This is a genomic window from Methylobacterium sp. J-088 (genome assembly GCF_022829295.1).
In the GTDB taxonomy this organism is placed as follows: Bacteria; Pseudomonadota; Alphaproteobacteria; order Rhizobiales; family Beijerinckiaceae; genus Methylobacterium.
The window spans coordinates 1-57547 of record NZ_JAKSYH010000279.1 but is presented as its reverse complement, the minus strand read 5'-3'; the positions used below and the strand labels follow the sequence as shown (position 1 = coordinate 57547).

The following is a 57547-nucleotide window of genomic DNA, read 5'->3' as shown; positions in this document are numbered from 1 at the left end:
CAGCCGGCGCAGGGTAGGCGCGAGCGCCTCCAGCACGCGACGGGTGCGCTCGTAGGGATCGACGGCGCCCTCGCGGAACATGGAGCGGCCGTCCTGGTCCACCAGGGACACGTCCACGCCGTCCTTGGTCGGCTCGATCACGATGTTCTTCGACAGCTCGGCGATGTCGGGCATTTCCTGGAGGGCCTGCCGGAGGCTGGCGATGGCGCTGTAATTGGCCTGCGCGTCGGCGGCCGCGCGGCTGGCCTCGCGATCGCTGGCGCGGCCCGGACTGTTCGGGCGTGCCTTGTCCTCCTGCTCGGCGGAACCCCGCTCCGCGTCGCGGGGCGTGGACGGCTTGTTGCCGGACGTGTCCAGGGCTCTGCCATACATGATTCCGCCAGCGCCGCTGGTGGCTGGGCTCAAAGCCGCCGGCGCGAAGTATTCCGCCAGACCGACCTTCTGCTCCTGCGTCGTCATGCTGATCAGCCACATCAGCAGAAAGAACGCCATCATGGCGGTCACGAAGTCCGCATAGGCGATCTTCCAGGCCCCGCCGTGGTGGGCATGGGCGGCCTTCTTGACCTTCTTGATGATGATGATCGGCGGGGTGGGCGTGGCCATCAAGTCCCTGCTGGAGACGGGGTCAGGTCTAGGCGGGCAGAGCGGCGGTGGCCGCTTCCACTTCGTTGAAGGTCGGGCGGACGTCGCTCATCAGCGACTTGCGGGCGAATTCGACCGCCATCACCGGCGGCTGGCCGCCGATATGGGCGAGAAGGCCCGCCTTGAGTGAAATGTAGTATTTGGATTCGGCCTCGAAGAGGCCCTTGAGCGACTGCGCCATGGGCCCGAAGAAGCCATAAGCGACGAAGACGCCGAAGAAGGTGCCGACCAGCGCGCCGCCGATCAGATGCCCCAGCACCTCCGGCGGTTCCTTGATCGCCCCCATCGTCTTGATCACGCCGAGCACGGCGGCCACGATGCCAAGCGCCGGCGTTCCGTCGGCGAGCGCCTGCATGGCCGAAACGACACGCTCCTGCTCCTGATGGTGGGTCTCCAGTTCCTCATCCATGAGGGCGTCGATCTCGTGGACGTTGTTGGCGCCCAGCGTCACCATGCGCATGTAGTCGCAGACGAACTCGACCGCGTGATGGTTCGCCGCGAAGGTCGGGAAGGCGTTGAACAGCGTCGACTCGCCCGGATCCTCGATGTGCGGCTCGAGCGCCATCGCACCCTTCGACTTCGCCAGCTTGAACAACGAGTACTGCATTCCCAGCAGTTCGACATAGGATTGCTGCGTGTATTTGGGGCCCTTGACCAATGTGCCCAGCATGGCGGGCACAGCCTTGAGCACCGGCCCGGTATTGCCGATGATGAAGGCACCGATCGCTGCACCGAGGATGATGACGAACTCGAACGGCTGCCACAGGACGGCCAGGTGGCCGCCCATCGCCGCGTAGCTGCCGAAGACGCAGGCGAAGACGATCAATGTGCCGACGATCAGCCGCATCACGTGCCATCCTTGCGCGGCGGCCGTTATAGCCGGCGCGAAGTTACCAAGATCTGGCAAATCACCGATTTTGGTTAACGGCGCGTTTAGGGCCTGTTCGGCCCGGGTTTCCAAAGGGCCTCGCCCTTTGGCGGGTGCTCAGGGCGGAGCCCTGAGAGCTTGACCTTGAGACGTCGACCAGGGCCCTGCCCTGGACCCGCGAAAGGTCTCGACCTTTCGAAACCAGAACTGGAGCGCGGCGGCCCGGACACCGAAACCGGGACGCGGCTCAGTGCAGCTCGACCTCGAGCAGCCGGTTCGTGTCGGTGAGCTTGCCGGCCAGTTCGAGGATCAGGAAGCGCTGGACGCGCAGCGCGAGGTCGGGGCGCTCCCGCTCCATGCGGGCGAGGCCGTCCCGGTCGATGCCGACGACCCGGCAGGGGGTTTCGGCCACCGCCGTGGCGGTCCGCTGGCCGCCCTGCACCAGCGCGACCTCGCCGATCACCGTGCCGGCCGCCGTGGTGCGCAGGCGCATATGCGGGCGCCCCGGCACCGCGATCTCGATCGAGACGAGGCCCTGTTCGAGGAAGTACAGGGCGTCGGCCGCCTCGCCCTGGCGCATCAGCGTCGCGCCGGTCTCGAGATCGCGGACGGTCAGGTAGGGTGCCAGCTCGCCGGGCTCGATCGTGCAGCCCAGCTGATCCGACAGGTGCCGGGCAAAAGGCGCGGTCGTGCCGGCCTCGGGGATCGCCGCCTCCGCCAGCAGCGTCGCCTCCGCGTCCCGCAGGGCCTCGTCGAGGGTCGGCAGGGTGCGGATCCGCGGCCCGGCCGTGAGGCCGTTGCGCGCGAACTGCCGGAGCATCGTCGGCCCGAGATGGGCCAGGAGCACGTCGAAGCCGCGCGCCTCGGCGCGCTGCCCGATCTTGCGGAACGCCACGAGGGCCGAGCTGTCCAGCCCGACGCAGTCCCGGAAGTCCAGGATCAGCACCCGCAGGGCCGGGGCCTCCGCGGCGACCCGCCGGTGGATCGCCTGGCCGTTGAGGAAGAACAGGAAGCCCTGCAGCGTGTAGATCCGTGTGCGGGTTCCGGCCTCGCGCAGCCGGGCGGCGGTCTCCGGCGCGCGGATGATGCTGCTGCGCCGCTCCGCCCCGGAGATCGCCCGGCGGATGGTCGGGATCTGGGCGTACTGGACCGCGAAGATCAGCATCGCCATCAGGATGCCGGTCAGGAAGCCCATTGTGGCCCCGAACAGGGCGGTCGCCGCGCACACGCAGGCCGCCACCGCGACCTCCCAGGGCAGCAGGGTCCTGTGGGCGCGGGAGAGGTTGAACAGGTGCCCCAGCGCGATCGCGATCAGGGCACCGCCGGCCAGCGGGCGCGGCAGCAGGCCCAGGGCGCTCGCGCCGAACAGCAGCAGGGCTGCCGTGACGGCGAGCGTCAGCCACCGGCCGAGCCACTGCCCGCCGCCGATATTGTGCAGGTACAGCGTCGAGGTCCGGTCGAAACCCATCACCGGGCTGCCGAACAAGCTGCCGAGGACGTTCGTGAAGCCCGAGGCGACGAAGAGCCGGTCGATGCCGAATTCGCGCCGCAGATCCAGCTCGACGCTGACGACGTAGAGGATCTGGATGATGACCGCGACCAGGATCTCGGTGGCGATCTTCGGCAGGACCGGCAGGAGCAGGGCGGGGTCGAAGCCCGAGAGGCTGGCGATCGCCGGCGCGCGCAGCAGCGGGCCCGGCGGCAGCGGGTCGATCAGCCAGCCGGCCGCCTGCGCGGCGGCGGTGTCGAGGCCCTGCATCGACACGCCGAGATGCACCAGCGCGAAGCTGGCGATGACGATGGCGGGGAAGGTGCTCCAGTGCGGGACGCGCCGGGGGAGATAGAAGGCGCAGACACCGATGCCGAGCGTCAGGGCGATGCGCCCGAGCGTGCCGGGATCGTGCAGGCTGGGCGTTGCCGGATCGAACAGGCCCAGCACGGACGCGACCGCGTCGTCGATATGGGCGCCGATCTGCACGCCGCTGCGCAGGAGCAGCAGGCCGACGCCGGCGAGGAAGCCGGTCAGGATCGGGTAGGGCAGCAGCTGCATCACCAGCGAGGCCCGCAGGGTGCCGAGCGCCACGAAGACGAGGCCCGTCAGCAGGGTCGCCGCGCCGCAGGCGAGCAGGACGATCTGGCCGACCGCATCCGGATCGGTCACGCCCGCCGCGTGCAGCTGCTCCGCGACCCTGGCGGCGATCGCCGCCTGCACGATCGCGGCCGCTCCGAAGAACGACAGGGAAACCACCACGTCCCGCTTGAGCACCGCGAAGACGAGGCCGCCCAGGACGTAGGCCGAGAGCATCGCCGCCACTCCGGCGGTGCGGCTCTCGGCGAGCGGGCCGGAGAAGATGAGCTGCGAGTACACGATGAGATCGAGCACGATCATCATGGTGGCGACGCACCCACCCAGGATCGTCCGCGACACGCGCGCCGACGCCGCGCGCATCGCGCGTCCGGCGGGGATCCTGTCGGGTGTGGTCATCGGCGCGGAATCCGGATCTCAGAAACTCGGACGGGGCCGGGACACAGGCGCCGCCGCGCGATCCACGTGGGACCGTTGGAATCAGGCTAGCCTGAAGTAGCGCCTCGTCATCGCGGCCGCACGCTTAAAATTTCGTGTTGATCGCGGGAGAGGTCCAGACATTCCGGCCGCGCCATCTGGACGACATCTGGCTGTGCGGCGGCGTAGCCTGACCCGGGCTCCGGACGGCGCATCACGGCGGCCGCCAACACTTCGCGATGACCTGCCGGCGGATGGCGGGGGCGTGCGGTCTTCAGGGCGCGCGCTCGCCATGCGCCTTCGGCCGTTCCGGCGACGCCGGGTCGAGGTCCCGGCGGGCTGGCCCGTCAGCGCAGGCGCGCGGGTCCCCGGGCTTGGCAGACGTCCGTTCGAGGACGCGGGCGCGCGGCCCCCGTCCCTCCGCGAGGGCAGAGGGAGAGACGGGGCCGCACGCCTGTTGTCCGACGGGGATCTAGTGCATCGATCCAGACGGTGGCGTCAGCCGAGTCTGGAAAAATTGATGCAAAACCAAAGAACTCGTGCTCACTCGCATGAACGAAGTGAATGCGTCAGAGCACTAGGGGATCCGAGGGCCCGCCCCTCAGCGCGCCTCGCTGACCCGCTTGGTCGTCCGCTGCTCCTTCTTGTAGGCGGTGATCGCCGCCGAGCAGCCGGGGGAGAGGTTCTTGAGGTTGGTCTTGAAGCAGGCCTCGACCTCCGGGCCACCCGGCGCGTAGGCGCTGCAGTAATCCATGTAATCGCCGGTGCAGTGCTGCTTGAGCGCGTCCCGGGCGGGGGAAGACTCGGCGAAGGCCGCGGCGGAGCCGAAGCACAGGGCGATGGCCAACAGGGCCGTCTTGGTCGAAGTCATGGACATCCTTCACGCGTCCAGACGCGCGAACGCGTCGCGCGACGATGGACGAGGCGGATGGACGCCAAGGATGGCGTCACCGTGACGTTCGGGTGACGCGAATGCAGATCAGCCATGCCCGATACTGAAGGGCATGGCTGATCTCCCGGGTCAATGCGCCCCGGCGCGCCGGGCCGGCACGAGGTCGTTGGCGATGATCTCGCCGAACGGGCCGTCGTTGCGTGCGTTGGTGGAAGGGCGGCCGGTGGTGGCGCGCAAGGGCAGCTTCGGGAAGACCAGCTCGGCGAAGCGGTAGGCCTCCTCCAGATGCGGGTAGCCCGAGAGGATGAAGCGGTCGATCCCGAGATCGATATACGCCTTCATCCGGTCGGCGACCTGATCGGCCGAGCCGACGAGGGCCGTCCCGGCGCCGCCGCGCACGAGGCCGACACCGGCCCAGAGGTTCGGCGAGACCACGAGCTTGTCGCGGCTGCCGCCGTGGAGCGCCATCATCCGGCTCTGTCCGACGGAATCCTGCCGCTTCAGGGTTTCCTGCGCCTTGGCGATGGTGGCGTCGTCGAGCTTCGAGATCAGCCGCTCGGCCGCCTCCCAGGCTTGCGCCTCCGTCTCCCGGGCGATCACGTGCAGGCGGATGCCGTACGAGAAAGTCTTGCCCTTCGCCTCGGCGGCCTGACGCGCCAAAGCAATCTTCTCCGCGACCTGGGCCGGGGGCTCACCCCAGGTGAGGTAGACGTCGCAATGGTCGGCCGCCACCGCGATGCCGGCCGGCGAGGAGCCGCCGAAATAGAGCGGCGGATAGGGCTTCTGCACCGGCGGGTAGATCAGCCGGCCGTTCTCGGCGCGCAGGTGCTCGCCCTGGAAGGTCACGGTCTCGCCCGCCAGCAGGCCGCGCCAGATCGTCAGGAACTCGTCGGTGACCGCGTAGCGTTCGTCGTGGGACAGGAACACGCCGTCGCCGGCCAGCTCCACCGGGTCGCCGCCGGTGACGACGTTGATCAGCAGGCGCCCATCCGAGATCCGGTCGAGCGTCGAGGTCATGCGGGCCGCAGCAGACGGCTCCATCAGGCCCGGCCGGACGGCCACGAGGAAGCGCAGGTTCTTCGTCAGCGGCGCCAGCGCCGAGGCGACGATCCAGGAATCCTCGCAGGAGCGCCCGGTGGGCAGCAGCACGCCGTAATAGCCGAGGTCGTCCGCGCCCTGCGCGATCTGCCGGAGATAGTTGAGCGAGACCTCCCGGGCCCCTTCCTGAGCGCCGAGATAGCGGCCGTCGCCGTGGGTCGGCAGAAACCAGAGGACGTCGGCGCGCCCGTCAGTCGGTGCGGTCATTGGGTTTGTCCTTGCTGATCGAAAGTCAGAGGTTTCAAAAGGTCGAGACCTTTTGCGGGTGCAGGGCAGCGCCCTGCAGTCGGGCTTTGCCCGATATCGGGGCTCCGCCCCGACACCCCGCCAAAGGGCTCGCCCTTTGGGAACCCAGTCACACGGGCGTCTCGGACCCACCCAGCAGATGATCGAGAATACGGCCTTCGAGGCGTGCGAGATCCGGGTCCCCGCGCCGGCGCGGGCGCGGCACCTCGACCCGCAGGTCGAGGGCGATGCGGCCCGCCTCGACCACGAGGATCCGGTCGGCCAAAGCCACCGCCTCGGCGACGTCGTGGGTGACGAGGAGCGCGGTAAACCCTTGCGCCTGCCAGATCCGCTCGATCAGATCCTGCATGTCGATGCGGGTCAGGGCGTCCAGCGCCCCGAGCGGCTCGTCGAGGGCGAGCAGGCCCGGCCGGCTCACCAGCGCCCGGGCGAGCGCCACGCGCTGCCGCTGGCCGCCCGACAGGGTCGCGGGCCATTGCCCCGCCTTCTCGGCGAGGCCGACCTCGCCGAGCGCGGCCCGCGCCCGCTCCCGGCGCTCGGCCCGGGTGCCGTGGCCGGAGAGACCGACCGCGACGTTGTCGACGACCCGCGCCCAGGGCAGGAGCCGCGGCTCCTGGAACATGATCCGCTTCGGCGGCTCGGACCGGCGCGGGCTGCCGGCCGTCCCGTCCAGGTCGATCCGGCCGCCGGTCGGCGTCTCCAGCCCGAGGATCAGGCGCAGCAGGGTGCTCTTGCCGCAACCGGACCGGCCGACCACCGCGGTGAATCCGCCGGCCGGCAGGAACAGGTTCAGGCCTTCGATGACCGTATGGCCGTCGAAGCTCTTGTGCAGGTCGCGGACGGTGACGGCGATCCCGCGGCCGGCGCGCTCCGCCGGGGGTGGGCTGCCCGCCGGCCGGGCATCGGCGCGGGGGACCGCGTCGTCGGGGAGCGCCTCGCGGCGGACGGCGTCGAGCAGCATCAGGCGCTCCTGTAGGCGGGGTTCCAGGCGAGGCAGGTGCGCTCGAACTGGCGGGTCAGGGCGTCGGCGAGCTTGCCCAGGGCGGCGTAGATCAGGATTGCCAGTACGACGACGTTGACCAGCATGAACTCGCGGGCCTGCATGGCCATGTAGCCGAGCCCCGAGGAGGCCGAGATCGTCTCGGCGACGATCAGGGTCAGCCACATGATGCCGAGCGCGTAGCGCAGGCCCACGAAGATCGACGGCAGCGCGCCGGGCAGCACCACCCGGGTGAACAGCTCTGTCCGCGACATGCCGTAGACCCGGCCCATCTCGACGAGGCCCGGATCCACCGAGCGGATCCCGTGCAGGGTGTTGGCGTAGATCGGGAAGAACACGCCGAGCGCCACGAGGAACAGCTTGGCCTCCTCGCCGATGCCGAACCACAGGATCACCAGCGGGATCAGCGACAGGTGGGGCACGTTGCGCACCATCTGCACCGAGGTGTCGGTCAGCCGCTCCGACAGGCGCGACAGGCCGTTGGCGAGGCCGAGCGCGAAGCCGATCCCGCCACCGACCACGAAGCCCGCCAGCGCCCGCAGGGTGCTGACCCCGAGATTGGTCCAGAGCTCCCCGGTCCGACCGGCCTCCCAGCCGGCCCGGGCCACGTCGAGGGGCGCCGGCATGAACCGGTTGGAGACGAGCCCGACCGAGACCGCGGCCTGCCAGCCGAGGAGGATCACGGTCGGCAGCAGCCAGGGGATCGCGGCATCGCGCAGGCGTTCGTGCTTGGATGCGGGCATCAGCGGGCCTCCGCTTGGGTTCCGGCCTTGCCCCCGGGCGGCGTCCAGACCGCGTCGGCGACCCGGATCGGCTTCGGCAGGAGGCCGAGGTCGTGGAATGCGTCCGTGACCTTCTGCTGGTCGGCGATCGTCGCCGCGTCGAGGGGCGCGACGCCGTAGGACAGGCGGCCGAGCGCGACGCTCAGGACCGGGGCGGGGATGCCCACCGAGGGGGCGAGTTCCGCCGCCACGGACTCGGCATGGCCCTCGGCCCAGGCCTCGATCTCGCCGAGCGCCTTGAGCACGGCCGACACGATCTCGGCATTCGGATCCATGAATCCGCGTCGGGACAGGTAGAACTGCCGGTTGGGGGCGATTCCTGTCCCGTCGGGCCCCTTGCCGTCTGCCCCTCTGCCGTCGACCAGGACCCGGGCGCCGGTGGCGCGCTCGGCGGCGGCCTGGAACGGGTCCCAGATCACCCAGGCATCGACCGAGCCGCGCACGAAGGCGGCGTTGGCGTCGGCCGGGGCCAGGAAGGCGAGCTTCACCGCATCGTAGGGCATGCCCGCCTGCTCCAGGGCGCGCACCAGCAGGAAGTGGACGTTCGAGCCCTTGTTGAGCGCGATGGTCTTGCCGCGCAGGTCGGCGACGCGCGTCACCGGGCTGTCCTTCGGCACGAGGATCGCCTCGCCCCGGGGGGCCGGCGGCTCGGCGGCGACGTAGCGCAGCTCCGGGCTCGCGGCCTGCGCGAAGATCGGCGGGGCCTCCCCGGCCGAGCCGAAATCGATCGCCCCGGCATTCAGCGCCTCCAAGAGCGGCGGCCCGGACGGGAATTCCGACCACGACACCGTGGTGCCCAGGGGCTGGAGCGCTTTCTCCAGGGTGCCGCGGCCCTTCAGCAGCACGAGGGAGCCGTATTTCTGATAGCCGATCCGGATGCTGCCGGCGGCGCGCGCGGGGCGCAGCACCGCGGCCGCCGCGAGGCCGAGCCCGGCCGAGAGGAGCAGGCGGCGGTTCGGGGCGAGGCCGGCGGGGTGCGGCAGAGGCAGGGTACGGGGCAGGCGGTCGGTCATGGGTCTCAGCCGTTGCGGGCGGGGGCGGCCCAGACCGCGTCGGCGATCCGGATCGGTTTCGGGATCAGCTTCAGGGCGTGGAAGCGGTCGGCGACCCGCTGCTGCGCGGCGATCACGCGCTCGGTCATCGGCCCGATCACGTAGTCGGTCCGGTCCACCGCCCGGCGTGTCGCGGCGAGGGGGACGCCGGTGCCCTGCGACAGGAGCTCGGCGACCGCGCCGCGATTCTGCGTGCACCACGTCGCCACCTCGCCGAGGGCGTCGATGGCGGCGGCGAGCACGGGAGCCCGGCCCTCCGCGAAGGGGCGGCTTGCCAGGAAGAAGTTGGTCTGCGGGGCGATCTCGGTGGCGGAGGCGAGGATGCGCACCCCCTCCCCGGCCTCGGCGATGGCGAAGTACGGGTCCCAGATCGTCCAGGCGTCGATGCTGCCCCGGGCGAAGGCCGCCGCCGCGTCCGCGGGCGCCAGGGTCACGGGCTCGATATCGGCATAGGTCAGCCCGGCCTTCTCCAGAGCCGCGATGGTCAGGTTGTGGGCGCTCGACGCCTTGGCGAAGGCGACGCGCTTGCCCTTGAGGTCGGCGAGGCTGCGGATGCCCGAGCCCTTCGGCAGCAGGATCCCAGCGCCGGAGCCGCCGGCCTCCTGGGCGGCCGCGTAGACGAGGTTGGACCGCGCGGCCTGCGCGAAGATCGGCGGCGCGTCGCCGGTCTGCCCGAAATCGATCCCATCCAGCGCCAGAGCCTCGAGCAGCGGCGGACCGAACGAGAACTCGACCCAGCGCACCGTGTGGCCAAGGGGCGCCAAACGGCGCTCGATGATCCCCTGCTGCCTGGCGACCACCAGGATGCCGTTCTTCTGGTAGCCGATCCGGAGCACGCCCGGCTCGGCCGCGCGGGCGCCCCGGGCTGCGAAGCCCGCCGGAAGGGCCGCCGGAAGGGCGGCGAAGGCGGCGAGGAGGGCGCGGCGGTCGAGCATCGTGGGGCTCACTCGGCGGCCGCGAGGGCGAGCGGGGCCGTCGCGGTGCGGTGGACGAGGAGCGCGGCGAGCTGGGCGCCGGCTTCCGCGGCCCGGGCCTGCACGCCGGCCTCGGTCAGCACGCCCGCGTGGAAATCCGTGTCCGAGGCGTAGACCGCGGTGGGGATCTGGAGCGCGCCGAAGAAGCCGAACAGCGGCCGGAAGGCGTGCTCGACCACGAGGGCGTGGCGCGCGCCGCCGCCCGTCGCCACGATGGCCACCGGCTTGCCGGCCAGCGCCGCCGGATCGACGAGGTCGAACAGGTGCTTGAACAGGCCGGTATAGGCGCCCTTGTAGACCGGCGAGCCGACCACCAGCCCGTCCGCCGCCTCGATCGCATCGAGCACCGACCGGGCGGCGGGCGGGAGCTGATCGCGGGTCCAGGCGGCACCGAGGCCGGGGCCGGCATCGACGAAGTCCAGGATGCGGACGTCGAGGGCGGCCTGTGCGCTGGCTTCGCCCAGCACCGCATCGACCAGCGCGCGGGTCTTGGACGGCCGCTGCACGTTCGCGCTCAGCCCGACGAGTCTCGGTCGTGTCATGCTCTGGTGCCTTGCTCAGGTGCCTTGCCGTGGCGGGCCGGTGCGACGGTCCGGTCGGGACGCGACGGCGCCGCCGCCGGGCATCCGGACGGAGCGCTAGAATTGATGGCCTGCCTGTCGCAGGTCAATGAAACGCTTTTCCCTATTCATTGGGTAGAGAAAAACATTCTCCCCGTAATCTGCGCGCGATGGTGAAGTTCTATCTCGCGATCGACTGGAGTTTTTCGCGGTGGATCGGGCGATGACGCCCGGTCAAGACCCTGGGCGCCGGTCAGATCTACCGATCGCCAGGAGAGGAGTTCGATTTTATCGTCCGAGGCGGCCTACGGAGAAGGTTCTCGTTTGGATGCGCGCGGTCCGCGGCGGGCGCCCGGCCGCGCCCTCCGGGGCGGAATCGGGCTGGCCCCACCGCCGGATCGGCCGGCCCGTCGAGCCCCAGACCTGTCGCTTCAGGCTCCTCGCGCCAGACCATTCCGCCCGACGGCCAGGGGCCCGGATCTGGTCTTCACCCTTGACTTCCAGATTGTAGTTGTTCTAATTCGCAACAGAGCGGCGCGGAGCCGATCCTCATCGGGAGATACGGAACATGGCCAACGCCCATTGCGAGAGCTGCAAGTTCTTCGACGAGCACACCGGCAATGGCCCGGCGCCCCAGGCCGATGCCGGCCTGTGCCGGTTCAATCCGCCGGTCAGCCAGCCGGAGCCGGAGTCCAAGGGCCTGTGGCCGGTGGTGTCCACGAACGATTGGTGCGGCCACTTCACCGCCGAGATGACCGCGGCCGAGTGAGGCCTGCGGAACCCTCCGCGTCGCAGCGGAGGCCGGACGATCGGGGTCAGCCATCGCGGCTGGCCCTTTTTCGTGCACGGCTCCCGCCGACTGGAAACGAGAACGGCCGCGCGGAGGACCCGCGCGGCCGTGTCGGTCGGTGATCCGCGGGCCGGCCGGGGCCGGCCCGCGGGGGCGGTGCCTCAGAGGCTGCCGGGGCCCTTGGCAAAGCCCGCCAGGGTGAACAGGTCCACCGAGAGCTTCGCGCCGACCACGAAGGCGTCGGGAACGCGCTTGGGCTGAGCGAAGTAGCGCTCCTGCAATTGCGGGTTGATGACGTATTGCAGGTTCGGCATCAGCCGGATCGCCGGGGTCAGCTGGATGCCGTAGTTCACCTCCAGGATGGTCTGCGACGAGGAGACACCACCGTAGCCCAGGCCGACCTTGGCGCGCGCCGCCCGGAGATTGGCGGTACCCAGCGGCGAGAAGTGCTCCCACGAGAAGCCGAAGCCGATCGTGTCGTAGGGCCGGCCCGCGAAGGTGCCGGTGAGGACGGCGCCGCCGTTCAGGAAGTAATCCTCGAACTGCCGCCCGCCGGTCCCGGCGAGGAAGGCCCCGAACAGGGTCAGGCCCTGGACGCCGGTCGGATCCGGACGCCACACCATCTGGTCGAACCGGGCGTAGATCGCCGACCGGCCGAACCGGGTCAGCGGATCGAGGCCGCTGAGCAGATAGGAGGTCCGGCGGACGTCCTGAACCGGATCCTTGTAGTCCGATTGATCGATGATCGCGCCGAGGCCGTAGTTGCGCGGCAGCGGGTCGTTGCCGAAATTGGTCGAGTAGCCGACCTCCACCGGCACCACGACGCCGGTGGCGCCGCGGGTCGACCAGTCGATCCCGTTCTGGTTGTCCTGCTGATCGCGTGGATTCACCTCGTAGACGCCGGCATGCACGAACACCTTGTCGGTGACCCAGGCCTTGGCGTGAGCACCCCAGGTGGCGATCGGCCACCACGTGATGTTCGTCATCTTGAACGCGCCCTTCGGCGCGCCGCAGATGCCGTTGTTCTGGAAGTTGCAGTAGAACGGCGAGGCCAGGAAGTTCGGGTTGGCCAGGACGCGGCCGAACTCGATATCGAGGCGGTTGTCGAACAGCTTCTGCTCATAGGACAATGCAGTGAGATGCGCGGTCTGGCCACCGCCCTGGATCTCCTGCACGCTGGTGGTGTTGGCGATGAAGTCGTTCGATATGCCGCGCCCGTGGCGCTGGGTCACGATGGCGTGCACCGCGCCGCCCTCGACCCCGGCGAGGCGGCCGAGATCGGCGTCGAGGCCGAAGAACACCTGGCCGGCATAGTCCGAGCCCTGGCGCCGGCCGCCGGACGGATTGGCGGCGAACTCGCCCGTGTAGTTCAGGATCGCGGTCACCCCGTGCCCGAGGTCGACGGTGCCGGGCGGCAGCGACGGCGGGGCCGCGGCGATGCCCTGCGCGATGCCCGAGGCCGCCGCGCTGCTCGCGCCCGCGAAGCTCCGACCCTCACGGATCACCCGCCGCCGGGCGCGGTTCGCCCGGTACTGCGCCTTGCGTGCCGGGCTGGCCTTCGGCCCCGGATTGACCAGAGGCGGCCCCCCGTCCGGCGCCGTAGCCGCGACCTGAGCCTCGGCCGCGCTGACGCCAGCCGTCATCGTTGCGGCGCACAGCGCGAACGCTGCCCACCGTGTCTGCTTCCTTGCCATAATGACTCCCCCTTAACCGCGCGGCCTTCTGGGCTCTGTCGCGTTCGTGTCCCCGCAGGGGCCCTCCCCGGTCAGTCCGTGAAGGCCTCCACGCTGCGGCGCTCGCCGCGCAGAAAAGCGTCGGCGGCGTGGATCAGTGGATTCAGGTCGACGTCGCTGGCGCCGGAGCGGACCAGGGCGGCGAAGCGGTCGTAGAGGCCGCGATACTCGGCCTCGGGTGGCAACGCGTGGTCGCGACCGTCGAGGGTCAGGGCCGCGCCGCCCCGCGACAGGACCAGGGGCCCGTCCTCGGTCTCGACGCGGATGTCCCAGGTCTGCGGACCGGTCTGGCGCCAGTCGAACGTGGCGTGGATCGGGGTGCCGGCGGCGTCGGTGAAGCGCAGGTTGGCGGCGATCGGCGCCTGCCGGTTCTCCGGAACCTCCAGGGTCGCGCCGGTGAGGAAGAACGGCGGCAGGATGTGGGTGGCGATCGACAGGGCGTTGATCCCCGGATCGAACACGCCCATCCCGCCGGCGTCCCAGATCCAGTCCTGGCCCGGATGCCAGTGCCGCACGTCCTCCATCCAGGCGATCGACACCGACCGGATCCGGCGCGTGGACAGCCAGTCGCGCGCGGGCTCGACCCCGGGCGCGAACCGGGAATGCCAGCTCGCGAACAGGCTCACCCCCCGCTTGCGCGCGGCCTCGGCGAGGAGCCCGACCTCGGCCAGGGTCGCCCCCGGCGGCTTCTCCAGGAAGACGTGCAGCCCCGCCTCGATCGCCGCCAGGGCGGCCTCGAACCGCGCCTGCGGCGGCTGGCACAGGGCGACGGCCTGGAGGTCGCCCTGCCCCGCCAGCATCTCGGGTAGCGTCCGGTAATTGGGCACGCCCGCGTATTCGCCATGGCGGCTCGCCACCGCCACAAGTGTGTAGTCCGGCGAGGCGCCGATCACCGGCAGATGCTGGTCCCGGGCGATCTTGCCGACGCCCACCAGCCCGATGCGGATCGGATTCGTCATCTCACAGCACACGCACGGGGATGTCGGCGGCCGGCGCGACCGCCAGAGGATTGCGCAGGGGGAGCGAGAATGGCGCCGCCGCGATCTCGAACACGTCGCCCGGCCGGGCCGCGATCCCGTCGCTGAACGACAGGGTGGCGGTCCCGAAGAAATGCACGTGCACGTCGCCGGGCCGACGGAACAGCGCGTACTTGAAGTGGTGCCGCTCCAGGTTGTCGAGGCTGTGGGACATGTTCGCCTCCCCGGAGAGGAACGGCTTCTCCCAGAGCACGGCGCCGTCGCGCAGGACGCGGCTCGTGCCGCGCACGTCCGGCGGCAGCGCGCCGAGCCAGAGTTCCGGACCGAGCGCCGCCGGGCGGAGCTTCGAATGCGCGAGCCAGAGGTAATTGCCGCGCTCGGTCACATGGTCGGAGAACTCGTTGGCCAGGGCGAAGCCGAGGCGCACCGGGGTCCCGTCGGCGTCGATCAGGTAGATCCCGGCGATCTCCGGCTCCTCGCCGCCGTCGAGCGCGAAGGCGGGGGAGACCAGCGGCTCGCCGGTCCCCACGATGGCGCTGCCATCGCCCTTGTAGAACCATTCGGGCTCGACGCCGGTCTCGCCGGGGGCCGGCTTGCCGCCCTCGACGCCCATCCGGAACATCCGCATCGAGTCGGTCGGCGCCGGATCGGCCGAGGCGGCGGCGCGATGCATCTTGTCGCGGCCCTCGGCCGAGCCGAGATGGGTCAGCCCGGTGCCGCTGAGCAGCAGGTGTGCGGGATCCGCGTGGTCCACCGGTGGCAGCAGGCGAACGGACGCCAGATCAATGACTTCGGACAGCCCGGCCCGCTCCGCCGTGACGGCCAGATCGTCCCCCGCCGCGAGGGCCTTCCGCGCCAGCTCCAACACGGTCCGGACGCCGGGCACCGGCCGCGCCACGCCATTCGCCAGTAGGGCGATGCCGCGCTGCCCGTCCGCGGACTCGAATTGTAGGAGTGATCGTCCCATCGAAAGTCCCCCCCCCGGGGCGTCTCTTCTTCGGCGGCCTCTGCGGGCCGTCCCGATGCGCGGCCGAGGCAGACCGCGCGGCGGCCCGTCAGTGGCCCGATTGCGGTTCGTGGAGGCCGTCGATCCGGCGCGCGAGATGCCAGGGATTGTCCGGGCGCAGGGGCGGCGGCAGCAGCGCCTCGGGCAGGTCCTGATAGCAGACCGGGCGCAGGAACCGCTCGATCGCCAGGGTGCCGACCGAGGTGGTGCGGCAATCCGAGGTCGCCGGGAACGGGCCGCCATGCACCATCGCGTGGCAGACCTCCACGCCGGTCGGCCAGCCATTGGCGAGGACACGCCCGGCCTTGCGCGCCAGCAGCGGCACCAGTTCGGCGGCCAGCGGCTCGTCCGCCGGGTCGAGGTGCAGCGTCGCGGTGAGCTGCCCCCCGAGGGATTCGATCACCCGGGTGATCTCCGCGGCGTCGGCGGCTATCACGAGGATCCCCGCGGGGCCGAACATCTCCTCGGTCAGCGCGGGGTCCGCCAGCAGGTGGCGCGCCTCCGTGCGCAGCAGCGCGGCGGGGGCGCCCCCCGGCCCCGCCTTCTCGCCGCGGGCGGCCACCGTCACCCCCGGGCGTTCGGCCATCGCGGCGACGGCGCCCTCGAACCGGGCGCGGATCTCGGCCGTCAGCATCGTGTGCGGCGCACTCTCGCGGATCGCCGCCCCGGCGGCCTGCGCGAAGGCGTCGAGCTCGGGGCCGGCGATCCCGATCAGCAGGCCCGGATTGGTGCAGAACTGCCCCGCTCCCATCGTGAGCGACTGTACGAAGCCCGTGGCCAGGGCCGCGCCCCGGGCCCGCAGGGCCGCGGGCAGGAGCAGGACGGGATTGACCGCGCTCATCTCGGCATAGACCGGGATCGGCTCGGGCCGGCCGGCCGCCACGCGCATCAGCGCCAGCCCGCCTCCACGTGAGCCGGTGAAGCCCACGGCCTTGATCCGCGGATCCGCCACCAGGGCGGTGCCCAGCGCGTTCGACGGCCCCGGCAGGTAGGAGAACACGCCTGCGTGCAGGCCGCTCGCCGCCACCGCGGCGCGCAGGGCCCGGGCGACCAGCTCCCCGGTCCCCGGATGGGCCGGGTGACCCTTCACCACCACCGGGCAGCCCGCCGCGAGCGCCGAGGCCGTGTCGCCCCCCGCCACCGAGAACGCGAGCGGGAAGTTCGACGCCCCGAACACCGCCACCGGCCCGAGGGCGACGTGACGTCGGCGCAGGTCCGGCCGGGGCAGCGGCTGGCGCTTGTGCTGCGCCGGATCGATCGTCGCCTCCACCCAGTCGCCCGAGCGGACGAGGTTCGCGAACAGGCGCAGCTGCCCGATCGTGCGGCCGCGCTCACCCTCCAGGCGCGCCTGGGGCAGCCCGGTCTCCGCCATCGCACGCTCGATCAGCGCCGGGCCGAGATCGGCGATCGCCGCGGCCGCCGCTTCGAGGAAATCCGCCCGCGTCCCGGGATCGGTCTCCGAGAAGCTCGGGAACGCGGCCTCCGCCAGCGCGCAGGCGGCCGCGACCTCTCCGGCGCCCGCGGATGCGAAGGCCGGATCCAGGGCCGCACCGGTCGCCGCATCGACGGCCCGGAACGTCTCCAGCGTGGTCACGTCCGCTTCGCCGACCAGGGCGGTGCCGCGGATTGCCGCATTGCCTTCAGGTTGTTTACTAATACAAATAGGTTAGATCTTTTCGATCTGAGCCGCAAGCGCCTCATCTATATCGCTTATGGGTGTTGGTGCTTGCGATCCTACAACTTCCGGGTACGATCTTCGGATCCTGGCCCGTCCCGTGGCTCGGACTGGAGGTCGTGGGTGAGACAGCTTCGCGGACACGAGGATATCAGGCTCCCGCTTGCGTCAGGCTCGCGTCGCATCCACGGCTCGGTGGCGCGCGATCTCGGGGTGGCGATCCTGAGTGGGCGTTACGCGCCGGGCGACGTGCTGCCCGGGGAGATCGAATTTTCGGAGCAACTCAAGGTTTCCAGAACCGCCTATCGCGAGGCGATTCGGATCCTGAGCGCCAAGGGGCTGGTGGAGAGCCGCCCGCGCACCGGGACGCGGGTGAGCCAGCGCAGCCGCTGGAACCTGCTCGATCCGGACATCCTGGCCTGGACCTTCGAATCGGAGCCCAGCGAGGCGTTCATCCGCGACCTGTTCGAGCTGCGGATGATCGTGGAGCCGGCCGCGGCGGCGCTGGCGGCCGCGCGGCGCTCGGGTGTCGACCTCGCCCGGATGGGCCATTCCCTGGAGGAGATGGGCCGTCATGGCCTCAGCACGGACGATGGCCGGGCCGCCGACCAGGCCTTCCACACCGCGATCCTGGAGGCGGCCCGCAACGGGCCGCTGATCGCCCTGTCGAGTTCCATCGCGGCGGCCGTCACGTGGACGACGATCTTCAAGCACCGCCGCCAGAGCCTGCCCCGGAACCCGATGCCCGATCACCGCGCCCTCTACGAGGCGATCGTGGCGGGCGATCCGGAGGCCGCCCGCCGGACCATGACCGAGCTGGTCCGCCTCGCCCTCGCCGACACCGAACTGGCGCTGCGGCCGTAAGAATCCGGGTTTCCAAAGGGCGAGCCCTTTGGCGGGGTGTCGGGGCGGAGCCCGACAATCGGGCTTTGCCCGAACCCAGCGGGCTCCGCCCTGCACCCGCGAAAGGTCCCGGACCTTTCGAATCCGGGACCTTGTGCCGGTCAGTGGTTGTCGCGCGGCAGGCCGCTGGTCTGGGCGATGCGCTGGAAGCGCTCGGCGCCCTCCAGGATCGCGCCCGTGTGCATCTGCCCGACGGTGGCGCGCTGCATCGCCTGCCAGGGCGTCTGCGAGGCCGGGTAGGCGTAGCCGCCCGCCGCCTCCAGGGCCTGTCGGCGGCGCTCCAACTCGTCCGCGTCCACCAGCATGTCGGCGGTGCCCCGGCGCAGGTCGACCCGCACCCGGTCGCCGGTGCGCAGCAGCGCGAGGCCGCCGCCGGCCGCCGCCTCCGGCGAGGCGTTGAGGATCGACGCCGACGCCGACGTGCCGGATTGCCGCCCGTCGCCGAGGCACGGCAGCGCGTGCACGCCGGCCCGGATCAGGTCCGCAGGCGGGCGCATGTTCACCACCTCGGCCGCGCCGGGATAGCCCACCGGCCCGGCGCCCCGCATCACCAGCAGGGTCTCCTCGGTGATGCCGAGGCTCGGGTCGTCGATCCGGTGGTGGTAATCCTCCGGCCCGTCGAACACCACGACCGGGCCCTCGAACGCGTCCGGATCCTCGGGGTTCGACAGGTAGCGGTTGCGGAATTCCTCGCCGATCACGCTGGTCTTCATCACCGCGGCCTCGAACAGGTTGCCGCGCAGCACGAGGAAGCCGGCCGCGTCCTTCAGGGGCTTGTCGATCGGCCGGATCACGTCCGCGTCCTCGATCGTCGCGCCCCGGCAATTGTCGCCGATCGTGCGGCCGTTGACCGTCAGGGCGCCCTCGCGGATCAGGCCGCGGCTCATCAGTTGGGCCACCACCGCCGGCAGGCTGCCGGCGCGGTAGTAATCCTCGCCGAGATAGGCGCCGGCCGGCTGCAGGTTGACCAGCAGCGGCACGTCGAGCCCGTAGGTCTGCCAGTCGGCGATGTCGAGTTCGACGCCCATGTGGCGGGCGATCGCCGCGAGGTGGATCGGCGCGTTGGTCGAGCCGCCGATCGCCGAGTTGACCACGATGGCGTTGAGGAAGGCGTCGCGGGTCAGGATCTCGGAGGGCTTCAGGTCCTCCGCCACCATGGCGACGATGCGCTTGCCGGTCAGGTAGGCGACCTCCTGCCGGTCGCGGTAGGGCGCCGGGATCGCCGCCGAGCCCGGCAGCATCATGCCGAGCGCCTCGGCCAGCGTGTTCATCGTGGTCGCCGTGCCCATCGTGTTGCAGAAGCCCGTGGAGGGCGCCGACGAGGTCACGAGCTTGATGAAGCCGTCATGGTCGATCTCGCCCGCCGCCAGCATCTCGCGGGCCTTCCAGACGATGGTGCCCGAGCCCGTGCGCTGGCCCTTGAACCAGCCGTTCAGCATCGGCCCGACCGAGAGCGCGATGGCCGGGATGTTCACGGTGGCGGCTGCCATCAGGCAGGCCGGGGTGGTCTTGTCGCAGCCCGTGGTCAGCACCACGCCGTCGAGCGGGTAGCCGTAGAGCAGTTCCACGAGACCGAGATAGGCGAGGTTCCGGTCCAGCCCCGCGGTCGGCCGCTTGCCGGTCTCCTGGATCGGGTGGACCGGGAATTCGAGCACGATGCCGCCGGCCTCGCGGATGCCCTCGCGGATCCGCTCGGCCAGGACGAGGTGGTGGCGGTTGCACGGCGACAGGTCGGAGCCGGTCTGGGCGATGCCGATGATCGGCTTGCCCGAGCGCAGCTCCTCCAGGCTGAGGCCGAAATTCAGGTAGCGCTCCAGGTAGAGCGCCGTCATGTCGATATTGTCGGGGTTGTCGAACCACGCGCGGGAGCGCAGGAGCCGGGCGGTCTTGGGATCGGTCATTTGTCGGTCCGATGGGCGGGGCTGGTCGAGAAGAAGCGGTAGGTGATCACGTTCCGGTAGGTCTGGCCGGGATCGAGCCGGGCCGAGCCGAAGGCCGGCTGGTTCGGCGTGTCGGGAAAGAGCTCCGGCTCCAGCGCGAAGGCGTCCGACTGCCGGTAGGCGAGGCCGGATTTGCCCACCGCGGTCGCGTCGAGGAAGTTGCCCGCATAGAACTGCACCCCCGGCTGGTTGCTGGCAATCTCCAGTATTCGGCCCGTTTCCGGATCCTCGACCCGCGCCACGGGGTGCGGCTCGGCGGTGGGCGCGTCGGTCACGACCCAGTTGTGGTCGTAGCCCCGCCCGCGCACGATCTGGATGTCCCGTCCGTCGCGGATGCGCGCGCCGATCACCGTGGGTTCGCGGAAGTCGAAGGGCGTACCCGCCACCGGACGATGCTCCCCGGTCGGGATCAGGGTGGCGTCGACCGGCGTGTAGCGCTCGGCCGGGATGGTCAGGATATGATCGAGGACCGAGCGGCCCGAGCCCTCGCCCGCGAGGTTGAAGAAGCTGTGGTTGGTCAGGTTGACGATGGTCGGCCGGTCGGTGGTCGCCTCGTAGGTGACGGTCAGCGTGTCGGTGTCGTCGAGCCGATAGGTGACGGTCGCCGTCAGGGTGCCGGGATAGCCCTCCTCGCCGTCCGGGCTGACGTAGCGCAGGCTCACCGAGGGGGCGGCGCCGCCCGTCACGGCGGTGATGGTCCAGAGCCGCTTGTCGAAGCCGGCCGCGCCGCCGTGCAGGGCGTTCGGGCCGTCATTGGTGGCGAGCCGGTAGGTCCGCCCGTCGAGGGTGAAGCGGCCCGCGCGAATGCGGTTGGCGTAGCGGCCGACGCTCACGCCGAAATAATGGGGCTTGGCGAGGTAGCCCGCGAGGTCGTTGTAGCCGAGCACCACGTCGGCAACCTTGCCTTCGCGGTCCGGCACGTCGAGGGTCCGCAGGAGTGCGCCCCAGGACAGGATCCGCGCCGTGACGCCCCGGCCGTTGGTCAGCGTCACCTCCTCGACCGTGCGGCCATCGGGCAAGGTGACGAACACGGTCCGGACCGGCTCGGCCGCCTGGGCCAGGGCCGGGATCGTCGCGCCGGCGCAGAGTGTTACAGGTCCCACGCCGCGCATCGTTTCCTCCCCGGATGGATCCCCCGCTGCGCCGATCCTACGCTGGCGCGCGCAGGTGGGCGCTGTTGACCTCCGCGAATCCAGTATATACTCAGACAAATGAAACGGGCAACTCGGTGCACCGGTCCGGTGGCCTACAGGGAGAGGAAACGCGCGATGGCAGCACCGATCGCGAGCGTCGGACCGGTGGCGGGCCGGACGGCCGCGGCCGGCGCGCAGGATCAGGGGAGCTATCGCCCGGCCCTGTCGCTGCTGGCCAGCCTGTTCTTCATGTGGGGCTTCATCACGGTGATCAACAACACGCTGCTGCCGCACCTGCGCAGCGTGTTCGACCTCGACTACACCCAGACCACGCTGATCGAGTCGGTCTGGTTCATCGCGTATTTCGTGGCCTCGCTCCCGGCGGCGAAGCTGATCGCGCGGGTCGGCTACCAGCGCGCCCTGGTGATCGGCCTCGGCATCATGGCGGCCGGCACCTTCGGGATGGTGCTGGCCTCCCGTGAGGTCTCCTACGCGATCACGCTGACCGCCCTGTTCGTGATCGCGAGCGGCATCACCCTGCTGCAGGTCGCTGCCAACCCCTACGTGGCGGTGGTCGGCCCGGCCGAGAGCGCCTCGGCGCGGCTCAACCTCGTGCAGGCGTTCAACGCGCTGGGCACCACCCTGGCGCCGCTGTTCGGCGGCTATCTGATCCTCGGCCGCTCCACCTCGGGCAACGCCGCGGCGGGCACCGTCCTGACCCCGGCCGAGCGGCTGGCCGACGCGCAGTCGGTGCAGCTGCCCTACCTGATCGTGGCGGCGGTGCTCATCGTGCTCGCCGTGGTGATCGCCCGGTTCCCGCTGCCGGCCATCGGCGGTGAGGCGCCCGTTAAGGCCGGGCGCGTGAGCGGGTCGCTCTGGCGACACCGCAACCTCGTCTTCGGCGTGCCGGCGATCTTCATCTACCTGATCGCCGAGATCGGGGTGTCGAACCTGTTCATCAGCTTCGTGGCGCAGCCCGAGATCGGCGACCTGACCCACGCCCAGGCCGCGCGCTACCTGTTCCTGCTCTGGGGCGGGATGATGATCGGCCGCTTCGTCGGCAGCTACCTGATGCAGAGCCGGCCGGCCGAGGCGGTGCTCGCCGGGGCGGCGATCGGCGCCTGCGCGGTGATGCTGGTGGCGGCCTGCGCGACGGGCCAGGTGGCGATGTGGGCGCTGATCGCGGTGGGGCTGTTCCACGCGATCATGTTCCCGACGATCTTCACCCTCGGCATCCGCGGTCTCGGGCCGCTCACCGAGAAGGGGGCGGGGCTGCTGATCATGGCGATCGCGGGGGGCTCCCTGGTGGTGGTGCAGGGCTGGGCGGCGGACCGGTTCGGGCTGCAGACCTCCTTCCTGATCACCGCATCCTGTGAACTCTACGTGCTGTTCTACGCCGTCTGGGGCTGCCGGGCCCCGCGCGCGGCCTGACCGAAAGGCGAAGTCATGGAATCAGGGATCCGCATCGTTGCCCGTTCCGGAAGCCAGATCGGGCGCGACCGGCTCGGCGAGGGCCCGATCTGGGTGCCGGAGCGGGGCACGCTGTTCTGGGTCGACATCGAGGCCCCGGCCTTGAACTGGCTCGATCTCGCGCGCGGCGAGACCGGCCGCCGGCCCTTCCCGGAGCCTTTGGGCTGGATCATCCCCCGCGCCGGCCGGCGGGATTTCGTCGTCGGGCTTAAGAGCGGCTTCGCGACCTACGACTTCGAGGCCGACCGCATCGTGCCGGTCGGCGATCCGGAGCCGGACTACCCGGACAACCGGCTGAACGACGCCAAGGTGGATTTCGCCGGCCGGATCTGGGCCGGCAGCATGCACCAGGCCGAGACCGCAATCTCGGGCTCCCTGCACCGGCTCGACCCCGATCTGACCTGGCAGCGGATGGACGGCGAATACGGGGTCGCCAACGGGCCGACCTTCAGCCTCGACGGCCGGATCATCTATCACAGCGACAGCGCCGCCAGGACGGTCTACGCCTTCGACCTCACGGCGGACGGGACGCTCTCGGGCAAGCGGCCGTTCCTGCGTTTCCCTGACGACTGGGGCTGGCCCGACGGGATGACCACGGATGCCGAAGGCTGCCTCTGGATCGCCCATTGGGGCGGTAGCCGGATCAGCCGGGTGGATCCGGACGGACGCCTGATCCGGACGGTCGCGCTGCCCGCCCCCAACATCACGAGCTGCGCCTTCGCGGGCGACGGGCTCGACCGCCTGTTCGTCACCTCGGCGTCGCGGGGGGCGGAGGGCGTGCCGGAGGCCGGGGCGCTGTTCGAGCTCGATGTCGGCGTGGTCGGGCTGCCGCCCCGCGCCTTCGGGGGCTGACGGCGACCGGATCGACGGTCCGGCCGTGTTCCCCCGGATGGGGGGATGCGGCGCCGCCCCGCGAGCCCTAGTGCATCGATCCAGACGGAGGCGTCAGCCGAGTCTGGAAAAATTGATGCAAAACCAAAGAACTCGTGCTCACTCGCATGAACGAAGTGAATGCGTCAGAGCACTTGGGTCCCGCTGACCCCGAGACACGAGACCACCTTCAGCCCGCCCGGCCCCGGCCGCGGCGGGCTTCTTGTCGGAGGGGGCAGGACGATACCTGTTTCCGATCCGGGCGGACTTAAAGGGTTTCCATATTCGATCAATCGCTCGCGTATCCGCGCGTCTTTATCTCCGATCCGGCCGGTCCTAGACTGGATCGGGACGGCCGATTGCGTTCCCTTCGGGAGCGCCGCCCCGGCCGGCCGGAGGTGACGATGGGCCAGACGACGATCAAGGACGTCGCGCGGCGGGCCGGCTTCAGCTTCCAGACGGTGTCGCTGGTCCTGAACCACCCCGAGAAGGTCGCCCGGACCACCCGCGCGACCATCGAGGCGGCCATGCGCGACCTCGACTTCGTGCCGAGCCTCGCGGCGCGCGCGCTGCGCAAGAAGCCGAGCCGCAGTATCGCCTGCGTATCCTGCCTGGGGCCTGAGACCGCCGACGATGGGTCGGACCCGTTGCCGGAGACCGACCCGGGTCTCGTCCTGCAGGCCTTCGCGCAGGTCACCGACCAGCACGGCTACACGCTGATCCACCGGCGCTGCCGCAGCGACGACCCGGGCAGCCCGGCCCGGATCGCGAGCCTCGTGAGCGAGGCCCGGGTCGACGGCCTCGTGGTCTTCGCCGAGCGGCGGGACGATCCGCTGATCGCCCTGCTGCAGGCCAAACGGTTCCCGTTCGTGGTGTTCGGCCTCGACGTGCCGGGCGCGCATTGCGCCGTGCGGGCCGACCGCGACGCGGTTCACGAGGCCGTTGCCTACCTGGCGCGGACCGGCAGCCGCGCGATCGGCTTCCTCAAGGGGGATGGTCGGCGGCTGCACACCGCGAGCGAGCGGTTCCGGGGCTATCGCGACGCCCTGGCGGAGGCGGGCCTGCCCCCGCGCGACGACCTCGTGGTGCCGTGCGACTGGACCTCCGGGGGCGGCTACCGGGCGACGCTCGACCTGCTCGACCGCTCCGCGCGCCCGGACGCGATCGTGGCGGCCGACGACCGGGTGGCGTTCGGGGTTCTGAAGGCGCTGCACGACCGGGTCGTGGCGGTGCCGGGGGCGATCCGCGTCGTCGGCTTCGACAACCTCGCCCAGGGGGCCTACGCGATCCCGAGCCTGACCTCGATCGCGGTGCCGACCCTCGCCATGGTGCGGTTCGCCTTCGCGACGCTGGCGGCGGTGATCGCGGGGACGCGGGCCCCGGACGACCTCGCCCGGGCGCTGTTCCCCACCCGCCTGGTCCTGCGCGAGTCCACGGCAACCCGGACGCCGTAGGGCGGGACGCGCCCTACTCCGCGGCGAGCACAGGATCGGCCCCGAACTGGGCCGCGTGCAGGCGGCCATAGGCGCCGCCCGCTTCCAGCAAAGCCGCGTGGCGGCCCGTCTCGACCACGCCGCCCGCCCCCAGCACCACGATCCGGTCGGCATCGCGGATGGTGGCGAGGCGGTGGGCGATCACCAGGGTCGTGCGCCCGCGGGCGAGGTCGGCGAGCGCCCGCTGGATCTCCCGCTCGGTCTCGGTGTCGAGCGCCGAGGTCGCCTCGTCGAGGATCAGGATCGGCGGGTTCTTCAGAAAAACCCGCGCGATGGCGATGCGCTGCTTCTGCCCGCCCGACAGGCGCACCCCGCGCTCGCCCACCACCGTGGCGAGGCCCTCGGGCAGGCTGTCGATCAGCTCGCCGAGCCGGGCGCGCCGGGCGGCCGCGTCGATCTCGGCCTCGGTGGCGTCGAGGCGGCCATAGGCGATGTTCTCGCGGATCGTCCCGGCGAACAGGAACACGTCCTGCTGCACGATGCCGATCTGGCGCCGCAGGGCGGCCAGCGTGATGGCGCGGATGTCGATCCCGTCGACGGTGATGCGCCCGGCCGCGACCTCGTAGAAGCGCGGCAGCAGGGCGCACAGCGTCGTCTTGCCGACCCCCGAGGGGCCGACGAACGCCACGGTCTCGCCCGCCGCCACCGCGAGGTCGAGGCCGGAAAAGACCGGGCGGCCGGCGCCGTAGCCGAAGCCCACCCCCTCGAAGCGGATGTCGCCGCGCAGGGATTCCACCGCCCGGGCGCCCGGCCGATCGGTGATGTCGGGCTCGGTGGCGAGCAGCTCCTGGTAGCGGCGGAAGCCCGCGACCCCCTTGGGATAGGTCTCCACCACGGCGCCGATCTTTTCCAGCGGCCGGTAGAACACGCCGACCAGCAGCAGGAAGCCCACGAACCCCCCGGGCGTCAGGTCGCCCCGGACCACGTAGGCGGCGCCGCCGAGCAGCACCGCGATCTGGACGAGGCGCAGGCCGAGGTAGTTGATCGACAGCCCCGCCGCCATCAGCCGGTAGGCTTCGAGCTTGGTGTCGCGGTAGCGGGCGTTGTCCAGGGCGAACAGGGCGCGCTCGTGCGGCTCGTTGGCGAAGGCCTGGACGACCCGCATGCCGCCGACATTCTCCTCGATCCGGGCGTTGAAGGCCCCGACCCGGCCGTACTGCGTCTGCCAGTTGCGGGTCATCCGGCCGCCGTAGCGGATCGACACGAAGGCGATCAGCGGCAGGATCGCCCCGGTGATCAGCGCCAGGGGCGCGTGCACCGTGACCATCAGCGCGAAGGCGCCCAGCAGCGTCATGATGGCGATGAACAGGTCCTCGGGCCCGTGATGGGCGACCTCGCCGATCTCCTCCAGGTCCTTGGTCACCCGGGCGACGAGGTGGCCGGTCTTCTGGCCGTCGTAGAAGCGGAAGGAGAGCTTTTGCAGGTGGTCGAAGGCCCGGGCCCGCATCGTGGTCTCGATATTGATGCCGAGCACGTGGCCCCAATAGGTCACCACCACCATCAGTCCGGCATTAGCGACATAGACCAGCGCCAGACCGGCGGCGGCGAGCACGATCAGGCCCCAATCCTGCCGGGGCAGGAGGCTGTCGATGAAGCTCTTCACGGCGATGGGGAAGCCGAGCTCCAACAGGCCCGACAGCACCGCGCAGCCGAAATCAACCAGGAACAGGGTCCGGTACGGCCGGTAATAGGCGAGGAAGGCCTTCAGCATCGCGGCTCGGATCAATTCTGGGCGGCGCACGCGACGGGACAGAGCGCGCCGCAGGACGGCACCCCCGGCAGGCGGTGGCGCAGGCAGCAGACGCGCCGCCGCCGGCAGCCCGACGCCCCCGGGCAGAGCGCCTGCGCCAGCGGGCTCTTAGAACAGGCCGGGCCGGCGCGCCATCCGAGGCAGGCCGCGACGTCGTCACAGGCCGCCTCCGCTCCGTCTGCGAGTTCCCGCGCGACGTAGTCGAGGATCACCGCGGCGTTGCCCCAGAGGATCCGCGGGGCGATCCCGCACCGTTCGTGGCACAGCTCTACGAACGGGCGCAGATGCGCCTCCACCAGCCCGGCCAGGCCGGGGGCCGCGCAGGATCCGCACCCCTCTGCGGGCAGGCGGAAGCGGCAGGGCCGGCCGGCCGCGTCGCGTTCGAGGCTCAGCGCGTCGAAGGCGAGCGGCAGCGGCCGGCCGAGGCGGACCAGGGCGGTCAGCGCGGGTGTGGCGAGGGCCGCGAGGTAGAACTGGCTCCAGTACGAGACCAGGACGCGCCGGTCGCAGGCCGCGCATCCCGCCGCGGGGCCGAGCCCCGCCGCGGGGCCGAGCCCCGCCGCGGGGCCGAGCCCCGCCGCGAAGGCGTCGAGCGTCGCGTCGAACACGCGCGGGTCGCGCAGCGCCCGGAGCGGCATCGTCCCGGGGCCGCCGGGGCCATCGGCGACGCCGTCCCGGTAGGCGGCGAGCGAGTCGGGAACCTGTGCGGCGACCGCGGCGGCGATCATCGCGCGCCCGCCCCGTCCGCCCGCAGGGTCCGGTCCACCGCGACGGCGAGCCACGCCACCGCGGCGGCGTAGGGCAGCAGGGTGGCGGCGAAGTAGCCCGGCCAGCCGATCCAGCCGGCGAGCGCCGGGGCGGCGACCCGCAGGGGCATCGCGGCGAAGAAGGCCGCCCCGAACAGCAGCGCGTAATCGGTGGCGGGGCTCGGTCCCTGCGCCCAGCGGTAGATCATGTTGAACACCGGCACGCCGAGGAACCCGCCCGCGACGAAGCTCAGCACCGCGGCGGCGACCGCGAGATCGGTCATCCGGCCCGCGCAGGCTCCGGCCATCAGAGCCCCGGAGGCGAGGACGCCGACGGCGCCGAACCCGATCAGCCGGACCGTGCCGAACCGGGCGGCGAGCCCGCCCGCCGCCAGCGCCATGACGAGGTTGACCGCCGGCAGGACGGTGCCGGTCAGGAACCCGACCTGCCCGAGCGGCACGCCGAGATCGAGCAGCGCCAAGGTGTTGGGGCCGGAGAGCAGGTAGGCGGCGGCGAAGTAGGCCCCGAGCGCCAGCACCCGCCCGCCCAGCACGCGCAGGCGCGCGAGCGACCCCGTCCAAAGCTCCGGCCGGCCCCCGGCCCCGCGGCGGCGCCCCTCCGGATAGAACAGGATCGGCACGAGGCAGATTGCGTCCAAAGCCGCGCAGGCCAGGACCGCCCCGTGCCAGCCGAACCGGTCGTAGGAGCCGACCAGCACGCCGACGCCCAGGATCCCGCCGAGCGAGGCCCCGCACAGCTTGGCCGAGGCCACGAAGGCGCGCTGCTCCCCCGGCACGGTCTCCACCACCAGGGCTTCGAGGGCGATGTCCATGGTGGCCACGCAGGCGCAGGTCGCCACCGCCAGGACGAGGAGTCCCGCGAGCGGCCACTGCGCGCCGAGGCTGAGGAGCACGAGAAGGAGCACCGTCACCCCCTGCGCGGCCACGATCCAGCCGATGCGGTGGGGGAGTACCGGCAGGTGCAGGCGGTCGAGGAGGGGGGCCCACAGGAAGGTGAGCCCGACCGGCAGGTTGATGAGCTGCAGGAGCCCGACTTCGGCCAGTTCGACGCCCCGCGCCCGTAGGATCAGCGGCGCCCCGCCCGACAGGAAGCCGAGCGTCGCCCCGAAGGTCACGTACAGGCAGAAGAACGGCGTCAGCGGACGCAAGGCCGCCAGGGTATCGGTGACACGGACGCCGATGGCCTGTCCTGCCGCCATGGGACTACGCCTGGAATCCGGCAGCGGAATAGCTGGCTACTCGGTGGCTGCAGTTTATAATCACACTAATCTATTGATGGACCTCAGTTTTTGCTGACTATAGGGGTTGATGCCGGGGATCAAGCCAAGGGCGATCGAGCCGCTGCGCGGCACCTCGTCTGCGGGATCCCGGATCAGGTTCCGCTGTAGCTCCCGCGGTCTGGGAAAGGCGTGGTGCAGGATGAACCAGCACGGGACGCGGCGCGGAGTGGCTCCTCCCCTGTGACATCCGGTCCGATCGACCCAGCACCAGTGGACGGAAATCCCGGCGTTAACGCTTCATCAACCATGATCCGGGCAGATTTTCCCATCGCGAGCCGAGCTTGGAGGGACGATCCGTGACGCGACACCGGGACTTCGACGCGCTGAGCGAGGCGCAGATCGCCGCGGGACGCACGCAGAAGCGCTGGGTCGCGCCGAAGGCCGATTTCCGGCCCGCCGGACCGTTGGCGGTGGCCGACCTGCTCGACACGATCCAGCACGTGGCCGAGGCGGCCACGGGCGAGCGCAGCTTCCTGCACCTGCGCCCGAAAGCCACCGGCACACGGGGGCGCTGAGGCCCGGCGTCAGGCTCCGGTCCGGGCCACGTCCCGGACGGTCCGCTTCGCCTGACGCCACGTCCGCCAGGGTTCGAGGTTCGCGAGCGCCATCCGGCGTGTGCCGAGCCAGCCGAGCCAGAGCGCCATGGCCAGGAAGGGCGCGGCGACGATCAGCGCCGCTTTTGCCTCCGAGCCCAGCGGCAGCGCCAGCAGCTTCACCACGCCGTCGAGCCCGAGAAAGAAGGTCACGATCAGGAGAATCGGGATCGTCCCGACGATGGCAATCAGCGAGACGATCGCCCGGATATTGCCGTCGACCTCGGTCCGCGCGAGCGTGAGCAGCGCCTCGATATGGGCCGTGCCCTCGCGCAGGGCCGCGATCAACAGGGCCAAGGTTCCGTCAGGGGTGTTTCCGTCAGGGGGTTGGCGCATGGTGCCGGATCTTCCGTGAACAGCCCCCGGCCAACGGGCCCGCCGGCCGATACGTTCCGCCTTCCCTTACAACAGCAGCAGTACGGCCCCGAGGACGAGCAGCGTCGCGAGGCCTGCCAGGGCGACGGCCCGGTTGACCCCCGCCCCGTCGTCCGGATCCGCCTGCGGCGGCGATGCCGGCCGCGATCCGGAATCCGTCATTGAGGCCGCCGCGTCCGCGCTCTGCGCCGCCCGGACCAGCGGGACGGGGCCGGGATCCCGCGACGGGAGGGTCAGGGCGGTGGTAAGCGGCTTGTCGGTGGGCGGCCCGAAGGCTTCGGGCTCGACGCTGATGCCGCCGGCCTCCAGTTCGAGCATCACCAGGACGAGGGCATCGACGTCCAGGTGCTCCACCGGCAGCGCGGCCCGCAGGTCGTCCGCCGAGAGTTCCCCGCGGTCCCGGCCGAGGGCGATGAGCCGGTCGAGGGTCCCGCGATCGATGGTCTGGGACATGTCCGGCCCCCTGCCCTGCTGGTTCGTCGCCAACGCGCGAGGGCGGGGGCGGTTACCGGTTCTCAGCGACCGAGGGCGGCCAGCGCGGCGTCCGGCCCGGGGCTGGCCGCGTCCGGCCGGCGCCGGAGCATCGGCCGCTCCACGCAATACCAGCTCAGGATCCCGAGGGGCAGCGCGGCCGCCAGCGTCAGGGCCGCCCCCGTCCAGGGGGAGAGCCCCGGCACCCATACCATCAGCAGGTTCTGGATCGGCCACGCGTAGAGATAGAGCCCGTAGGAGGGATCGACCTGCGCGGTGGCGCGGCTGAGCGCGAGGGGCCGCACCGCGAAGGCGAACCAGAAGATCAGGTAGCCGCCGAGCAGCGCGAAGGCCGGCTCGGCCAGCGGCGGGCTGAACAGCAGCGGCAGGAGCAGCAGGGCAGCCAACGCCGCGCCCCGGCCGGTATAGGCGATCCGGTCGGCGAAGAGCTGAAAGGCGCTGCCACAGGCGAACACGAAGCCGAGCCGGATCATCTCCGACAGGGAACCGAGCCCGTCGCCCGGATGCCCGATCGGCAGGTACAGCCAACGCAGGACGAGGAGGAGGCTCAAGCCCGCCAGCATCGCGAGGTAGCGGCCTCGCCTCCGCAGGGCTCGGGCGGTCCCGACGAGGCCGAGCAGCAGGTAGCAGCCGAATTCGCAGGGAATCGTCCACATCGCGCCGTCGAGCAGCGGATAGGGCAGGTCCACGAAGGCGCCCGGGACCACCGGCATGAGCAGCAGAGCCAGCCGCACCAGGGTCTCAGGGAGCGAGACCGCCGCGAGGTCGCCCCCGGCCAAGGGCGCCACGATTCCGATACACAGGAGCGAGGCCACCACGAAGCCCGGATAGATCCGCCTTACCCGCCGCATCAGGTAGTCGGCGAAGGAGCGCTTGGCCCGGTAGCTCGCGGTGATCAGGTAGCCGCTCACGAGGAAGAAGCCGTCGACCGCCACCTCGCCGAACGACAGGGTGCCGAAGACCCGGGTGAGCAGCTCGCGCGACCGGTCCCCGTCCACTAGTTCGGGGGCGTGGGCGAGGATCACCAGGGCCGCGAACAGCAGGCGCAGCGTCCCGAAATTGTTCGCCCGGCCGCCCAGTGCCACCCCTGCCCGCTCCGCGTTTTTTGCGACGGACCCAGGGGCTGGCAAACCCGGTTGGAGCGCAAGGACAAAGCGGCCACACCGCCGCGGGATCTGCGGCTACGCTTCCGCTCTATGACCCCACGAACGCCGTGCTCAGGTCGGCCTTGAACGCGCTGATCATCGCCGCGCGCCGACGAGGAGCCGGACGGCCGGCGGGGCCTCCCGGAACACGCTGACCTCGCCGTCGGTGAGCACCGCCCAGAGGGTCACGGCCGCGGCGCGCACCTGCAGGACCTGCTCCGACAGCCACAACGCCTCGGGGCGCCCGGGGACGAACCAGAGCGACAGGCGCTCGGTCCAGAGGGCGAGATGGGTGTCGAGCCGCGCGTCGATCAGGGCGCGCCGGTCGCTCCCCGGCGAGCGGGTCCGCCGGCCGGTTGTGGTACGTCGCGATCACCGCCCCCCGGTTGCCGTCCGCGTGGCTGATCTCGGCCTCGCGCAGCTTCCGGTCGATCGTGACCGACCGCACGGCTGGCGCGGCCAGCGTCACCCGCAGGAACTCGGCCATGCGGGCGGGCGTCGCGAAGGCGGCGGAGCCGATGGAGGACATGGCGTTGGACCGTTTCGGCGGAGCCTGAGCGAGTTACGCTTGTGCGCGCCGCGCGCCACACCGGGCGGGAATCGCCAGGTGGTGATCTGCGCAGGACCCCGGCGCCACCTCGGCAACCCTCGATCGGGATGAGGCTTGTCCTGTGGCCCGGGCCGTTCGCGAGGCCGCACGCAGCCCGATCCGCGCCGACTCGATGGGGATCCCGGTCTTCGCTCAACGCCATCGGGGCTCCGCCCCGATACCTCGCTAAAGGGCCCGGCCCTTTGGAACCCCCATCCTGGACCCGTCAGGCCGACGCGGCCGAGCGCTTCGCCTGCCGGATGACCTCCTCCGGCGTCGGCGGGTTGGCCGGATGGTAGGACAGGCAGAGCGGCGTGCGCAGCTTGGCCGGGCGCCCGGACCCCTCGGTGGCGAAGTAGAACTCCCCCGCCCCGAGCTTGCCGATATCGGTGCCGCCGCCGCCATTGGCCGCCAGAATCTCCTGGGCGGCCGCGATCGTCGCGGGCGCGCTCTGCCGGCCGAAGAACTGCGTGGTGCAGTTCGAGACCACCTGATTGTGGATGCCCCGCGGCACCTGCGTCGCCACGATCATCCCGAGCCCGTACTTGCGGCCCTGCGCCACCAGCTTGATGCCGCTGCCGAGGCTCGGCGCCGCCCTCTGAGCTGGCAGGAAGGTCTGCGCCTCGTCGACCACGTAGAGCATGCCCCGGGGCGACGGGTTCTTCTTGATCCAGCCGAACAGGGTCATCTGCAGCCGGTTCACGAAATCCTCCCGGGCCGCCTCCGAGGCGAGGCCCGACAGGTTGATCACCGAGATGCGGGTGCGCCCCGGGTCGCGCCCGAAGAACAGGTGACGCGGGTCGAGCACCGTGCCCTCCACCTTCAGGAGCGGGTTCGTGGCGATCGCGGCGTGGAGCTGGTCGGCCATGCCGGCTCCGAGCTTGGCGGCATTGCCGATCGCGCTGATCCCGTCGGGCAGGTCCGACAGCAGCGCCATGAAGGCTGCAAGGTTGCCGCCGCCCTGCTCCGCGAAGCGGCGCAGGGAATCCGCCAGCACGCCGCGCTGCAGCGCGTTCTTGGCGCCGGCCAGAGGCCCGAGGGTTTCGGCCGCCATCTCGATCGCCTGCTGGCGCTCGTCGCGATCCTCGCCGAGTTCCCCGAAATCGGGCAGGACCGCGAGGAACAGCGGGTTGCCGGCATGGACGCCCGGCGTCCAGACCACGACCTCGACCCGCTCGGCGTAGAGCGCCGCCTTGCGCGCATCCTCCGGGGTGAAGGCCTTCGGCTGGTCCGGCCACGGGTCGCCGAGGCGCGAGAGATCGTTGTTGGGGTCGATCACGATGGCCGGGATCCCCGCCAGGGCGGCCTCCTCCACGAGGCGGCGCAGCAGCACGGTCTTGCCCGACCCCGAGCCCGCGATGATCGCCGTGTGCCGGGGCAGCAGCCGCAGCGGCAGGCTGACCGGGGGGGCGTCGGGGGTGAGCCGGTGGCCGACCGGGATCGCGTCCGGCGCGGTCTCCGGCGCCGGGGGAGGCGCCTCAGGCTGGGGCGTCGGCGGATCGGCCTTCGTCTTCGGGCCGGGCTTCTCCGCGGTGACGGAGCCTCCAGATGCGGGCTTCGGAGCCTCCTCGGGCGTCGCCTTCGGGGCGGCTGGGCGGTCCGCTGCGCCGCCCGCGTCCGACGCGACCGTCCCGCCGCTCACCGCGTGGGCGAGGCCCGCCGCCTGGAAGAAGGCCGTCTTCGCCAGCGGCTGCTCGGCGCGGATCCAGCGCTCGAACCGGTCGGAGATGCCCTCCTCCTGAGCCCAGGCGCGCAGGTCGCGCAGGCCGGCGAAGACCCGCAGGTCGTCGTCTGAGGGGTCGAGTGCCCGTCCACCTGCGGCCGTGAAGGCCTCGACGAGCTGCTTCGTCTTGGCCCCGCCCGGCATCTGTCCGCGGCGAACAAGGAGCAATTCCCGGTCGGGGATGCGCGTCGAGATCCCCGAGGCCGTCAACGCTGCCCGCAGGCGGGCCTGGAACGCGATGGCGTTCTGGTGCTGGAGCGCTCGGTAGCAGACATGCCGCTCACGGTCGTTCTCGTCGTGGTGGATGAAGATCAGGCGGCCGTGGAGCGGCGGGATCCTCTGGTCGGGCTCGCCCTTGCTGGCGACGTCGAGGTCGTCGTTCGGGTCGTCCTCCAGGGCGTAGAGGTCGAACACGTCGCGCAGCAGCTGGCCGAGCCAAGCGTCCTCGTCGCTGCGGATGCCCGCTATGTCGGCCTGCACACAGAACTTGGTGAGGTCGAACTCGGCGCCGTTCGTCGTGATCGTCGGCGGTGGCGGAGGGGCGCCGAGGTCGTCGCACTCCGTGACCGCCCGCTCCGCAAGGCAGCGACGGCGGAAGGCGTCGCAGCGCATCAGCAGGGTGCGTGGCATCATGTTGGCCGCCGCGGCTGCCGCGATGGCGCGCTCGCTGAACGGCCAAGTTGGCGACTTGGCCTTGAACCCGGTTTCCGCGTAGGCCGGGGCCAGCCGGTTGATCACCAAGGCGGCGGCGGCGGCCCGCTCGTTCATGCCGAGCAGACCCATCGGCTCCGCAAAGCGGTCTGGCATCGGCGTGAGGCTGCGTGCGCTGAGGCGCTCCCAGGATTCCTCCAGGCAGGTCACCACCGTCATGCTGCGGTCGCAGACGACATTGACCTCGAGCAGGCCCGCGGCCAGCACCTCGGCCAGCCCGGCCTCCGCGTCGAGCCCGTCTTGGGCGGCGAGCCGGCTGCTCTCGATGATCCCGTCGATCTGATCGACCGCGATGAGGATCGGCCCGCTGAGCGCCATGATCCAGCACATGCCGCGCACGAGTTCGATCGGGGCCGGCGGCGGCGTCTTGAAGCCCAGGGCGGCGCGCTCCGTTGGGTCGGCGTCGTAGCCCTGCAGCCAGGCATGGGCGAGGCCAACCACGCCGAAATCCTGAGAGCGCAGCAGGCAGAGCGCCCGGAACACGTCGAGATGCTTGAGCGCGCGGCCGGCATCGACCCGCATCAGCGCCGTGACGAGGACATCGACGATCCGGCGGGCATCGATGTTCGGGGTGTTGAACGCGGCCTCGACCTGCGTCTCGACGCCGAAGCGACGCGCCACCCCGGCCAGCACCGCATCCGATTGGCGCCGCCCGTCCGGCATCGTCTGCAGCAGGGCGGTGACGAAGCTCAGGGCGGCGCTGCGCCAGAAATCCGTGAGGCCGAGGACGTCGAGGGGCACGAACCACGCCCCCGTGCGCCACGCCTCCTGGCGGATCTGCCCGACGAGGTGCGTCTTGCCGACGCCGGCCGGGCCGACGAAGACGCGGCCGAGGGCCCGGTCTGCGGGCTTGCGGGCCTTGGCATGGAGGTCGGCGACGAGGTCCGGGACGAGCCGCTCGTTGGGGCTGCCGGTGGGCGGCGTATCGATCCAGATGCTGTCGAGGGTGCGCACCCAATCGAAATCGACCCGGCGCAGAGCGTCGAGGGCAGCGGTCATGATTGGATCCGGAGGATGTGGAAGGGCTCACCCGCGGGGCTGAACGCCGCGCCGCGCTCGGCGTCGTCGAGCGAGCGGGGATCGCTGAACTGGCTCAGCCGCGCCGTCTTGTCGCCGCCGAGGATCGCCCCGAGACCTGCATCGACCGTGGCGCGGTCGAGGTCGCCGAGTTCGGCGCGGAGCGCACTCAGCCGAACGGCCCGGGCCCGCTCCCCGCCAGTCAGCGCCAGATAGGCTGCCTCGATCCGGGCGCGAAGTTGCTTGGGGCTGAGAGGTTTCTTCTGCCCCGCCGTTTTTCCGGGGCGGGCTGGCGTCCGGGAGCCGGTCGCCGTCTTGTCGGCGCTTGCCGTCTTGCGTTGAGTCGTGGTCTTTGCGCCGGCCGCCTTCGCGCCTTTCGCTGCCTTCGATCCTTTCGCCGTCGGGGGCGGCTCGGGCGGCGCGTCGGTAACGGGGCCGACGAATTCGGCGAGGGGCCGCCCGCGCGCGGCGAGATCGGCCCCGATTCGCTCCAGCCAGTCCTGCAGCGTCCGGAAGGCCGGCGGCAGGGGGGCGTCCATATGGGTCCCCGCCCAGTTCCAGCCCTTGTCGGTCACCGTCAGCCGCAGAGCGCGCGCCTCCTTCCCGGCTTCGAGATAGCCGCCCGCGATCAGCGCTTCCCGATCCGCCTTCTCGACCTTCGGCACGAGGGTGCCCTGCAGGGCGGTTCCGCCCCGGCCGAGGAGGCACCAGAGGATCAGAGCCTGCTGCGGCGTCGGCACGTCACTCATCGGCTAAATCCCCTCCTGTGCGCCGCGCCGGAGGCGGACCACGGCGCGGATCTTCTCGATGGCGAGCGGAAGGTCGGCCGCGACCTGATCGTTGGTCAAGCGCAGAACCAGATAGCCCGCGGTCAGCAGCTCGTAGTCCCGGTGGCGATCGGCCCCGAATTTGGGCTCGGCCCGGTGCTCGGGGCCATCGAGTTCGACGACGATGCGGTGCGCGCGGCACAGCAGGTCGACCCGCGGCCGCGCCCCCCAGGCGCCGACCGGGACCGAAGCGTTGCAGGTGAACAGGCCCGCGAGGTCCGGATCCTGCCCCAACGCCGCTGCCACGCGCCGCTCGATGTCGCTCGCCGGCAGCCCGCCGGGGGGTGGGATGAAGCGCTCCGCGACCGGCCGGTCCGCCTCCGCGAAGGCGTGGGCGCCGTAGAGGATCCGGTCGTAGGGGGGCGTCTCGGGCGGTTCGGCGGCGAGCGCCACCACCGAAGCGGTCCCGTGCCGGGCGCACCATTCCAGCGCCTCGATCGCCGGGCCTGCGCGGGCGGGCGAGGCCGGATCGATCTCCCAGATCAGGAGGAGTCCGCCGGGATCGATCGCCCCCGCAAGGCGCAGGAGCTCAAGCTCGCGCGTCATCCGGCGGAAGCGCGGCGTCAGGCCGAGCCGCGCGCGCTTCGAGGCCGCCTTCAACCAGGGATCGGCGTTCACCGGAGTGCGGGTGGCGTCGCGGCCGTGCCAATAGGGCCAGCGCGTGAGGGCGAGGGCCGCCAGATCGTCGAGGAGCCGGTCGATCAGCGCCGCGGCGCCGGACCGATCCGCGTCCGCGACCAGCAGGGCGCCGCGGTCGGTGCTCTCCGACACGAGGGTGCCGATGGTCGCGCGGCCGATCCCCAGGACGGCGAGGCGCTGGCCTGGCCCCAGACCGGCGATGCGCCGGGCCAGATCGTCTGCCGTGATCCGCGGCCGCACCGCGCTGCCGAGTTGGGAGAACACAAGCAAACCGAGACTGCGCTGCCGACGACGCCTTGCGCCCTGCGGCCCTGCGTCGGACCCATACAGCACAGCGTCGCGCGTCTGGCTACGCCATCGACATCTTCAGGTTGTCGCAGCTTCGCGGGGTTGCCACCCGCCTGCTCTGAGCCGTCGGGTGCCCAGTCGTGGGCCGGCGTGGGCGCGGACGCCGTTGCGCTGGCGGCAGGGTTGGGCTAGGGAGTGGCTACGGCTTGCACCCGTAGCTCAGCTGGATAGAGCGTTGCCCTCCGAAGGCAAAGGTCACACGTTCGAATCGTGTCGGGTGCGCCAATCTTCTCAATGACTTAGCCCCACCAGTCGTCCCTGCCTAAGAGGCTGGGGGACTTCTGGGGGACTTTCCGGGTACAACTCAGCGCCGCCGACCCGTTTGAATCGGGTGGGATCATGGCATGCATCGGACTGAGGGCGGGTGGTCCCCGTGGCAGCGAGACCCGCGGCGTCCCTCCCCTGAACGATCGTCCCCTACCCCCCTGGGGGCCCCGGCATAAGGGACCAGCGGGGGTAGGGGGTGGGGGGATCATCTTATGGGGCCCCAAAAAATATGGATGACCAAAAACCAAGCTTGGCCGTAAACGTTCGAACTGAGTGCTCGCCAATGCCCCATGCCTGGAGCATCGGCACGGCCCTGCCGAATATCCGACGCGTTTCTGTCAGTCCAACATCGCGGCTCACTTCGGTCTCTCGTAGCTAGTGTCATGCCGCAACCTCACCCGAAAGCGTCGAGGTCAGGTGGACGGGTCGGACACGGCTTGGGCCCACGGCTGTGGACAAGTGCCGCATCGCACATGATGACACCTTGCCGCAGGTGAGGGTTGCCCTCTGTGGCCTGTTGCGAATATGATTTGTGTTCCACATTTGTTCTACGATGGCTAATTTGGCGTCGAGTTTCGTGCATAGGGCAGACCGGTGAAGATCGCGGACCCGATCCCAACTCACCTGCTTAAAGCAAAGGTTCACTCCCTCGCGGAGGATGCTGCCGCGCGCCTAAAATTTAAGGCCGGCGATCCGCTTGAGCCGGTGGTTGTCCGGTTGGGCGGGCGCATCGAATACAAGACCGCGGAGGTCACTGCCGATAAATTGCCGGAATCAATCATTGTAAGATCACGCAACGATTTTACAATATTTCTCCCGAGCGTTACATCAGTTGTGCGTGACAGGTTTACGATAGCCCACGAACTTGGGCATTTATTTTTACATTATCCGTTGGTTGCGGCTTCCAATCCTGGTGCGGTGATGATCGCGACCCGATGGGTGAATGAAAACAACGAGGCGTTGAAACGCGCGGAATGGGAGGCCAACTGGTTTGCCGCAGCTTTTCTGATGCCATCTGCGGAATTTAAACAAGTTTACGAATCAATGGGCCGATCAACTGAGTTTACGGCTATGCAGTTTGGGGTAAGCCCTAAGGCAGCAGAGATACGCGCGCAATCTTTGCGGATTTAGCTATGGGCGAGTGTCCGGAATATCGCGTGCGCCTATTCATGTCGGTTGATCTTGTTGGGTCAACGGCATTTAAAGCGAAGCACAGCGATAGACGGGATGGAGATGAGCCCTATCCGGTGTGGCTGAACCGCACAAGGAGTTTCTATAGGCAGTTTCCGCAGATTATCGACAATTTATTCGCAGAATATTCGGGTATTTTAGACGGAAGAGAAGCATTTAAACATCGATCGCCGAAGGTTTGGAAAACTGTTGGCGACGAGATCATTTTTTGTATTCGAATCGTTTGCCTCGAACATCTTGCGTGCTGCATAAGATCGTTTGTCAAAGCGCTATCGGCTTATGGCGACCTTATCAATAGCCAAGAGCCGGAATTGGATGTGAAAGGTTGTGCTTGGGTTGCGTCTTTCCCGGCCCCTAACGCCACCGTAACATCGGCAAGTCGGTTCTCCATCCAGCAAACCGAAAGCCAAGTAGGCGATCAGCTCGAAGAAAAAGATGAGCAAGAGGCGGATATAAACCCGGGTGAATACGATTTTTTAGGCAAGCAGATCGATACAGGGTTCCGAATATCGAAATTTGCTCAAGCTCATGAATTGGCTCTATCGATCGACCTTGCATGGTTGCTGACGCTTCTTCGACAGCGCGATTTGGTTGATTGTCAATTCACTTACAGGGGAAAAGAAGCCTTAAAAGGTGTTATCGGTGGGGCGCCGTACCCAATCATTACTGTGCAAACCGAGAGATCTACGGATAAACGCGAGCTGGACTCACTAGAGAGAACGGTAGCAGGGGTTTCCTTTGCCGAGCCCATCAGCCTGCGCAACTATTTGCATAGTTTTATGGTGCAGAATAAGGTTGAAATTCCAATCGTGGTTTTGCATCATGACAAGATTGATGAAGCCAAACTTCCGAAATGCTACGACGCTTTGAAGGCCGCATGGGGCCTAGGTGAAAGAGAGGATGCTGAGCGAGAGAAGGCAAAACAAGAGGCCAATGATTACGACGACGACGTTGCGCGGGAACTATCCACGCCTGAAACGCCTGGAACGCCTGCCCCCGCCCTTGACCCTGCCCCTACTCCTGCTTCAGCCGAACCTAGCAATATTGGAGAAATAAACCTGACAATTGATAGAATGATTGATGAATATTGGTCGAGTGGGAAATGGTGACCCAAGATCAAGGCAGTTTGAAATTCCAACCCCGCCTCGCTTCCCCGCGTCTCCGATTCTCTCTTGCATCGCGGCGCTCTTCGTCGTGAGCGTGTGGGCCGATCCGAGAGAGGGCCATTGGGCGGCTCCCTTCGCGAGCTTATGGCGCTGCGAGTAGCCGTGCCAGACTTGCGACAGCGCATGAGTGAGGGGCGCGCCCGCGATCATCGCGTACTGGCCGCCATTGGACACCTGCCGGTGATTCTCGCGCCAAGCCATCTCACGGACGTGGGCGGCTAGTTCAAGCCACTACTTTTAGCGAATTCAGTTGCAGGCGAGCTTGGCGGATCAGCCTGAGGCTGTCCATGACGATCACTCACTGACGGCATGCCGCGGATTGCGGCGCGGCATGGGGCAACTAGAAGACGAAGCTTGGCTTCGTCTTGCGGGGGCTTGGGCTGGTTGTCCAGCGGCGTCGGTTTTAAGGCTGGTTCCACCACTACGCTTTCGGTCGTGATGATAATCCGTACATGCTCGCACCCGCACGCCTTTGGGGCACGCACCGCGCGCTCGATGTCTGCCTGCCGTGCCAGTGCGGGAGGCGCCGCCATCAGTAGATAAGCACGCGTTCGCGCTTACCCGGCTTGGGCCGATTGTCGAGATCTGGCGGGAAGTCCGGCGGTGGGTTCGACGGCACCGCCGCTTCTCGCATTGGCTCGACCAACACTCCGTCCCGCCCAACTACGACCCGAACGTGCTCATATCCGCACTCCTGCAACGCCCGCACGGCGCGGCGGATGTCTGCTTGTCGTGCAACGGCGGGCGGTGCTGCCATCGGTTATCCGTTTGGAGTGAAGGTCTATTAGCGGTCAGTATCGCTGGTAGGTAATGATAGCAAATATACCGACCCTCATCGTAGATATTAATTCCGCGGAATTACAATTTGCCTTACCGACCAGGCATCGGGAGATCACGTGTTTATTAGTTGGTAGGATTAGTATTTTTGTGGCATAATACGAGCATGAAGCGATCGCAGAAGATGTGTGCGGTCAGAATATTTCGTAGGTCGTCATGCCCGAGATCGATCTCAGCTCTCTTCCGGTCAGCAAGGATTACTCCAAGCCGATTGAACCGGAAGAGGGGATCGGCCTCAAAGACTACGGAAAGTCTGCCCTTGCCGGCGCGTATGGTGTGGCCGGCGGGGTGGCGTCCGGTGTGGATTACCTCGCCGACACGGACGATGGCAGCGACATCAAGGGCGTCCGGCATTGGGCCGAGCAGGGCGCTAAGGACACGATCTCCTCGATGTCGCCCGAGGCGCGTGACGCGCTCAACGCCGGGTTCCTACCGGGCGGCGACAAGTCGATTTGGTCCCCCGGCGTCTCGATCAGCCAGTCCATCGGCTTGAAGCTCGCCAACGCTTCGCCGTCCCTGGTGGCCAGCATCATCCCCGGCGGCATCGTCGCCAAGGTCGCACAGGGCGCCGGGCTGGCGGCCGGTGCTGCGGGGCTCGCCGGCACGGCTGCGGGCGGCACCGTCAACGCGACCATGATGGGTGGTCAGGTCTACGACGACATCGAGAACTCGATCCTCGACGCCAAGGACGACTACCTCCAGAAGAACTCGCCGCTCTACCAGTACCTGCGCAACGATCACGACGGGAAGCCCGGCGTTTCCGAGACCGTGGCCAAGAAGGTGCTGGTCGAGACCGCCGCCGACAACAAGCCTCTGATCGCCGCAGCGGTCGGGTTCGCAACCGATCAGTTCGGCGCGACCGCCATGGCGGCCAAGCACGCGGTCGGCGAGGCCGGCGAGGGCGTGTTCAAGGGGCTGCGCAAGGGTGCGGCCGAGGAAGCCGGCAACGAAGCGATCCAGAACGCCTCACAGGAAGGGCTGACACAGGAGGGCCAGATCGAGGCCGGCACGCAGATCGGGTTCGATTGGAAGAAGTTCGCCGAGCAGGTTGTGCAGGGTGGCACCATCGGTGGCCTGATGGGCGGCGCGGTCGGCGGTGTCACTCACATCGGCGGGCGTCAGGGGCAATCGGCTGCTGGTTCGGATCGTGTGCCGGAGGACGTTGTTGGGCCGGCTGTGCCGACGATCGATCCGGTCGTGTCGGAAGCCGCAGGTGTATCATCCACGCCACGGGATAGAGTTGGTCCTGGCCTCGATCGTACCGACGACGATGCGCTTGGGCGAGTGGAGCGGGCGATTGATCCCGCCATCGCTGCGGCTGCCAAAGCGCCGGACGAAGTAATTCCGCGGAATCAATCCGGGCCGGTGTTCACCCCGCAGGATGAGTTCGAGGCCGATCCGAACCATGAGTTGGCGGCCCCGGCAGCTCAGGCCATGCCCGAGACCGGGGGCCTCGCCCCTCAGGAACCTGCTCAGCCATCGCCACAGGTGGCCAATGGGCAGGAACTACCTGTGCAAGCCCTGGAGCCGCCGGCCGCTGTAGCCCGGCCTGAGGCCGCCCAGGCGCCAACTGAGGCTCCCTCCCCTCAAACAGGTGGCCAGACGATCGACCTTTCGACGCTCGCCACGACCGATGAGGCTGAGACACAGCCTGCACCGCCGCCGCCCGCTCGCGGCCAGTACACCCTTACTCGACAGGGCGACGCCGCACCGAAGCCGCCGGGTGCCCTCGATCGTCGCGCATACGATATCGTGCGAGACGGGAAGGCCATCGGCACCATCGTCATGAAGGTGGACGGTGACACGGCCGAGATACGCGACATGTATGCCGCTCGGCCTGGATCGAACGATGCACGGGGCATGCTCGGCTCTGCCGGTGTGGCTTCGATCCTGCGGCAGTTCCTGACGGACAACCCGCAGATCAAGACACTCACGGGTGAACGCGTAAGCGGCGCACGGCGCGGTGGGCGTCACGGCTTTCTCGGTACTGGCGAGCGGGTATCCGTGCCGGTTGGCCGCCGTGGCGCCGGCACATCCGAGTCAGGGAGCCGTCCGGCCGGACAGACCATCGACCTGACGACGTTCCAAGATCTCCAGACGGATGTGCCGCGCGCAGAAGATCGTTTCAGGAATAGGCCCGCCAAGCCGAGCCCCGCGCAGGCAGAGGCCGGCAACTATCGCATGGGGCACACCCGTGCGCATGGCTTTGATGTGTCTGTAGAGACCGCAAAGGGTGCGACGCGCTCGGGCATATCGCCGGACGGCCGCGAGTGGTCGGTGAAGATGCCGGCCGACTATGGCTATCTGCGCGGGACCAAGGGCGTCGATGGCGACCACGTTGACGTGTATCTCGGACCGAACGTGGCGAAGGAAGGCCCGGTCTACGTCGTCAACCAGAACAACCTCGACGGTTCGTTTGACGAGCATAAGGCCATGCTCGGTTTCCGATCACGCCAGGAGGCCGAGCGGACCTACAAGGCCGGGTTCTCGGACGGAAAGGGTAAGCAGCGCATTGGGTCCATCGTGGAGATGTCGCCTGAGGCGTTCCGGCAATGGGCTGAGGACACGCCCAAAGGCCCGGCTGTTGCGCCAAGGGCCGACAAGCCGGCGGTGCCTTCGAAGCGGCCGATCTCGCGTTCACCCCACCAGCGTGTCGAGGACGCATATACGAAGCTGGCGGGTGGCCAGAACGCCAAGCCGATCCGCCTGAGCAAGCTGCGCGAGGAACTGTCGGATCTCGATCGGCGGACGGTAGATGCCGAGCTGAGCAGGATCGCGGCGGGAGACGATCGTTTCCGGCTGAGTCAATACAGCGACCCTCGATCACTCGACGCAGCTGAGCGCGCGGCAGCATTCAGCCCGGCCGGTGAGCCCTTCCATATCCTTTGGCGGAACGCGTCATCGGTGCGCCCTATGGCTCTGCGTGCCAAGGGCCGAGAGACGACCACGCCAGCGGATGAGGTCCGCCACCGCGAGTTGGCGGCCTTGGTCAGCGATGAGCCCGAGACCAGTGCCGCCAACGTGGTCTCATCGTCTCGTACGGGCGCCACCACGCCCATCTTGTCCCGCAGCACCCTCGGGCAGGCGCTGGATAGGATCGACCACACCGCCCGCGGTGGATTGGCCGCTCAGATCAATCCCTTCATTGCCAAGAAGGTGGCGCAGCTCGCGTCCGATGTCCCCGTGCATATCGTCTCCGATGAGGGGATGGTTGCCCTCACGCGGGATCTCATCGGCCGGGGCGGTTTTCCGGATGAGGTCTCGGGATATTACGATCCCGCCTCACACTCGATCGTGTTGCGGCTGAGCGACGCCAACAAGGGCACGAGCCAAGCCGAGCTGAGCCACCTTCTCGTGCACGAGGGTCTGCATGCCGCGTTCATGCAGACGATCGAACGCAACCCGGCCGCGAAGCAGTTGATCCGCCACCTGATGGATGAGGTGCGGGAGAACCTCGGCTCAGAAGCGAACGACTTCTATGGAATGCTCAACCCGCACGAGTTCGTAAGCGAGGCATTCTCCAATCGCCGATTCCAAGATCTGCTGTCCACCATTCCGGTCAGCGACAGCTACAAGCAACTGCCGGCCAAGGATGCATGGGGCCTGTTCGTCGCGGCTGTCCGGAAATTCCTCGGGCTACTTCCGGTCCAAACATCCGCGCTCGACGCGGCTTTGCGGATTGGTGCCGTGCTGACGGATCTACGCACGGCACAAGGCCAGCCCTCGACGCCGCGAGCGCCCTACGCCGCGCCGGCCCCCATCAGCTCTGAAGCGCTTCGAAGCGGTCTCGGCGACGCATGGGAGACCGGCACGAACGTCGCGGGCAGCTTCTTGAGCCGCAATGCCGCCCGGTTCAAGACGCTCGACCAGCTTCGCCAGGGCTCGGTGCTGCGTCGTCTGTTCCCGAACGGTAGCGGTGGCGATCACTTCGATGACGCGGTGCGCGCTATCGAAGCGCGGCACACTTTTGCGCGCCAGAAGGAGCGGACAGGCCAGGGCCACGCGCAGGCGTTCGTAGAGCTGCAACGGCGCTCGCCGGACGTGGCGCGCGAGTTCGCCGTGTTGGGCCAGGATGCCCGTATGGCCGACGTGACCCTGTTGCCAGGTAAGCCGACGCAGGCCGAGATGCAGGCGGTCAACGCGCATCTCTACGGCCCGGATTCGGACAAAGCAGGTGCCTGGCAGTCTAAGGCCAAGCATGCCGAGTTGCAGCGCCGCTTTTCTAAGCTGCCGGATGACGTGCAGCGCCAGTTCCTCGACGCGGTGGCGTACTTCCGTGACACGCAGGTTGAGCAGGTTACGGACTTCGCCCGCAACATGATCGAGCAACTGGCCCCGGCCATGCCCGAGACGCAACGAGACACCCTCGTCAGGCGCACGCTCGCCGGCACGCTTCGGGAGACGGATCGTCAGGCGATTGCCAACGACGCGCTGTTCAAGGCGCTCAGCGACGCGCGCGAGTTCAAGTTGCAGAGCGGCACCTATGTGCCCCTGAGCCGGTTCGGCGACTGGACCGTGCGGGTGCGCGACAAGGTGCGGGACACGGTGGGAGGCCGCGAGGTGTCCCCCGGCGTGATCGCGTTCACCGGGACGGAGAAGGAAGCCCGCAAGGCCGCCAAGACGTTTGCTGAGAAGACGGATCTGACCGTCACCCGCGTGGCGAAGCGCTACTTCGACGGTGACGAGCCGATCAAGGCCGCCGATGCCAACTCATCCTCCCGCGTCGAGTACCACGTCTCGGTGCAGACGGAGGGGCTGTACAACTTCGATAGCGAGGTGGAGGCTGCGGCTGCCGAGCGGCGGATGCGCGAGACCAAGGCCCATTCCGAGGTGAAGGGCTACGAGCGTATCAAAGATTTCGAGACCCGCGGAGACCTGTCTCACTCGCAGCTCACGGCGCTGCTGCGCGCGGTCGATGCCCGTGACGACCTGTTGCCCGGTCAGAAGGACATGCTCCGCACGATGATGGGGCAGGCCGCCATCCGCCTCATGTCAGGCAACAGAATTTTGCAGCACAGCCTGCCCACGAAGATGTGGCAGGGCGCCTCGACCGACTTCGCCAGGACGATGCTGAGCTATTCTCGCGCGCAGTCCTCGGCCCTGGCCAAGGGCAAATACATGCCGGCCGTGCGTGATAGCATGGCCGCGATGGAGCAGCAGGTTCAAGAGTTCGACGGGGACAAGAGCCAGATCCGGCATATCCTGATGCAGGAGTTGCAGGCTCGCGTGGATGGCAACGATACGACCACGAAGGGCCCTCCCCCGGCGCTCCGGTATCTCCTGTCCGCCACCATGCTCGGCAAGCTCGCCTCGCCGGCCTACTCCGTCATCAACGCCACCGACCCACTGCTGAAGACGCTGCCAGTCCTGGCGGCCCGGCACGGTGCCGCACGCGCCGCGATGGAGATGACGAGCGCTTACCGGGACATGGGGTTCCACCGGTCGTTCGGTGAAGGCGCGCTCAACACGTTCCATGCGGCGCGGCGCTTCATGGAGACGAGCATCGACACATCGGACCCGGTAGCCTCGATCAAGCGGCGGCTAGCTCAGGCTAAGGGCGGCCACGAACTGAACCGCATGATCGATGAGATGGCGGCGCGCCACGCGCTCGGCGATGACGTGTCATTCGAGCTGGCCGGGCCGGTGATGCAGGGTGACGGCTTGGTGGGTCAGTCCCTGGCCAAGGCCGATCGCGTGTTCCGCCAGATGCCCACCGCGATCGAGGCCGTGAACAGGATTGGTACGGCGGTCGCGGCGTACCGGCTGGCGCGGGCCAAAGGTGCGGACGTTCAGACGGCGACGGACTACGCCAACGACACGGTAAAGGCGACGCAGTTCGACTACTCGTCACACAACACGCCGCCCATCTTCAACAACGCGTACCTGAAGCCGCTGACGCAGTTCAAGAAATACGCGCAGGGCATCAACCACCTATACATGAGCGCTATGTACCGGGCGTTCAAATCGGACACGAAGGCCGAGCGGCAGGTTGCCATGCGGGAATTCGGCAACCTCGCGGCCACGCACGCGCTGTTCGCCGGGGTGTTCGGCATACCCGGATTCGAGTTCATCAAAGCCGGCGCCATGCTGTCGGCGGCGTTCGGTCTTGGTGGCGGGGCGAACGATCTGGAACGCAAGGTCAAGCGCGCCCTGGAAGCTTCAGTCGGGAAGACGTGGGCCGACGTGGTGACGGATGGCGCGGTGGGCACGGCCATAGGCGTGGATCTCAAGGGCCGTCTCGGTGCCGGCGAGACTCTGCTGTTCGGCGAGCCGCAGAAGTACAAGAAGACGGAGATGTTGGCCTACTCGATGCAGATGCTGGCCGGCGCGCCGGGCGGCACGCTGACGGATCTCGGCGTCGGCATCAACGCCGTCTACGATGGCGACTACCTCCACGCTGCGGCCAAGATGGTGCCGGTCAAGGTGCTCGCCGACACAGCCAAGGGCATCCGAGACTACAGCAAGGAGAAGATGGGTCCTGGCGAAGCGGGAGTGAAGGCGTTCGGTTTCACCCCGAAGCGGATTGCGGATCAGGGGGAGGCACGCGCCGATCGAGCGGCCGACACGGCGAAGTCATTCGAGCGCCGGGACGAGCTGCGTCGCAAGTTCCTCGACGCGGGTACGGCGTCGGGCCGTGCCAGGATCAAGGTCCAGATCCTGGAGTACAACCGCTCCACCGAGAAAAACCGGCGGCTGTCGATCCCTGGCCTTGAGAAGCGGTGGCAGGAGGACCGCGCCGCTGGGCTGCGTTAATAAATTGTGATTGTTGCTTTTCCGTCCGCGCTTACCGATCAGAGCGCACAACTTCAGCTCGCCACGTCGGCTTGGTTATTACGATCTTGAAATCTTGATGACCACTCCTCTGGGCTGGCATGGCATTAACTGAACGCCAAACAACTACGCCATCGTCAACATCCGAATGATGGCCTATTTCGTCGGAATCGCCAGGAACCTGCTCTGCATACCAACGACTAAAATAGATCGACTGCTCGACCAAATCGCCATTGACCGGATTTTCAAATATTATAAAAACATCTCTGCCGGCCTTAACTAGCTGCTCTAATCTGTTAATGATTGGCGTCAGTGTTGTCCGACCGAACGAATGGTACATGAAAACCACAATTCTATCGCCGCCTAGTGCGATCGCAGTCGCGTCACCTTGTTCAACGCTTATCTGGGCTCTGTCAGGGAACGATTGCGCAATCTTTTGAGCATTCTTCGTTGCGATGGCGCAAAGTTCTTTAGATAAATCAACCCCGACAATCTCACGAAATGGGAATTCTGATGCGACCACTAATGCTCGGCCCATACCGCAGCCAAGATCATAAAAAGCAAATTTGTTAGTGTCGGGGAGCGATCGAAGCGCCTTTCGCAAGCAACTTGGTTGACAACCAGCATAATGATTGTTCTCGCGGGACACAATCTTGGCTATATTAACTCCAGGATCACTTAGAAAATTTGGGATAAACCCGCTAGTTTGAATGCTATAAGTGACATCTATCGGATGAGTGTGGCGTTGGCTTGATTTGAGAGCACGTCGCAACAGATACTGCCGTCCATAGGCACTGCGAGTAAATAGTATTGTTGCAATTCTTCTGGCGGATCTTAAATAGTTTATGAGCATATTTTGCACCCAGAACCATTTCATGCCTGACACGATCTATTGACTTGCTAAGTATCTAAAGTTAGAGAGGTCCTGTATCTTTCGGTTAGCTGGGATACCTTTCCATTGGGATGTACCATTTTATAGATGCCACGAACGATCTTTCCAATGAAGCCTTCAGGCATCGCCAGGTATTCACTGCACATCTGGGACTCACAAACCCTGCTCCAGATAGGCGTAGTCCCTGCCAGAAAAATTACCTCCTCCATTCCGGTTTCAATTTCGCGCTCTAGGAAAAAGTGTCTCATGGCCATGGAAATCGAAGCATTCTGGAGGTCTTCCTGGTTGAGTTGCCACTCAACAAAGCAGCTCTTGCCCTGTCTCCAGCCCGAAATATAACTTACCCAAGCTCCACTCCTGTCTGTCAAACCCATCGAAAACCAGCCTGGCTGTTCCTCAATTGCCCTTTGCCTTTGTAGGGCTACTTCTAGGTTGGATGATCGATCTGAGGCTGCATGCAGCCGCTCCACTGCTGCCATGGCTTGGGTCGAGCTGAGCGACGGTTGGAACACGCATCCAGAGTCATTTTCAGCACGTTTTCTGTAGTATCGAAAATTTTTACGCATTTTCTGGCTGAAGCGAGAAAGTAATCCATCCATTCCTCCTGTCAAAGGAAGGCGGCTTCTCGTTTCGTGAAATTGCCAGTTTCGAGAAAAGCTGGGGCGATAACAGTGCTCAGAAAACTCGAATCTTCTGTCATCTTCCAACAGTGATGTCACAATAACTGTATGGGCGCGCCTACAGTTTATAAGAGCCCTTGTGCCATGCTCAATGATAGTTGGGTAAGCGCGTGCTTCACCGATGACACCGCCCCGGCCGCAAAGATACCCTCCCCTAAAAATTCCTATCGGCATACCGCCAAATTTGGTTCCGTGAATAAGAAGTGCGCCAAACGGTATGCGATCGCGATGCAGCAAAATCGCTACTGGAAAAGTGTTCCATCTATCTGAGAGCGATAAAAACCATTTCATTGTCGTGGTCATATCGTGACTTTGACCGCAGGACTGGCGCAATTTTTCAATAATATCTGAAGCAGATTCAATGCTTGAATTTCCAAAGCAAATAGTTATTTGAAAATTATCAACGCTGGTCATTGCAATCATAAGGCGGGCCTTGTGAACTGCCGCATCATTGACGGTCTCGACTGCGAAAAACTTTTAGGCTCGATATAACTGTCCTCACTTACCCCCCGAAAGAGGTGAGGTGTGCGGTCCACCCACGCGGTCTACTGAAGCCTTCTCTCTTACAAGACGAATGAGTTGGGTATCAGTGAGCCCAGTTGGCGACTTAGCATCCACCGTTTGGTTGAGTCTATCTAATCTGGCGGGAGAAGCGTCCGAGGTCCGTATTGAATACCCGCGCGGAGGAAGGCCCGGCGGGTATCATTAGGTTCTATGTCTGCGCTGTGACATCGACGGCGCGCTGTCGATCGAGATAGCTGGGTGCTACAGCTCAGGCCGCAATCTGTGCCGTTGCTTCCTCCGCGTTCGCCATTAGGGCGGGGAACAGCAGTTCCCCCACGCCTATCATCATCATCGTCAGGCGGGCGCCGGATTAGTCGCCCTCATCGGCCTTAGCCCGTGCATCCCGAACGCCAGTGGCGACCGTTCGGTATCTCGGGGCCGTAGTGGACCGCGCCGCCTCGCGAAGTCAGGTTGTTGACACTTCCATGCCTGAACACCGTGAAGCCCGCGTTGCGAGCTTGACGTCCGTATGCCGTAAGGCGGCTCAACGTACCCGGTAGATGAGCGGCATCGACACGACCAAACTCGGTTGCGTCACCCCTGCGGGAGCCGGGGGGAAAGTTCCTTGAACTGTTGCCAGAGCGGCCTTATCGATCTGTTCGACGCCGCTGGACTGAGTGACGGTCGCATCTTTGACCTGACCGTCGCGTGTCACCGTGAAGCGAATGGTGGTTCGGCCTCCCGCCGTCCCCGCTGCATCGCTCGGACGCATCCGATCGTGGATTGTCGTGCTGATTGTGCCAGTCCATTGCCGTAGGGGGCTCGCATCGCCAGGCAGTGCCATTGGTTCGGCGGCAGGTGGCAGGGGGTTGATGCTCTGTGTCGGGGCCCGCGCAGTGCGCAGAGCCTGAGCTCGTTCGCTGTCGAGCCACCCTTGATGCACGAGCCAGCCGATCACCCCGACGATCGTTACCATTATGGTAAGGGCGAAGCCGACCAACGCACGATGGCGCCAAACCCCCTCAGGCGGCGACGATACAGCGGTGTCTAAACCGGCGGTCTCGACTGGAATCGCGGTTGCCGAAAATGTAGGGACGCGCGGCGCTTCGAACTCGTGCTGGCAGTACCGGCAGATCACCGCCTCGGCCCGAACGTCCTCCGCACACCGGGGGCAACGCTTCCAGGTTCCACGCGCTGAAGGCTGTGGGACATTCTGCACCACGACAGTGGAGTTCGTGAACGCCCAGACCAGGGCGGCGATCCAGCCGAGCGCGGTCCAGCCGAGTAGCAGGTTTAGAATAAAGATGGCCTTAGACTGGCGGTTGGCGCGCGTGTACGCGACGATTGCCGGGATGAAGTAGACGATCAGGCCTACGATGGAGAGGCCGAACACGGAGCCCGCGGCGATCTCGGTTGCTCCCAGTGAGATCGCAAGCTTCGCGGCGGCCAGCCCTGCAGCGATGACTGTAATGCCAGCCAGTAGCAGTCGGCCTAACTGGCCTAGCAAGCGCGATCCGGGATCGATGATTGGGCCGCCGGCTTGATTCATCTCAGGCCTCAACTGCCGACCGACGCAGCGCTGTCATATGGGAATAACGCTCAAATCCGTTTGAATGTGTAATTAAAGGAAATACTTTTCAGAATAACCGCCACACGGTGTCCGGTCGCAACGATTTGCACCGCTGTTATCAGTTCGCCCTAATATCTAATATCGCACTTGCGGCCACACTAAAGAATCTCATTAAATATGATGACGCCCTGTCTGGTGGAAGAAAAACGATGAGAATAGACACGACTGACCAAAGCATAATAAAGAAGCGTGGCAAGGCGACAGACAAGCTGACTTTTTTGCTTTCAATACCGATGGATCTCGGACCAATTATAGGCGGTAAATTTTCACTGTAAGTAGTGTCGTGCATAAAATTTTTCGTCCAGTTGTCGCCGACAAATTTCAAGGATTTTCTTGCGGATTGAACGGAGTCTATGGTTGCTTTCGAAACAGCTAGCCCAACGAGAGCGAACAGCACGAACAACAATTTGAAAGACCATAAATATGATATGGACTCAGAATTTTCTATCTTAAGGGGATCATATTTCTCTGCTAAATCCAAGTAGCCCTTGAAAGATAACCCAAATATGGCCATCAAGAAAGATTGAGTGGTCATCAGCCACGTTGTTCTTTGATTAACAAGATTGTTCTCATGTTCCAAGAAATCTCTATGAAGTTTGTAAATTGAATTCACTTCCGTAACAGTTCGTGTATCGGGTGTTTGTATCGATTTCATCGCCAATTCAAATAAGTTTTTCTGACTTTGGAAGATCAGAAGATCTTTCTGATTTTGCTCTTGACCAATTAATGCACACGCGAATCCTCCCCACATCGAACTGCCCGACGCCTGATCGAACGATTCTTTATGCAGAGATCCGGGAACGAAATCGATTTCCAAGAAGGAAACATTTCTGTTATCTTTCCATTTTGCCTTTAATATGCCACTTCGACATTCAGGGTTGAAACTGTCGTGCATCAGTATTATCAATGAGGCTTGCGTATTGAAATTTAGTATGGCGTTTATGTCGTCTGCAACGCCTTTCTCCGAATGATCTCCGTCTATCAGAATAAAATTATGTCCGTTTTTATCAATATGCCGCATTGCGTCGCAAATTACTTCAGGCGATCTCCCGTGAATGAATTCGACGTTTTTGTACTTCTGCGATAAATAATTGGTGTAACTATCATCTAAATCGATAGAGTAGACGGTTTGACTGTGTTCCGATATTATTTGGAGGCTTCCGCCTTTGTATCTGCCAATTTCGATAGAAACTACCGGTTTGAGATTTTGCAAAATGGCATTTAGCGTGTATTTTTCCCACCTTGACATTTGCCAAGGCACGTCATCGCTGAAGATTAAAGTTGGAATGTTTACATCATTCTCCAGTCTAGCCCACATGTCGGGCCAAGGCGCAGATATGGATGGTGAATCTTGGAGGGTGGCTTCTCCATTTTCTTGAATAGATGGCGCGGAGCTTTTCCTGTCTACTTCGGCGTCAAGAATTTTACTGAGACGGTCGATGTTACCTCTTTCGCTTACGCAGCCGGACATGGCTTGTCTCCCCGCCTTGTCGGGACGCAAGCTCAGGGTGAGCAATGACGACCGACTTGACCATTGTAGCCCACTTCTTATTTAGTTCGCTAGTTTGGCTTTCTGCGTCGCGTGTAAGACCTATAGATTCGATTTTTGCTATCTCTCCTACTGTTTAGGTTTTTCATCAAGTTTTCACCAAGAGGCATGAACCGTCTGTCTGTCGATCTGCTTAGTAATAGACGCCACTGACTTCGAATATGTTTTATTCTGACCTTCGCATGTATATGTTGTAGGCAGCGCATTTGCCTGCAATCGAAACGCTGCAGTCTTATTGATATTATATGCGGACGCACAAACACCCTTGCGAGCCGCTCAATCAACCGACAGCAGAGCGGGCAAGCCCGTTAGATCGTCCAGCTTGGCATGCGGCGGCCAATCTGGGCTCAGCGGTTCACCGATCCGATCGATCCAGACGGAGCGAATACCGAGTTCGTGGCAGACCTTGAGATCGGTGAATTGCCCCATGCCAACGTGGATGGTCTCGTCCTTCGTGACGCCGATGGTGTGGTAGGCATGCAGGAAGAGCCGGTGATCGGGCTTGTAGGCGCGGGCCTGCTCAGCGGTGACTACAAAATCTATCGGCACCCCGATCGCCGCAACGGTGCCCGCTATTAGGTCGTCATCCGTGTTGCTGATGATCGCGAGTTGGTAGCGTTCGCGGAGACGGTCGAGGGCCGTAGGAACCTCGGGGTGTGGCTCAATCCGGCTCAGGATCGCCAGCAACGTATCCTCGTCCTCAGATCTGGCAGACAGGCCGAATCCAGACAGAGCTTCGCTCAAAGCGGATCGCAGAACGGATTTGTAGTCGCAGAACGGAGGGCGCTGCTGCCGCTCTACGGCAGCCCCCCGCAACCGATCAGCCAGAGCGGCTGATCGGTCCTGCGCATCAGTCTCGACAACGCGCCCGGCGAGGATCGCGCGAGCTGCCGACCGAACGGTATCATGCCACCGGACCAATGTTCCGTAACAGTCGAAGGTGATGACCTTCGGCACGGGTTGCAGGTGCAGCATGATCGGTCCCATCGGGCAAACCCCGGCGGATTATCCCTGCCTGCAATGCCCGATGTCCAGCCTGAGCGGATGGTACCGGGCGCGCAATCTGACTAGGCCGCCCTAGCAGCGTGCAGCCTCCTCATGGATTGCACCGCCTGTGCCTCAATCGCAGCAGACAGCAACTCCCCCATGCCGAGCATCAGCGTCAGGCGGGCGCCGGACAGATCGCCCTCATCGGCCTCAGCCTGCGCATCCCTGAGCGCCAACAACGACCGCTCGGCGATCACGCGGTGTCTCAGGTCCACGGTGGGCAGCAGCGCTTCGCACGCTTCGATCTGACGGGCGATGTGGGCCGGCAGGTTCGCATCAGAAATTTGGTCGCGCATGGTCACTCCCAATCTCGCAGGGGTAAAGTTGGCTCGATATTGAGTGATGTTCGTCGTTTAAGGCGGATGAGCCTATTGACCTTGACAGTGCCGATGCCGACCTTGCCGAAGTGGCTCAACGGACAATCAGGGATCAGTCAGCAATTGCCCTGAGCCCACGTGGATTTTGCACACAGACCGTACGTACGGTTTGAGCGATATCGTACGTACGATACGTAGTCAACGCCATCCAAGCGGAAAAGGTGCGCCTTGACGCAATTTCATACCTATGAGAACCGCGGCCGGGTGGGTCGCACGAAGGAATGGGAGAAGCGCCTTACGCTTCCGCTGACCAGCGAAATGGTCGAACGCCTCGACGCGGCGAAGCTGCCGGGCGAGGATCGCCTTGCCGTGATCCGTAAAGGCATCGAGCGCGAGCTGAAGCACCGCTCCAAGCGGAACGCTGGCAAGACCGCCGAAGCATCCGAGTGATGGACCTGCACGTTCGGGTTCGATCGCAATTGAAGCGTTGAGTCATCGGCCATTCGAATGCCGATCAAGTATTAATTCCGCGGAATTAGTCTGTATCCGGCAGTCGATCGTAGCACCAACAGAAAAATCCAGTTTTTATATTGCCGTTTAAATGGACTCAGAGGCGGCGCCAGCGGTCGAAGGTTTTGCGGGGTAGGCAGGGGCGGATTTGGCCACGGTGCCCGAGCTGAGCCATCCTAGGCCGGTTTCCGGCGGTCTTTCAGGTCTTGCCCGCATCCGTGTTGTCCTGAAAAGCCCGTGCCGGGTCGATCATGGCCTCGGCGCTTGGCGCGGACACGGATGTCACGGACCGCTCCCGTACCCGCCGCTCTGTTTCGGCAAGCCGCTTCCGTTCCGCTTCGGCGCGCTGTGGTGCCGTCCGCCGCCATTCAGCCAGGGCAGCCTGAAACGCTCGCTCGATCTCAGCGTCCGGCATCTCAGGCGCGATGAATTCCTCTAAGTCCGCTTCGAACATCCTGACGGCATCGGTGTAGTGCCGCGCAGCGGTTTCGGCAGCGTCAGCCGGCCCCGTCGCCGGTCCGTCGAGGAACGAGGTGAGGCGTTGGCCGGCGGGCTCGTCTGTTGGCATGGTCCGGCCCTCGTAGTTTGTCGAAGCGGTCGCATGGAATTCGGACGGCGGTACGGCGCCGGCTACAGCGATACGATGATCTCGGCATCCGGCTCGGCAGGTGCAAGGCGTGCGGTATCCCAAGCCGCGTCGAGCTGAGCGCCGGTCAGCCCCATGCGAGTCAGCCTCTCAAGGGTGACGCGGATTGCGAACACCGCGGCCTCGTGATGGGGCGAGACTGGCACGGCGGGGGCGGTGCGATCCTCCCGGAGCGCCCGGCAGTACCCGCTCTCTCTGGCGGATCGCGGCCCGACAAGCTGGCGGGTCCAACCGTGCGCCTTCATGCCGGCCGCAACGCGGCGCGGGGTCTGGCCCTTGTGCCGTTCCTGCGGATCGAGGCCGAGCCGATCATACACCTCGCGGCTGAACAGCCACTCGATGCCGAGCTTGTCGTCTCGGTGCCCTACCAGTCGGCCGAGTGCCACAGGCCACGTCCGGTGGTCGCGGGGATCAGCCTTAGTAGATTGGGCTCGGGCTTGGAGCTGTTGGACGAATGCCATGGATTAATTCCTCGCCGATCCGGTGGAGAGATGGCTTGAAGTCTAGGATACCAATGGCCGGCGATCCGACCGGATAATGTTACATACCTGTAACTATATCCGGTCCGTGAGCGGATCAAGCGAAACTTGTCTCGGCATAATGCGGGGCTGAAAATAATAGAAAGTATTTCTAGTAGTTCATTGTGCGTCAGCGCAGTGCGCGCGCTAGCACCCCCCTATAACCCCCCCGCGTGCTGGCGCCGCACGCCGGGAGGCGTCGGGCCATCTCGGAATGCGCGACCATAAGTGCATGCGCCACCATCGATGGTGGCGCAGTGGTGGCGCGCTAGCGCATGCTACTCGAACTCAATCCTGGTTCGGCTTAGCTAGCAAGCTCAACTGCGCTTAAACGGGCCATCGACCGCGAGGGCACCATGGCCGAGGATATTTTCGATTTCTGGGCGCGCATCCCGGATGATGCTCGCGTGCATCCGGCCGACGCCGAGGTATTCGAGCGGCAGCCGGGCTGGCCGAAGGGCGAGGAACGGCCGGGCGAGCGCTCCAACCACAACTTCAATCTCGATTGCCTACCGATCGGCTTCTTTGGCCCGCTTCGTACCGCGAGGGTCGTGCTGCTGTTCCTGTCGCCTGGGTACGACGATTTCGACACGGCGCATGCGCAGTCGGTTGCTGGCCGCACCTACTACCGCGAGCAACGCGGCGGCTTGCGGAGCCTTCCAAGCCAGTCTGACCACGAGGGCGCGCATAGATGGTGGACGCGGGTTGCCCGCCAGTTCAGCCCCGATCCGGTCGCTCTGGCGGACCAAATCGCCATCCTCAACATCGGCGCCTATCACTCGCGCAAATTCCACGACTGGCACATGCTGACCGCCCTGCAATCGAGCCGGGTCGCGCTCGATCACGCACAGCAGGTGCTCTTCCCACAGGCTGAGGCTGGTGAGCGCGTCGTCGTCTGCCTCCGCTCCGCTCGGCTGTGGGGCCTCAGTCGTGGCAAGGATGGCAAGGGAAGGCAGTTCGGTAAATCGCTCTTCGTCCCGTCCTGCACGCCCGGCGGGATGATGCATCACTGCAATGTCCGGCTGGCGACGATTGCAGCCGTGCGGGATGCTGTAGGGCTCGACGCATCTGCGCCACGCTCGGTTTGAGGAAGGGTGGTGACTTGTGTCAAAGCTGAGCGCATGCGGAAAATTCCAATCTGCATACGCCAAGGTAAGACATTCCGCACTTCGGCGGTCACGCTTAGCTCATTGCCTCACTTAACCAGGGCGGCTCGAATGGCGAGTTTCCGCCGCCTCGACAACGGTCTGGCGTCCAATCGCTTGAACCAGCTGGTGATGGTGTCAGGCGTTAGCCGCGCTTGGAAGGGCTACTAGCAGCGTCACGAAACGCGTTAACCAACGTCGGAATTAGTGAGCCGTTTTTAGCTCACGCACTAACTCCGGCGTTGACAAATTAGCGCGCGCATCCTAAATCCGGTGCATCAACTTTTCCCTCCCTGGACACGCCATTCGGCCTCTGGTGAGGTTATCACTACCTTATTGGCCCTGCACCCTCTTATCGGGCTTTGACCGGATAGGAGTGGCGCATGCCTGTTGAACCACCAGTCAAGCGAGCTGTCGCCTTTTTCGACGGCCAGAACCTGTTCCACTGCGCAAAAGCAGCGTTCGGGTATACCTTCCCCAACTACGATCCTGTTGCCCTATCAAGGGCGGTTTGTGCGCAGCGTGGCTGGCACTTGGATGGCGTCCGTTTCTATACGGGCGTCCCCGATGCAACTGACAACGCTTTCTGGAGCCATTTCTGGACTGCCAAAGGCGCTCAGATGGGCCGAGAAGGCGTGACTATGTATACGCGCCCATTGCGGTATCGTAATAAGCAAATCCGTCTACCAGACGGAAGTACCCATACTTTTCTAGACGGTGATGAGAAGGGGATTGACGTTCGTATTGCGCTGGACGTTATTCGCCTTGCTCATCGCCAGGAGTTTGACGTCGGGATCCTTTTCTGTCGAGATCAAGACTTGACAGAGGTGGCCGATGAAATCCGTTTAATTGCGAGAGATCAAAATCGATGGATTAAGAGCGCCTAACAGAACCGCTTGATCTGGTTGAGAGTGATGAGGCTTGCGGCGAGGCTGGTGAAGGCTTCGTAGATGTCGGCGCGTCGCTCGTAGCGGATGGGCAGGCGGCGGAAGCGGTTGAACCAGGCGTGGGTGC

The 57547-nt window shown here is 66.7% G+C and carries 47 protein-coding genes, 1 tRNA gene and 1 pseudogene (1 of these 49 cut by a window edge); 14 read left to right on the top strand and 35 right to left on the bottom strand.

Going from position 1 to position 57547, the window contains the following annotated elements:
• The 10 genes from MKK63_RS31030 to msuE form a co-directional block, all read right to left on the bottom strand.
• Window positions 1–603, bottom strand: the 5' portion of a protein-coding gene (locus MKK63_RS31030; RefSeq protein WP_244008302.1) for a flagellar motor protein MotB. 273 nt of this gene lie to the left of the window's left edge; the window shows 603 of its 876 coding nt (coding positions 1–603); its start codon is at window positions 601–603; its stop codon lies beyond the left edge, outside the window.
• Window positions 604–631: 28 nt separating this feature from the next.
• Window positions 632–1603, bottom strand: coding sequence for a flagellar motor stator protein MotA (motA, locus tag MKK63_RS31025; RefSeq protein WP_244008301.1), 972 nt, complete (start codon window positions 1601–1603; stop codon window positions 632–634).
• A 154-nt stretch (window positions 1604–1757) separates the two neighbouring features.
• Window positions 1758–3995: a cyclic nucleotide-binding domain-containing protein gene (locus MKK63_RS31020; RefSeq protein WP_244008300.1), complete on the bottom strand. Its 2238-nt coding sequence runs from the start codon at window positions 3993–3995 to the stop codon at window positions 1758–1760.
• 619 nt (window positions 3996–4614) lie between these two features.
• Window positions 4615–4884, bottom strand: a complete 270-nt coding sequence (locus tag MKK63_RS31015; RefSeq protein WP_244008299.1) for a hypothetical protein — start codon at window positions 4882–4884, stop codon at window positions 4615–4617.
• 150 nt (window positions 4885–5034) lie between these two features.
• Window positions 5035–6210, bottom strand: coding sequence for an FMNH2-dependent alkanesulfonate monooxygenase (gene ssuD, locus MKK63_RS31010; RefSeq protein ID WP_244008298.1), 1176 nt, complete (start codon window positions 6208–6210; stop codon window positions 5035–5037).
• Between the two features lie 148 nt (window positions 6211–6358).
• Complete coding sequence (locus tag MKK63_RS31005) at window positions 6359–7210, bottom strand: ATP-binding cassette domain-containing protein (RefSeq protein WP_244008297.1); 852 nt, start codon at window positions 7208–7210, stop codon at window positions 6359–6361.
• A complete protein-coding gene (gene ssuC / locus MKK63_RS31000) occupies window positions 7210–7992 on the bottom strand; it encodes an aliphatic sulfonate ABC transporter permease SsuC (protein ID WP_244008296.1) in 783 nt (260 codons plus the stop codon). Before ssuC ends, MKK63_RS31005 begins: the two co-directional genes overlap by 1 nt.
• Window positions 7992–9044 carry a sulfonate ABC transporter substrate-binding protein gene (locus MKK63_RS30995; RefSeq protein ID WP_244008295.1) on the bottom strand — a complete coding sequence of 351 codons (1053 nt, stop codon included), beginning with the start codon at window positions 9042–9044 and terminating at the stop codon, window positions 7992–7994. The genes ssuC and MKK63_RS30995 overlap by 1 nt, the downstream gene beginning before the upstream one ends.
• A 5-nt stretch (window positions 9045–9049) precedes the next feature.
• Window positions 9050–10018 (bottom strand): aliphatic sulfonate ABC transporter substrate-binding protein, encoded by a 969-nt coding sequence (locus MKK63_RS30990; protein WP_244008294.1) that lies wholly within the window; start codon window positions 10016–10018, stop codon window positions 9050–9052.
• An 8-nt stretch (window positions 10019–10026) separates the two neighbouring features.
• Window positions 10027–10599 (bottom strand): FMN reductase, encoded by a 573-nt coding sequence (gene msuE / locus MKK63_RS30985; RefSeq protein ID WP_244008293.1) that lies wholly within the window; start codon window positions 10597–10599, stop codon window positions 10027–10029.
• A 586-nt stretch (window positions 10600–11185) separates the two neighbouring features.
• Here msuE and MKK63_RS30980 point away from each other — a divergent pair.
• The gene (locus MKK63_RS30980; RefSeq protein ID WP_243923758.1) at window positions 11186–11386 is read left to right on the top strand and encodes a hypothetical protein; all 201 of its coding nucleotides are present in this window, start codon (window positions 11186–11188) and stop codon (window positions 11384–11386) included.
• Between the two features lie 182 nt (window positions 11387–11568).
• Here the strand turns inward: MKK63_RS30980 and MKK63_RS30975 are convergent, their stop codons facing one another.
• From MKK63_RS30975 to MKK63_RS30960, 4 genes are all read right to left on the bottom strand, one after another.
• Window positions 11569–13050, bottom strand: a complete 1482-nt coding sequence (locus tag MKK63_RS30975; protein WP_244008292.1) for a carbohydrate porin — start codon at window positions 13048–13050, stop codon at window positions 11569–11571.
• 122 nt (window positions 13051–13172) lie between these two features.
• Window positions 13173–14099 (bottom strand): Gfo/Idh/MocA family protein, encoded by a 927-nt coding sequence (locus tag MKK63_RS30970; protein WP_244008291.1) that lies wholly within the window; start codon window positions 14097–14099, stop codon window positions 13173–13175.
• A gap of 1 nt (window position 14100) precedes the next feature.
• Window positions 14101–15084, bottom strand: coding sequence for an AraD1 family protein (gene araD1, locus MKK63_RS30965; RefSeq protein ID WP_244008290.1), 984 nt, complete (start codon window positions 15082–15084; stop codon window positions 14101–14103).
• Between the two features lie 88 nt (window positions 15085–15172).
• A complete protein-coding gene (locus tag MKK63_RS30960) occupies window positions 15173–16780 on the bottom strand; it encodes an aldehyde dehydrogenase (NADP(+)) (RefSeq protein WP_409564581.1) in 1608 nt (535 codons plus the stop codon).
• A 141-nt stretch (window positions 16781–16921) separates the two neighbouring features.
• Here MKK63_RS30960 and MKK63_RS30955 point away from each other — a divergent pair, with 141 nt between their 5' ends.
• A complete protein-coding gene (locus MKK63_RS30955) occupies window positions 16922–17662 on the top strand; it encodes a FadR/GntR family transcriptional regulator (protein WP_244008288.1) in 741 nt (246 codons plus the stop codon).
• Between the two features lie 140 nt (window positions 17663–17802).
• On the opposite strand, the gene MKK63_RS30950 is transcribed toward MKK63_RS30955, so the two are convergent.
• A complete protein-coding gene (locus tag MKK63_RS30950; RefSeq protein WP_244008287.1) occupies window positions 17803–19602 on the bottom strand; it encodes an IlvD/Edd family dehydratase in 1800 nt (599 codons plus the stop codon).
• A complete protein-coding gene (locus MKK63_RS30945; protein ID WP_244008286.1) occupies window positions 19599–20753 on the bottom strand; it encodes an aldose epimerase family protein in 1155 nt (384 codons plus the stop codon). The genes MKK63_RS30950 and MKK63_RS30945 overlap by 4 nt, the downstream gene beginning before the upstream one ends.
• A 156-nt stretch (window positions 20754–20909) precedes the next feature.
• On the opposite strand from MKK63_RS30945, the gene MKK63_RS30940 reads away from it, so the two are divergent.
• From MKK63_RS30940 to MKK63_RS30930, 3 genes are all read left to right on the top strand, one after another.
• The gene (locus tag MKK63_RS30940; RefSeq protein ID WP_244008285.1) at window positions 20910–22205 is read left to right on the top strand and encodes a sugar MFS transporter; all 1296 of its coding nucleotides are present in this window, start codon (window positions 20910–20912) and stop codon (window positions 22203–22205) included.
• 15 nt (window positions 22206–22220) lie between these two features.
• Window positions 22221–23096, top strand: a complete 876-nt coding sequence (locus MKK63_RS30935) for an SMP-30/gluconolactonase/LRE family protein (protein WP_244008284.1) — start codon at window positions 22221–22223, stop codon at window positions 23094–23096.
• 422 nt (window positions 23097–23518) lie between these two features.
• On the top strand, window positions 23519–24568 hold the full coding sequence (locus MKK63_RS30930; protein ID WP_244008283.1) for a LacI family DNA-binding transcriptional regulator: 1050 nt from the start codon (window positions 23519–23521) through the stop codon (window positions 24566–24568).
• Window positions 24569–24581: 13 nt separating this feature from the next.
• Here MKK63_RS30930 and MKK63_RS30925 read toward each other — a convergent pair whose 3' ends face one another.
• Genes MKK63_RS30925 through MKK63_RS30915 form a run of 3 tightly spaced genes read right to left on the bottom strand, consistent with a single transcriptional unit; the run spans window position 24582 to window position 28323 of the window.
• Window positions 24582–26318, bottom strand: a complete 1737-nt coding sequence (locus MKK63_RS30925) for an ABC transporter ATP-binding protein (protein ID WP_244008282.1) — start codon at window positions 26316–26318, stop codon at window positions 24582–24584.
• Window positions 26319–26329: 11 nt separating this feature from the next.
• Window positions 26330–27085 carry a siderophore-iron reductase FhuF gene (fhuF, locus tag MKK63_RS30920; RefSeq protein WP_244008281.1) on the bottom strand — a complete coding sequence of 252 codons (756 nt, stop codon included), beginning with the start codon at window positions 27083–27085 and terminating at the stop codon, window positions 26330–26332.
• A complete protein-coding gene (locus MKK63_RS30915; protein ID WP_244008280.1) occupies window positions 27082–28323 on the bottom strand; it encodes an MFS transporter in 1242 nt (413 codons plus the stop codon). Before MKK63_RS30915 ends, fhuF begins: the two co-directional genes overlap by 4 nt.
• A gap of 377 nt (window positions 28324–28700) precedes the next feature.
• On the opposite strand from MKK63_RS30915, the gene MKK63_RS30910 reads away from it, so the two are divergent.
• Window positions 28701–28919 carry a hypothetical protein gene (locus tag MKK63_RS30910; protein WP_244008279.1) on the top strand — a complete coding sequence of 73 codons (219 nt, stop codon included), beginning with the start codon at window positions 28701–28703 and terminating at the stop codon, window positions 28917–28919.
• Between the two features lie 9 nt (window positions 28920–28928).
• On the opposite strand, the gene MKK63_RS30905 is transcribed toward MKK63_RS30910, so the two are convergent.
• The 4 genes from MKK63_RS30905 to MKK63_RS31855 form a co-directional block, all read right to left on the bottom strand.
• A complete protein-coding gene (locus MKK63_RS30905; RefSeq protein WP_244008278.1) occupies window positions 28929–29333 on the bottom strand; it encodes a phage holin family protein in 405 nt (134 codons plus the stop codon).
• A gap of 66 nt (window positions 29334–29399) precedes the next feature.
• On the bottom strand, window positions 29400–29825 hold the full coding sequence (locus tag MKK63_RS30900; protein ID WP_244008277.1) for an RNA polymerase sigma factor region1.1 domain-containing protein: 426 nt from the start codon (window positions 29823–29825) through the stop codon (window positions 29400–29402).
• 62 nt (window positions 29826–29887) lie between these two features.
• On the bottom strand, window positions 29888–30949 hold the full coding sequence (locus MKK63_RS30895) for an acyltransferase family protein (protein ID WP_244008276.1): 1062 nt from the start codon (window positions 30947–30949) through the stop codon (window positions 29888–29890).
• Between the two features lie 156 nt (window positions 30950–31105).
• Complete coding sequence (locus tag MKK63_RS31855) at window positions 31106–31240, bottom strand: hypothetical protein (protein WP_279574963.1); 135 nt, start codon at window positions 31238–31240, stop codon at window positions 31106–31108.
• Between the two features lie 125 nt (window positions 31241–31365).
• On the opposite strand from MKK63_RS31855, the gene MKK63_RS30890 reads away from it, so the two are divergent.
• On the top strand, window positions 31366–31566 hold the full coding sequence (locus tag MKK63_RS30890; RefSeq protein ID WP_244008275.1) for a hypothetical protein: 201 nt from the start codon (window positions 31366–31368) through the stop codon (window positions 31564–31566).
• A gap of 258 nt (window positions 31567–31824) precedes the next feature.
• Here the strand turns inward: MKK63_RS30890 and MKK63_RS30885 are convergent, their stop codons facing one another.
• From MKK63_RS30885 to MKK63_RS30875, 3 genes are read right to left on the bottom strand one after another with little or no spacing between them, the layout of a single operon-like run.
• Window positions 31825–35031: an ATP-binding protein gene (locus MKK63_RS30885; RefSeq protein WP_244008274.1), complete on the bottom strand. Its 3207-nt coding sequence runs from the start codon at window positions 35029–35031 to the stop codon at window positions 31825–31827.
• The gene (locus MKK63_RS30880) at window positions 35028–35798 is read right to left on the bottom strand and encodes a hypothetical protein (RefSeq protein WP_244008273.1); all 771 of its coding nucleotides are present in this window, start codon (window positions 35796–35798) and stop codon (window positions 35028–35030) included. Before MKK63_RS30880 ends, MKK63_RS30885 begins: the two co-directional genes overlap by 4 nt.
• A gap of 3 nt (window positions 35799–35801) precedes the next feature.
• Window positions 35802–36779, bottom strand: coding sequence for an endonuclease domain-containing protein (locus MKK63_RS30875; protein ID WP_244008272.1), 978 nt, complete (start codon window positions 36777–36779; stop codon window positions 35802–35804).
• Window positions 36780–37011: 232 nt separating this feature from the next.
• Between MKK63_RS30875 and MKK63_RS30870 the strand changes: the two genes are divergently transcribed.
• From MKK63_RS30870 to MKK63_RS30850, 4 genes are all read left to right on the top strand, one after another.
• Window positions 37012–37088: transfer RNA gene (locus MKK63_RS30870), tRNA-Arg, on the top strand.
• 636 nt (window positions 37089–37724) lie between these two features.
• The gene (locus MKK63_RS30865; RefSeq protein ID WP_244008271.1) at window positions 37725–38261 is read left to right on the top strand and encodes an ImmA/IrrE family metallo-endopeptidase; all 537 of its coding nucleotides are present in this window, start codon (window positions 37725–37727) and stop codon (window positions 38259–38261) included.
• A 26-nt stretch (window positions 38262–38287) separates the two neighbouring features.
• Entirely contained in the window at window positions 38288–39430 is a 1143-nt protein-coding gene (locus MKK63_RS30860; RefSeq protein WP_244008270.1) for a hypothetical protein, read from the top strand.
• 1050 nt (window positions 39431–40480) lie between these two features.
• The gene (locus MKK63_RS30850; protein ID WP_244008269.1) at window positions 40481–47077 is read left to right on the top strand and encodes a PLxRFG domain-containing protein; all 6597 of its coding nucleotides are present in this window, start codon (window positions 40481–40483) and stop codon (window positions 47075–47077) included.
• A 31-nt stretch (window positions 47078–47108) separates the two neighbouring features.
• On the opposite strand, the gene MKK63_RS30845 is transcribed toward MKK63_RS30850, so the two are convergent.
• The 6 genes from MKK63_RS30845 to MKK63_RS30820 form a co-directional block, all read right to left on the bottom strand.
• On the bottom strand, window positions 47109–47972 hold the full coding sequence (locus tag MKK63_RS30845; RefSeq protein ID WP_244008268.1) for a class I SAM-dependent methyltransferase: 864 nt from the start codon (window positions 47970–47972) through the stop codon (window positions 47109–47111).
• 23 nt (window positions 47973–47995) lie between these two features.
• Complete coding sequence (locus MKK63_RS30840) at window positions 47996–49081, bottom strand: hypothetical protein (protein ID WP_244008267.1); 1086 nt, start codon at window positions 49079–49081, stop codon at window positions 47996–47998.
• 634 nt (window positions 49082–49715) lie between these two features.
• Complete coding sequence (locus tag MKK63_RS30835) at window positions 49716–50720, bottom strand: TonB family protein (RefSeq protein WP_244008266.1); 1005 nt, start codon at window positions 50718–50720, stop codon at window positions 49716–49718.
• A gap of 139 nt (window positions 50721–50859) precedes the next feature.
• Window positions 50860–52272, bottom strand: coding sequence for a class I SAM-dependent methyltransferase (locus MKK63_RS30830; RefSeq protein ID WP_244008265.1), 1413 nt, complete (start codon window positions 52270–52272; stop codon window positions 50860–50862).
• A gap of 354 nt (window positions 52273–52626) precedes the next feature.
• The gene (locus MKK63_RS30825; protein ID WP_244008264.1) at window positions 52627–53325 is read right to left on the bottom strand and encodes a haloacid dehalogenase type II; all 699 of its coding nucleotides are present in this window, start codon (window positions 53323–53325) and stop codon (window positions 52627–52629) included.
• Window positions 53326–53417: 92 nt separating this feature from the next.
• On the bottom strand, window positions 53418–53699 hold the full coding sequence (locus MKK63_RS30820) for a hypothetical protein (protein WP_244008263.1): 282 nt from the start codon (window positions 53697–53699) through the stop codon (window positions 53418–53420).
• Between the two features lie 243 nt (window positions 53700–53942).
• Here MKK63_RS30820 and MKK63_RS30815 point away from each other — a divergent pair, with 243 nt between their 5' ends.
• The gene (locus tag MKK63_RS30815) at window positions 53943–54164 is read left to right on the top strand and encodes a hypothetical protein (RefSeq protein WP_244008262.1); all 222 of its coding nucleotides are present in this window, start codon (window positions 53943–53945) and stop codon (window positions 54162–54164) included.
• Between the two features lie 259 nt (window positions 54165–54423).
• Here MKK63_RS30815 and MKK63_RS30810 read toward each other — a convergent pair whose 3' ends face one another.
• Window positions 54424–54792: a hypothetical protein gene (locus MKK63_RS30810; protein WP_244008261.1), complete on the bottom strand. Its 369-nt coding sequence runs from the start codon at window positions 54790–54792 to the stop codon at window positions 54424–54426.
• A gap of 62 nt (window positions 54793–54854) precedes the next feature.
• Window positions 54855–55331 carry a hypothetical protein gene (locus MKK63_RS30805; protein WP_244008260.1) on the bottom strand — a complete coding sequence of 159 codons (477 nt, stop codon included), beginning with the start codon at window positions 55329–55331 and terminating at the stop codon, window positions 54855–54857.
• Between the two features lie 413 nt (window positions 55332–55744).
• On the opposite strand from MKK63_RS30805, the gene MKK63_RS30800 reads away from it, so the two are divergent.
• Together MKK63_RS30800 and MKK63_RS30795 are read left to right on the top strand one after the other, a co-directional pair.
• On the top strand, window positions 55745–56476 hold the full coding sequence (locus MKK63_RS30800) for a hypothetical protein (RefSeq protein ID WP_244008259.1): 732 nt from the start codon (window positions 55745–55747) through the stop codon (window positions 56474–56476).
• Window positions 56477–56916: 440 nt separating this feature from the next.
• A complete protein-coding gene (locus MKK63_RS30795) occupies window positions 56917–57420 on the top strand; it encodes an NYN domain-containing protein (protein WP_244008258.1) in 504 nt (167 codons plus the stop codon).
• Here MKK63_RS30795 and MKK63_RS30790 read toward each other — a convergent pair.
• Window positions 57417–57547, bottom strand: a pseudogene (locus MKK63_RS30790) (IS5/IS1182 family transposase); the annotation flags it as partial. The gene MKK63_RS30795 and the pseudogene MKK63_RS30790 overlap by 4 nt on opposite strands.

Excerpts from the sequence above, each read along its gene's own strand:
- MKK63_RS30840 (WP_244008267.1), bottom strand. The coding sequence starts at position 49,081 with ATGACCAGCGTTGATAATTTTCAAATAACTATTTGCTTTGGAAATTCA.
- MKK63_RS30795 (WP_244008258.1), top strand. The coding sequence starts at position 56,917 with ATGCCTGTTGAACCACCAGTCAAGCGAGCTGTCGCCTTTTTCGACGGC.
- MKK63_RS30995 (WP_244008295.1), bottom strand. The coding sequence starts at position 9,044 with ATGACCGACCGCCTGCCCCGTACCCTGCCTCTGCCGCACCCCGCCGGC.
- MKK63_RS30845 (WP_244008268.1), bottom strand. The coding sequence starts at position 47,972 with ATGAAATGGTTCTGGGTGCAAAATATGCTCATAAACTATTTAAGATCC.
- MKK63_RS30810 (WP_244008261.1), bottom strand. The coding sequence starts at position 54,792 with ATGCCAACAGACGAGCCCGCCGGCCAACGCCTCACCTCGTTCCTCGAC.
- MKK63_RS30850 (WP_244008269.1), top strand. The coding sequence starts at position 40,481 with ATGCCCGAGATCGATCTCAGCTCTCTTCCGGTCAGCAAGGATTACTCC.
- MKK63_RS30825 (WP_244008264.1), bottom strand. The coding sequence starts at position 53,325 with ATGCTGCACCTGCAACCCGTGCCGAAGGTCATCACCTTCGACTGTTAC.
- MKK63_RS30945 (WP_244008286.1), bottom strand. The coding sequence starts at position 20,753 with ATGCGCGGCGTGGGACCTGTAACACTCTGCGCCGGCGCGACGATCCCG.
- araD1 (WP_244008290.1), bottom strand. The coding sequence starts at position 15,084 with ATGGGACGATCACTCCTACAATTCGAGTCCGCGGACGGGCAGCGCGGC.
- MKK63_RS30880 (WP_244008273.1), bottom strand. The coding sequence starts at position 35,798 with ATGAGTGACGTGCCGACGCCGCAGCAGGCTCTGATCCTCTGGTGCCTC.
- MKK63_RS30990 (WP_244008294.1), bottom strand. The coding sequence starts at position 10,018 with ATGCTCGACCGCCGCGCCCTCCTCGCCGCCTTCGCCGCCCTTCCGGCG.
- msuE (WP_244008293.1), bottom strand. The coding sequence starts at position 10,599 with ATGACACGACCGAGACTCGTCGGGCTGAGCGCGAACGTGCAGCGGCCG.
- MKK63_RS30975 (WP_244008292.1), bottom strand. The coding sequence starts at position 13,050 with ATGACGGCTGGCGTCAGCGCGGCCGAGGCTCAGGTCGCGGCTACGGCG.
- ssuD (WP_244008298.1), bottom strand. The coding sequence starts at position 6,210 with ATGACCGCACCGACTGACGGGCGCGCCGACGTCCTCTGGTTTCTGCCG.
- MKK63_RS30970 (WP_244008291.1), bottom strand. The coding sequence starts at position 14,099 with ATGACGAATCCGATCCGCATCGGGCTGGTGGGCGTCGGCAAGATCGCC.
- MKK63_RS31005 (WP_244008297.1), bottom strand. The coding sequence starts at position 7,210 with ATGCTGCTCGACGCCGTCCGCCGCGAGGCGCTCCCCGACGACGCGGTC.
- MKK63_RS30950 (WP_244008287.1), bottom strand. The coding sequence starts at position 19,602 with ATGACCGATCCCAAGACCGCCCGGCTCCTGCGCTCCCGCGCGTGGTTC.
- ssuC (WP_244008296.1), bottom strand. The coding sequence starts at position 7,992 with ATGCCCGCATCCAAGCACGAACGCCTGCGCGATGCCGCGATCCCCTGG.
- MKK63_RS30805 (WP_244008260.1), bottom strand. The coding sequence starts at position 55,331 with ATGGCATTCGTCCAACAGCTCCAAGCCCGAGCCCAATCTACTAAGGCT.
- MKK63_RS31020 (WP_244008300.1), bottom strand. The coding sequence starts at position 3,995 with ATGACCACACCCGACAGGATCCCCGCCGGACGCGCGATGCGCGCGGCG.
- MKK63_RS30830 (WP_244008265.1), bottom strand. The coding sequence starts at position 52,272 with ATGTCCGGCTGCGTAAGCGAAAGAGGTAACATCGACCGTCTCAGTAAA.
- MKK63_RS30930 (WP_244008283.1), top strand. The coding sequence starts at position 23,519 with ATGGGCCAGACGACGATCAAGGACGTCGCGCGGCGGGCCGGCTTCAGC.
- MKK63_RS30925 (WP_244008282.1), bottom strand. The coding sequence starts at position 26,318 with ATGCTGAAGGCCTTCCTCGCCTATTACCGGCCGTACCGGACCCTGTTC.
- MKK63_RS30905 (WP_244008278.1), bottom strand. The coding sequence starts at position 29,333 with ATGCGCCAACCCCCTGACGGAAACACCCCTGACGGAACCTTGGCCCTG.
- MKK63_RS30940 (WP_244008285.1), top strand. The coding sequence starts at position 20,910 with ATGGCAGCACCGATCGCGAGCGTCGGACCGGTGGCGGGCCGGACGGCC.
- MKK63_RS30885 (WP_244008274.1), bottom strand. The coding sequence starts at position 35,031 with ATGACCGCTGCCCTCGACGCTCTGCGCCGGGTCGATTTCGATTGGGTG.
- MKK63_RS30800 (WP_244008259.1), top strand. The coding sequence starts at position 55,745 with ATGGCCGAGGATATTTTCGATTTCTGGGCGCGCATCCCGGATGATGCT.
- MKK63_RS30900 (WP_244008277.1), bottom strand. The coding sequence starts at position 29,825 with ATGTCCCAGACCATCGATCGCGGGACCCTCGACCGGCTCATCGCCCTC.
- MKK63_RS30980 (WP_243923758.1), top strand. The coding sequence starts at position 11,186 with ATGGCCAACGCCCATTGCGAGAGCTGCAAGTTCTTCGACGAGCACACC.
- MKK63_RS31015 (WP_244008299.1), bottom strand. The coding sequence starts at position 4,884 with ATGACTTCGACCAAGACGGCCCTGTTGGCCATCGCCCTGTGCTTCGGC.
- fhuF (WP_244008281.1), bottom strand. The coding sequence starts at position 27,085 with ATGATCGCCGCCGCGGTCGCCGCACAGGTTCCCGACTCGCTCGCCGCC.
- MKK63_RS30935 (WP_244008284.1), top strand. The coding sequence starts at position 22,221 with ATGGAATCAGGGATCCGCATCGTTGCCCGTTCCGGAAGCCAGATCGGG.
- MKK63_RS30835 (WP_244008266.1), bottom strand. The coding sequence starts at position 50,720 with ATGAATCAAGCCGGCGGCCCAATCATCGATCCCGGATCGCGCTTGCTA.
- MKK63_RS30915 (WP_244008280.1), bottom strand. The coding sequence starts at position 28,323 with ATGGCGGCAGGACAGGCCATCGGCGTCCGTGTCACCGATACCCTGGCG.